Raw genomic sequence first — 55,742 nt, forward strand, 5'->3', positions numbered from 1 at the left:
CTCGACCGCGACATCGACGCACACATGCAGCGCACAGTGAACCGGCCCCTCGTGACCGGCGAGGTCTCGCCGCGGGGCGCGCTCATCTTCGCGTGGACGCTGGCCGTGTTCTCGACGGCGTGGCTGCTGCTCACCACCAACTGGCTGGCCGCCGTGCTGTCGGCGGGCGCGATCTTCTTCTACGTCGTCATCTACACGATGATCCTCAAGCGCCGCACCGAGCAGAACATCGTGTGGGGCGGCATCGCCGGCTGCTTCCCGGTGCTCATCGGGTGGACGGCGGTGACCGGCTCGCTCGCGTGGCCTCCGGTGATCCTGTTCGCCCTGGTCTTCCTCTGGACACCGCCGCACTACTGGCCGCTGTCGATGAAGTACAAGGAGCAGTACGAAGAGGTCCACGTTCCGATGCTCGGTGCCACACGCGACGGCTCGCAGGTCGGTCTTCAGGTGATCCTCTACGCCTGGGCGACGGTCGCCTGCTCGCTGCTGCTGATCCCGGTCGCCGGGATGGGCCTTGTCTACACGGTCTCGGCCCTCGTGTTCGGCGGATGGTTCATCTACGAGTCGCACCGTCTGTACAACCGCGCGGTCCGCGGCACCGAGCCGCGCCCGATGCGGGTGTTCCACGCGTCGATCACGTATCTCACGCTGCTGTTCGTGGCGATCGCGGTCGATCCCCTTCTGCCGTTCTGACACCGCACCGCGTGAGTTAGAGCGAGCGCGGCGGCGGTCGTGGCGAGCCGCGGATCAGTCCTGTTTGGGGTACTGCGCCTTGAGTGCGGTCTCCTCGGCGTCGATCGCCTGCAGCGCGGCCATGATCGCCGGCTCCTGGTAGCGGCCCTCCCGACGGGCGTCGAGGACCGCTGAGCGCTCGGCGTCGAGCATGGCCCGGCGCAGCCGGAGCTTCGACTCGAGCTGCGGGATCGAGGCATCCGGCCCGTAGATGTCCAGCGTCTCGCCGAGGAACCCGGCATCCGTGCGCAGCAGTTCCACGATGCGGGCCTCGTCCGCGGGCGTGGCCTCGTCGTCGAGGCGACGGATGCCGGCTGCCCGCGCCTCGGCCATGAGGAGGCGCCGCTCGGTGAGCTCCTGGCTGAGACTCGGGCGCGGCAGGTGGAGGCGCCGGATGATCCACGGCAGCGCCAGACCGCCCACGAGGCTCGCGACGACGACGACGAACGCGAGGAACTGCAGGTACTCCCGTTCCGGCGTCTCCGGGGGGAGGAGGAACACGGCGGCGAGAGTGACGACCCCTCGCACGCCGGCCGACGCAACCGCGACGCCGTTTCCCCAGGCCCAGCTGCGCTCGCGCAGTCGGCGCGGCCCCTTCCGGTAGAGGAGTGTCGTGGCCATGACCCACGCGAAGCGCGAGACGACCAGAGCGAGGAGGATGCCGGCGCAGATCAGCACCGTCGGCCAGACACCCGGCCCGGTGGCGATCGCCCCCTCGAGGATTCCCCGCAGATTCAGTCCGATGAAGAGGAAGACGGCGTTCTCGAGGAGGAACTGGATCGTCTTCCAGTTGACCCGCTCGGCCACCCTGGCCTCCGCGGAAGCCACTGTCGGCGCCCGGAAGCCGAGGTAGAGGCCGGCGATCACGACCGCGAGCACGCCGGACGCGTGCACCACCTCGGCGAGGAGGAACGCGGCGAACGGCGTGATGAGGATGAGGCTCGTGTCGAGCACGGGGGAGTGCAGCTGCGCTCGTACGAGCGAGACGAGCCATCCCACGCCGAGCCCGATCGCGACGCCGGCCACGACGGCGATCGCGAAGTCGATCGCGATGTCCGCCGGCGTGACCACGCTCACGATCGCAGCGATCGACGCGTTGAGCGCCACGAGCGCCGTGGCGTCGTTGAGCAGGCTCTCCCCCTCGAGGATCGTCACGACCCGCCGGGGGAGTCCGAGGCGACCCGCGATCGCGGTGACGGCGATCGCGTCGGTCGGCGCGACCACGGCGGCGAACGCGAACGCGGCGGCCAGAGTGAGCGCCGGAACGAGGAGGTAGGTGGCGAAGCCGACCGCCACGACGGTGAAGGCGACCAGACCGACGGAGAGCAGCAGGATGCTGTCGCGGCGGGCGCGGACGTCGATGACGGACGTGCGGATCGCCGCGGCGAACAGCAGCGGCGGGAGGATGCCGTAGAGGATGAGGTCGGGATCGACCGTCACCTCGGGCACACCGGGCACGAACGAGACGATGCCGCCGACCGCGACGAGGGCGACCGGAGCCGACCAGCCGATGCGGCCGACGAGCCCGGTGACCGTGACCGTGGTCAGGACGAAAAGGACGATCCAGGTGATCGATTCGACAGGGTCCACGCCCTCAGTATCGGCCCGGAGACGCCGAAGGGGCGCGCCCGCCGGTCAGCCGGTCGGACGCGCCCCATGGGCAGTGGGAGGTCAGCGCGTGGTGCTGAGTTCCGCGGCGTCGGCCTCGACGGCCTGCGCCGATGCGTCGGCGTCGGCCGGAGCATCCGCCTCGGCGATGCTCTCGGTCTCCCAGTCGATGGGCTCGACGATCTCGACGGGCGGGACGGGACGCAGGCTCGCAGCGGCAGCCACGGCGAGCGAGATCAGGACGCCGACGATGCCGACGCCGAGCAGGATCGCGCCGAGCACGGCGACGGACTGGCCGACATAGACCTCGACGCCGGTCGCGGTGCCGTCGGTGAGGGTCGTGGTCATGACGCCGAGCTTGTCGACCAGGAGGGCCGCACCGCTGAGGGCGGTCGCCACGGAGGCGGCCACGAGTGCCCAGAAGGGGATGCTGCGGACCAGGCGGGGACGGGTAGGCATGGTGTTTCACTCCTCGATGCGCGACACGTTCGGCCGCGGCATCCGCCAGCTTTCCGTGCCGGCCCGAACAGGTGCTCGGTGTTTCCGATGAACCCGCTATGAATCCCGGACGGGCCGCTTGAGGTGAAGGACGACGACGGTCATCGTCGCGGCGGCCAGCGCCGCGAGCACCATGTGCACGCCGACGGCGAGCTCGGGGAGCCCGTTGCGCGCCTGGTAGAGGCCGACCGCGATCTGGACCAGTTCGACGGCCAGCAGCACGAGCGTCCAGCGCAGGAGCTTCGGCGCGGCCGCACGCGAGCGCCACGCGGCCACGACGAGCACGATCGTCAGCGCGAACAGCGCGTATCCCGGCCACGCGTGCACATGCTCGAGGAGCTCCGCGTTGAAGCCGTTGCGGCCGGCATCGGCGTCGCCGGAATGCGGTCCGGCACCCGTCGTGAGCACGCCGAATGCGATTGTGAGCGCCATGACCAGGGTCGTGAGGTGAGTGAGGACCGCCTGCCAACGAGGGACGGCGAGCGTTCGGGCGCCACCGGGCTGCGACATCCGCACCAGGAAGGCCGCCGTGACGCACACCAGCGCGAGCGATGCGACGTAGTGGAAGCCGACGATGAACGGGTTGAGTCCGGTGAGCACCGTGATGCCGCCGACGATCGCCTGCGCGGCGACCCCGCCGAGCACGACGACCGCGAGCGCGTAGAGGTCGCGGCGCTCGTGGCGCAGCTTCAGCACCAGCACGACGACGATGGCTGCGACGATGCCGACGACGCCCGTCATGAGCCGGTTGCCGAACTCGATGATCTGATGGATGCCTTCATCGACGCCGGGCACGGGGACGAGCGACTCGGCCGTGCACAGCGGCCACGTCGGGCAGCCGAGGCCGGAGCCGGTGAGGCGCACGGCGCCACCGGTTCCGATGATCGTCACCTCGGTGAGGAACGAGAGCCACGCGAAGATCCTGATGCGGCGATCGATCCGGTCGGGCAGCCAGTTCCAGAATCGGCGCCACACGCCCGGGCGGGCCGTCGTCGTCTGCTCGGCGGACATGCTGCTCGTAGCCTCCTGGGGAAAGTCCGGCCGCGGGGCGGGCAGGACGCGGAGCGTCCGGAGCCGGGCCGGTACCTGTAGAATCGAGGGGTCGGTCGCGCGCAGGGAGCCGTGAGGTTCGGGCGCTGCGACACTGACAGTCTAGGCGCGATGGTCAGCGCCGAATGAGAGGGCCCACGAGCGGCATCCCCCTCCGGTAACTCCACCGGAGGAGCTGGAATGCCGGGGCGGATGACACCGCCAGGGCCCGGAGGAGAACGTGACGATGTCTGATGTGCTGATCGACCGCCCGGAACTCGAAGGCCTCGGTGTCTACGAGTTCGGCTGGCACGACACCGATGCCGCCGGCGCCGTCGCGCAGCGCGGCATCAACGAGAACGTCGTCCGCGGCATCTCGTCCCTCAAGAGCGAGCCGGAATGGATGCTCAAGACCCGGCTCAAGGGCTACCAGCTGTTCGGCCGCAAGCCGATGCCGACCTGGGGTGCGGATCTCAGCGAGATCGACTTCGACAACATCAAGTACTTCGTGCGCTCGACCGAGAAGCAGGCGGGCTCCTGGGAGGAGCTCCCCGAAGACATCCGCAACACCTACGAGCGCCTGGGCATCCCCGAGGCCGAGCGTCAGCGTCTCGTCGCCGGTGTGGCCGCGCAGTACGAGTCCGAGGTGGTCTACCACCAGATCAACGAGCAGCTCGAGGCCCAGGGCGTCATCTTCATGGACACCGACACGGCTCTGCGTGAGCACCCGGAGTTCTTCGAGGAGTATTTCGGCACGGTCATCCCGGCCGGCGACAACAAGTTCGCAGCCCTCAACACGGCGGTCTGGTCGGGCGGATCGTTCGTCTACGTGCCGCCGGGCGTGCACGTCGAGATCCCGCTGCAGGCGTACTTCCGCATCAACACCGAGAACATGGGCCAGTTCGAGCGCACGCTCATCATCGCCGACGAGGGCTCGTACGTGCACTACATCGAGGGCTGCACCGCTCCGATCTACAAGAGCGACTCCCTCCACTCCGCCGTGGTCGAGATCATCGTGAAGAAGAACGCGCGCGTTCGCTACACGACGATCCAGAACTGGTCGAACAACGTCTACAACCTCGTCACCAAGCGCGCCGTCGCCCACGAGGGCGCGACGATGGAGTGGATCGACGGCAACATCGGCTCGAAGGTGACGATGAAGTACCCGTCCATCTTCCTGGTGGGCGAGCACGCCAAGGGAGAGACGCTCTCGGTGGCCTTCGCCGGTCCCGGCCAGCACCAGGACGCCGGCGCGAAGATGATCCACATGGCGCCGTACACGCAGTCCTCGATCGTCTCGAAGTCGATCGCCCGCGGCGGAGGCCGAGCCGGCTACCGCGGCGAGGTCCGAGTGGATGCCAACGCGCACCACTCGGCGAACACGGTGCGCTGCGACGCGCTGCTGGTCGACACGATCTCGCGCTCCGACACGTACCCCGCCATCGACATCCGCGTCGACGATGTGCAGCTCGGCCATGAGGCCACCGTCTCCAAGGTCAGCGAGGAGCAGCTCTTCTACCTGATGAGCCGTGGCATGCCGGAGGACGAGGCGATGGCCATGATCGTCCGCGGCTTCATCGAGCCGATCGCTCGTGAGCTGCCCATGGAGTACGCGCTCGAACTGAACAAGCTCATCGAGATGGGCATGGAAGGATCCGTCGGCTAGTGAGTTCCGTGACCCAGGCCCCTGTCACCGTCCCCGGTGCCCAGGGCCACACCGATGGTGCCGGCGCGTTCGTTCCGGTGCAGACGCGCTCCGAGCGGTTCAGCTCGTACGACCCGGCCGCCTTCGCGGCGCCGACAGGTCGCGAGGTGAACTGGAAGCACACGCCGATCGATCGGCTCCAGCCGCTGTTCGCCGACGAGGCCGGACGCCACGGCGTCATCGAGGTCGAGGTCGCGGCGCCCGAAGGGCTCGTCCAGCAGCGGCTCGCCCACGGCGAGGCCCCGCGCGGCGAGGTGTTCCGCCCCGAGGACCTGCCCGCGGCGATCGCCTGGAAGCAGGAGACCGAGGCGCCGCTGCTGCGGATCCCGGCCGGCGCAGAGTACGCCGAGCCGATCATGGTGAACCTGCACGGCACGGGCGGACTCGCCCACGCTCACGTCGTCATCGAGGCCGAGGCGAACTCCCACGCCACCATCGTGTTCCGTCACACCGGCACGGCTCAGCACGCGCAGAACCTCGAGATCATCGTGCGCGACGGCGCCCACCTCACCGTGATCTCCGTCCAGGAGTGGGACGACGACGCCGTGCATGCCGCATCCCACCAGGCGCGCGTCGAGCGCGACGCCACCCTCCGCCACGTCATCGTCAGCTTCGGCGGCGCGGTCGTGCGCGTGAACCCGAGCGTCGAGCTCGCGGGCACCGGCTCGCGCGGCGAGCTCTACGGGCTCAGCTACTCGGATGCCGGGCAGCACCTCGAGAGCCAGGTGTACCTGCACCACAAGGGGGCCGAGACCGTCGGCGACGTGCTCTACAAGGGCGCCCTGCAGGGATCCGGCGCACGCAGCGTGTGGATCGGCGACGTGCTCATCGGGCCCGATGCGGTCGGCACCGACTCGTACGAGGCGAACCGCAACCTCGTGCTCACCGACGGCGCACGCGCCGAGTCGATCCCGAACCTCGAGATCGAGACCGGCGACATCCGAGGTGCCGGTCACGCCAGCGCGACGGGCCGATTCGACGACGAGCAGCTGTTCTACCTGCAGGCTCGTGGCATCGAGGAGGCCGAAGCGCGCCGCCTCGTGGTGCTCGGCTTCCTCGCCGAGATCATCCAGAAGATCGGCGTCGCCGAGATCGAGACCGAGCTGTACTCGGCCGTCGAGGACGAGCTCGCTCGGGAGGTCGCCCGATGACCACCCAGCGCGCGTGCGCCCTCAGCGAGCTCGTCCAGGACGAGGCCCACCGCGTCGAGCTCGACGGCGTGGCGATCTCCGTGGTGCTCGACTCCAACGGAGAGGTGCACGCGATCGGCGACACCTGCACGCACGGCGACATCTCGCTCGCCGACGGCTTCGTCGACGGCGACACGCTCGAATGCTGGGCGCACGGCTCGGCGTTCTCGCTGCGCACCGGAAAACCCCTCAATCTCCCCGCGTACGAGCCGGTCCCGGTCTTCGCGGTCACCATCGACGGCGATGACGTGCTCATCGACCCTGCCGTCACGCTCGAAGTGAACTGAAGAAGGTACTGAAACGATGTCTGTCCTCGAGATCCGAGACCTCCACGTGACGGTCGAAACGGATGCCGGCACCACGCCGATCCTCAACGGTGTGACGCTCACGATCCGCACCGGCGAGACCCACGCCATCATGGGCCCGAACGGCTCGGGCAAGTCGACGCTCGCGTACACGATCGCGGGGCACCCGAAGTACACGGTGACGAGCGGCTCCATCACGCTCGACGGCGAGGACGTCCTCGAGATGTCGGTGGACCAGCGCGCCCGCGCAGGTCTCTTCCTCGCCATGCAGTACCCCGTGGAGATCCCGGGCGTGACGGTGACGAACTTCCTGCGCACCGCCAAGACCGCGATCGACGGCGAGGCGCCGGCGATCCGCACATGGACCAAAGACGTCAAGTCGTCGATGAAGAACCTGCGCATGGACCCGAAGTTCGCGCAGCGCAACGTGAACGAGGGCTTCTCGGGTGGCGAGAAGAAGCGCCACGAGATCCTTCAGCTCGAGCTGCTCCGCCCGCAGATCGCGATCCTCGACGAGACCGACTCGGGTCTCGATGTCGACGCGCTCAAGGTCGTGTCGGAGGGCGTGAACCGCGCGAAGGAGCAGACCGACCTGGGTGTGCTGCTCATCACGCACTACACGCGCATCCTGCGCTACATCCGCCCGGACTACGTCCACGTGATGGTCAGCGGCCGCATCGCCGAGGAGGGCGGCCCCGAGCTGGCCGACCGTCTCGAGGATGAGGGCTACGACCGTTACCTCCCCGCCGGCGCGGAAGAGCCGGCCGAGGCCCCCGTGGCCGGCGAAGCATAGAATCGTTACATGACCGCAACGCTCACACCCGAGAAGTACGACGAGGTCACCGAGGCTCTCAAGGACGTCATGGACCCCGAGCTGGGGATCAACGTCGTCGACCTGGGGCTCATCTACGACCTCGGGTGGGACGACGAGAACGACGCCCTGGTCATCCACATGACGCTGACGTCGGCGGGGTGCCCGCTCACCGACGTGCTCGAGGAGCAGACCGCGCAGGCGCTCGACGAGGTCGTGGACCGCTTCCGCATCAACTGGGTCTGGATGCCGCCGTGGGGCCCCGAGCGGATCACCGACGACGGCCGCGACATGATGCGGGCGCTCGGCTTCGCGATCTGACACACAAGGTCACGCCGGGGCGCGGCATCCGTCGTCCTCGTTACTCTCATCGGGTGCGCGTGATCACCCCGCTTCAGGCTCTTCCGCTCGACCAGCTGCGTCAGCGGTCGAGCACGAAGTGGCGCAAATTCGGGGACGACGTCCTGCCGCTGTTCGTCGCCGAGACGGACTACCCCCAGGCGCCCGCGATCCGCGAGGCACTGTCGCGCGCCGTCGCCTCCGGGGACACCGGATACACCCCGCCGGAGCCGGGCGTCGCCGACGCGTACGCCGGTTTCGCGGAGCGGCGATTCGGCTGGACCGTCGACCCTGGCCGCATCCGCACGACGTGCGATGTGATGATGGCCGTCGTCGAACTGCTGCGCCGTGTGACCGCACCGGGAGATCGGGTCATCATCAACCCCCCGGTGTATCCGCCGTTCTTCGACGTCGTCCCCGAAGCGGGTGCGGTTGTCGAGAGCGTGCCGCTCGTCGACACCGGTGCCGGCTGGGAGCTCGACCTCGTGGGGATCGAGGCCGCGCTGGCGGCGGGAGCGCGGGCCGTACTGCTGTGCAATCCGCACAATCCGACGGGCACCGTGCACTCTCGGGAGACCCTCGCCACCCTCGCCGACCTGGCCGAGCGATACGGCGCGACGGTCATCAGCGACGAGATCCACGCGCCGCTGACCAACCTGGGGGCGACCTTCACCCCGTTCCTCGACGCCTCACCGGTCGCCGCGCGCGTGGGCTACGCCGTCGTCAGCGCGAGCAAGGCGTTCAATCTCGCCGGGCTCAAGTGCGCGCTCATGGTGACGGCTGACGATGCCACGTCGGCGCTCGTACGAGAGCTGCCCGACGAGATCGAGTGGCGCACCGGCCTGTTCGGCGCGATCTCGGCGGTCGCGGCCTTCTCGCCGGAGAGCGACGCGTGGCTCGATGCCCAGCTCGCCGCGCTCGACGCGAACCGCCTGCTCCTCAGAGAGCTTCTCGGTGAGCACGTGCCCGGAGCGCGATATCGCGTGCCCGACGCGGGGTTCCTCGCGTGGGTCGATCTGACGTCGCTGGGATGGGGCGACGACCCCGCCGAGAAGATCCGGCGCGAGGCCCGAGTCGCCGTGCTCCAGGGGCCGTTCTTCGGGGTGGAGGGCAACGGGCATGTCCGCATCAACTTCGGCTGCTCGCCCGACGTTCTGACCGAGGCTGTCCGCAGGATCGGTAGCCTGGTCGGATGAGCTCCGCACCCGTCGATTCCCCGGCGGGTGTCTGGCAGGCGAAGTACGTCTGGGTCACGGTCGGCGCGGTCGCGCTGATCTTCCTCGCGGCGATGCAGTCCCTTGCCGTCACGACGGTGATGCCGATCGTCAGCGCCGATCTCGACGGTGACGCCCTCTACGCAGTGGCCTTCGCGGGAACCCTCGCGACGAGCGTGATCGGAATGGTCGCGGTGGGCGCCTGGTGCGATCGCGGGGGAGTGCTCGCGCCGCTCACGACCGCCGTGGTGCTGTTCGTCATCGGACTCGTGGTCGCCGGACTCGCGCCGACCATGGAGTGGCTGGTGGTCGGCCGCCTCGTGCAGGGGCTCGGCACCGGCGGTCAGACCGTCGCCCTCTACGTGGTCGTCGCGCGGGTGTATCCCGCGAACCTCCACGGGCGGGTCTTCGCGGCGTTCTCGGCGGCGTGGGTCGTGCCCTCCCTCATCGGCCCCTTCCTTGCAGGCGCCGTCACCGAGTTCCTGCACTGGCGCTGGGTGTTCCTCGGCGTCGCCGTGCTCACCGTGGCGGCGTTCGCGCTGGTGGTGCTCCGGCTGCACGGGCTTCCGCTGCACACCGATGATCCGGCGACGGGGCGCGTCGCACCGCGCCTCGCCTGCGCCGTGGCCGTCGCCGGCGGTGCGCTCGCGCTGAGTCTGGCGGGCAGTCTCGGTGCGTACGCGGGAGTCGTGGTCGCGGCATCCGTCGTCGTCATCGCCCTCGCGTCGAGGCCGCTCCTTCCGCGCGGCACACTGCGCGCCGTTCGGGGGCTCCCGAGTGTCGTGCTGATGAGGGGACTCATCGCAGGGTCGCTGTTCGGCGCGGAGATCTACGTGCCGTACCTGCTCATCGATCACTACGGGTTCTCGCCCACCTGGGCGGGGCTGGGCCTCACGACCGCGGCGATCGCGTGGGCTGCCGCCGCCGATGTGCAGGGGCGGTTCGGCGACCGCATGGGCAACGCCCGCATCACCGTGATCGGGACGAGCCTGCTGGTCGCAGCGACTGCGATCGCGGCGATCACGGCAGCGCTCGCGCTGCACCCGGCGGTGCTCATCGCGGGGTGGTCGCTCGCCGGCGCCGGTATGGGACTGATGTACCCCCGGCTCACCGTGCTGACGCTCGCGTATTCGACTCCGCAGAACCAGGGGTTCAATTCGTCGGCCCTGTCGATCTCGGACTCGGTCGGTGCGGCGACGGCGATCGCGGCGATGGGACTGGTCTTCACGGCACTCGCGGGATCGGATGCCGCCTTCCCCGCCGTGTTCGCGATCGCTGCTGGTCTCGCCGCCCTGGCGCTCGTACCGGGCCTGCGGATGGGGCACGCGCATGAGTCGCCGGCCCGCGCGGCATGACGGAGTGATGACGTCGGGATGACGACGGGATTTGGGCAGCAGGGCAGGTAAGGCTAGCCTTACCATGTGAGTTCCTCGAGCGCCCTGGCCACACGCCCCGCGTACCGCCCGTACGCCGCGACCGTCGCCGACGTCCACCGGCTGTCGCCCCACTTCGTGCGGGTGACGTTCACCGGCGCGGACTTCGGTGTCTTCGGCACCGCCGGCCTCGACCAGCGCATCAAGCTCATCCTTCCGCTCGCGGACGGGACCGTCAGCGACATCGGCCAGCACGACGAGGCGATCATCGACGCGGGGGACTGGTACGCGATCTGGCGTGATCTGCCCGCCGCGACGCGCAGTCCGCTTCGCACCTATACGGTCCGCCGGGTCGACCCCTCCTCGCGTCGCCTCGTCGTGGATTTCGTCGTTCACCACGACGCCGGCCCTGCCGGAGCGTGGGCAGAGGCCGCGTCGGTCGGCCAGGAGATCGTGATCGTCGGCCCCGACCAGCGCAGCGATGGATACCGGCTCGGTCTCGACTGGCATCCCGGAACGGCGAGGCGTGTGCTGCTCGCGGGAGATGAGACCGCGGCCCCGGCGATCAGCGGCATCCTCGAGTCGCTGGACGACTCCTGCGAGGTCGACGCCTTCATCGAGGTGCCGACGGACGCCGATCGACTCACACTGGACCTTCCCTCATCCTTCCGTGTCACGTGGATTCCGCGCGAGTCGCGCGAGCACGGCTCCGCTCTCACCGAGGCCGTGTCGGCGTGGAGCGCGCGCTCCGGCGACGTCCTCGCGCGCGCCGCCGCTGCGCGGGTCCAGGAGCTGGCGGATGTCGACGTGGACGTCGATCTCCTGTGGGACAGCCCCGAAGACTCCGACGGCGAGTTCTACGCGTGGATGGCCGGCGAGTCCGCGATGGTCAAGGGCCTGCGCCGTCACCTCGTCCAGGGGTGCGGAGTCGACCGCAAACGCGTCGCGTTCATGGGGTACTGGCGCCTCGGGCAGTCCGAGCGACAGGAATGAGCACTGCTCGCGATCGGCGCGGGCTGCTCTTCCTGATCCTCGCCATCGCCCTGCTCGCCGGGATGGTGGTCGTCAGCCTCATGGTCGGAGCGCGCGCGGTGCCGCCATGGGTGGTGATCGAGGCATTCCTCCGCCCCGACCCCGACTCGGCCGACCACGTGGTGATCCTGAGCCAGCGGGTGCCGCGCACGGTGATCGGCATCCTCGCCGGCGCCGCACTCGCCTTGGCGGGCACGCTCATGCAGGGTCTCACGCGCAATCCGCTGGCGGATCCCGGTCTTCTCGGCATCAACGCGGGCGCCGCGGTGGCGGTTCTCGGCGCGATCACCATCCTGGGCGTCACGTCGCCGTCCGGATTCGTCTGGTTCGCGTTCGTGGGCGCCGCCGTCGCCGCGGTCCTCGTCGCGCTGATCGGCTCCCGCGGCCCCGACGGCTCGAGCCCCGCGAAGCTCGCGCTCACCGGTGCGGCTGTGACCGCCGGGCTCACGGCCGTGAGCACTCTCATCCTCACGACGTCGATCACCGCGTTCGACGTCTTCCGGTACTGGCAGGTCGGCGGCCTGACGGCGCGTGGCCTCGACACGGTCGCCGTCGTCGCGGTGCCGATCCTCGTCGGCGCGATCATCGCGTTCACGTCCGCGCGCGGGTTGGACCTCCTGGCGCTCGGAGACGACACCGCCACCGGGCTCGGCCACAGCGTGGCGCGCACGCGTGCGCTCGGCATCGTGGCGACGGTCCTGCTGTGCGGCGGCGCCACCTCGATCGCGGGGCCGATCGTGTTCGTCGGACTTCTCGTGCCGCACGCCCTGCGTGCTCTCGTCGGCGGTGACTACCGCTGGCTCCTCGCGATCGGCGCCCCGGCCGGAGCGATCGTGCTGCTGGCGGCCGATGTGATCGGTCGCGTGATCGCGCTCCCGGGCGAGGTGCAGGCGGGACTCGTCGTCGCCTTCGTCGGTGCTCCCGTGCTCATCGCGATCGTCCTCAGACCTGGGCGGGTGACGCTATGACCTCGCCGGTGCTCGAGATCCGCGCACGTGCGCGACGGCGCCGCACCCTCGTGGTCGGCGGCGTGCTGCTGGCCGTCGCGATCCTGGCGATCGTGTCGCTGTCGATGGGCGACTATCCCATCTCGCCGGCGGACGTCTGGATCACGCTCTGGGGCGGGGGTGATCGCCCCCAGTCGTTCGTCGTCTTCCAGGTGCGACTGCCCCGACTGGCGATGGCGGTGCTCGTCGGCGCTGCTCTCGGCGCCGCGGGTGGTCTGCTGCAGTCCCTCCTGCGCAACCCGCTGGCCAGCCCCGATCTGCTGGGCATCAGCGGGGGCGCCGGCGCAGCGGCCGTCTTCGCGCTGCTGACGCTCGGGCTCGGGGGGCCGCTCCTGGCGGCCGCGGCGTTCATCGGCGGTATCGTCGTCGCGGCATTCCTGCTGCTGGCCGGCCGGCACCGTTCCGACGGCGGCTATCGACTGATCCTCGCCGGCGTCGGGGTCTCCTTCCTGTGCATCTCGATCACCGGCTACCTCATGGTGCGCGCAAAGGTCGAGCTCGCCCAGGCAGCGCTCATCTGGCTGACCGGAAGCCTCGCATCGACGCCGTGGTGGAATGTCGCCACCGTCGCCGTCGTGGTCGTCTTCGCCGCGCCAGCGGTCGTGGCGTGCTCACGCTGGCTGCCGCTGACCCAGATGGGCGCCGCCACCGCTGCATCTCTCGGCGTGCGCAGCGCGACGGTGCGCACCGTGACGGTGTTCACCGCGGTGCTCCTCACGGCCGTCACGTGCGCGTTCGTCGGGCCGATCTCCTTCATCGCGCTGTGCGCACCGGCCATCGCCCGCCCCCTCCTCGGCCACGGCGCCATCGGCATCGGGACCAGCGCGGCCGTCGGTGCGGCGCTCCTCACGGCGGCAGACCTCGTGGCACAGTTCGCCATTCCCGGAATGTCGGTGCCCGTGGGCGTCGTGACCGGTGCGATCGGCGCGGTCTTCCTGCTGTGGCTCCTGGCCACGTCGAAAGGACGGAACCTGTGACTCCCGCCTCCGCGCCGCGGCTGAGCGCCCGCGCTCTCTCAGCCGGCTACCCCGGGCGCACCGTCATCGAGGGACTCGACCTCGACATCGCTCCCGGTCGCATCACGATGATCATCGGCGCCAACGCGTGCGGCAAGTCCACGCTGCTGAGCGTCCTCGCTCGCGTCAACGCACCGCTGGCGGGAGCAGTGGAGCTCGACGGCGCCGATGTGTCCACGCTGTCGCGCCGCCGCTTCGCGCAGAGCGTGGGACTGCTGCCGCAGCATCCGACCTCGCCCGACGGGCTGACGGTCGCCGAGCTCGTCTCGCGCGGACGGCACCCGCACCGCGGGGTGTTCCAGCGATGGAGCGCCGCAGACACCGCGCGCGTGGATGACGCGATGGCGCGCACCGGCGTCGCCGCGCTGGCCGACCGCCCGATCGGCGACCTCTCGGGCGGGCAGCGTCAGCGCGTCTGGATCGCGATGGCGCTCGCCCAGGAGCCTCGCGTGCTTCTCCTGGACGAGCCGACCACGTTCCTCGACCTCAGCCATCAGATCGAGGTCCTCGATCTGCTGCGCGACCTCAACCGCAGCGACGGCACGACCATCGTCGTGGTGCTCCACGAGCTCAACCTCGCGGCACGCTATGCCGATGAGCTCGTCGTGATGAGCGGTGGCCGCGTGGTCGCCCACGGCGCCCCCACCGACGTTCTCACCCGTGAAGTGGTCTCGCAGGCGTTCGACCTCGACGCCCTCGTGATCCCTGACCCGCTGACCGCCACGCCCCTCGTCATCCCGATCCCCGGCGGCGCGCACGCTGCCGCGGACGAGGTGTGACTCCACCGAAAGGAAACAGCATGACCCTCCGAACCTCACGTCTGGCCACCCTGGCGGCTCTCACCGTCGCCGGCGGCCTCGTGCTCTCCGGCTGCGCAGGCTCCGCGGAGCCCGGCTCCTCCGCGTCTGCGCCTGCCGGGTCTGCGGACGCCTTCCCCGTCACCTTCGAGCACATGTACGGCGAGACGGTCATCGAAGAAGCGCCCGAGCGTGTCGCGACGTGGGGATGGGGTGCCACCGACGCGGTGCTGGCACTCGGCGTCGTTCCGGTCGCGATCCCGTCGTCCGAGTACGGCGGCGGGGACAACCGCATCACCCCGTGGGTCGAGGACGCCCTCGCAGATCTGGGCGCCGACGACCCCATCCTGCTGGACAACTCGGCCTTCGAGCTGTCGGTCGAGGAGCTCCTCGCCGCCGACCCCGATGTGCTGGTCGCCTCGTACTCCGGCCTCACGCAGGAGGAGTACGACGCCGTGACGGCCGCGGGTATCCCGGTCGTCGCGCCCGAGGAGGCGCTCTGGTCCACGCCGTGGCGCGACGTCATCAGCGACACCGGCCGCGCGCTCGGGCTCGAGACGGAAGCGGAGGGGATCCTCGACGAGCTCGATCAGCAGATCGCGGACGCCGCAGCCGAGAACCCGGACTTCGAGGGAACCACGATCGCCTACGCGGACGATGACGTGGACACGTTCTACCTCTACCTGCCCGCGGACCCGCGCGTCGAGATCCTCGAGGACCTCGGCTTCGTGAGCGCCCCCGCCGTGACCGAACTCGACAACGGCGAGTCCACGTTCTACACGACCGTCAGCAGCGAGAACCTCGATCAGGTCATCGCCGACGTGCTTTTCACCCAGGCCGAGACGCAGGAGGACCTCGATGCGTTCCTGGCGTCCGACCGCGGCCAGCTGATCCCTGCGGTCGCTGCCGGCGCAGTCGCGCCGATCGTCGGCGAAGAGAACGTCGCCGCCGTCTCGCCGACGGCGCTGACGCTGCCGTGGCTGCTGCCGGAGATGGTGAAGCAGCTCGCTGCCGCCACCGCGACCGCTCAGGGCTGATCACCTGACACCCGCGAGGGCCCCGGCCGCCCGGCCGGGGCCCCCGTTCGTCGCGGAGGGCTCGACTCGCGCACCCCCGAGGCGACCTATACTGGGAGGCTGGCCGTTCGGCCACCTCACCCATCCACCGAAGGAACGGACGTTTCGCTGTGCTCGCCGTGCACGACCTCGAGATCCGCGTGGGCGCCCGCGTCCTCATGTCCGACGTGTCGTTCCGCGTTTCCGCGGGCGACAAGATCGGACTCGTGGGCCGCAACGGTGCCGGCAAGACGACGCTGACCAAGGTTCTCGCCGGCGACCTCATCCCCGCCGACGGCAAGGTCGAGCGCACCGGCGAACTGGGCTACCTTCCGCAGGACCCCCGCTCGGGCGACCCGTCGATGCTGGCGCGCACGCGCATCCTCGACGCGCGCGGTCTCGGGACTCTGGCGATCGAGATGCATGACGCGGCTCTGGCGATGGGTGACGACGACGAGAAGGTCGCCAACAAGGCGATGAAGCGCTACGCGCACCTCACGGAGCGTTTCGAGGCGCTCGGCGGGTACACCGCCGAGGCGGAGGCTGCGACGATCTCGCACAATCTGTCGCTGCCCGACCGTCTGCTCGACCAGCCGTTGAGCACGCTCTCGGGCGGTCAGCGCCGGCGCATCGAGCTCGCCCGCATCCTCTTCTCGAACGCCGACTCGATGATCCTCGATGAGCCCACCAACCACCTCGACGCCGACAGCGTGGTGTGGCTGCGCGAATTCCTCAAGAACTATCGCGGCGGCCTCATCGTGATCAGTCACGACGTCGAGCTCGTCGGTGAGACGGTCAACCGCGTGTTCTACCTCGACGCGAACCGCCAGGTCATCGACACCTACAACATGAACTGGAAGAACTACCTGCGTCAGCGGGTGGCCGACGAGGAGCGCCGCAAGAAGGAGCGCGTCAACGTCGAGAAGAAGGCCACCCAGCTGCAGATGCAGGCTGCCCGCTTCGGTGCGAAGGCCTCCAAGGCCGCCGCCGCGCACCAGATGGTCGCGCGCGCCGAGAAGATGTTGTCCGGCCTCGACGACGTGCGCCAGGAGGAGCGCGTGGCGAAGCTGCGGTTCCCCAAGCCGTCACCCTGCGGCAAGACGCCGCTCATGGCCTCTGGTCTGTCGAAGTCGTACGGGTCGCTGGAGATCTTCACGGACGTCGACCTCGCGATCGACCGGGGATCGAAGGTCGTGATCCTCGGTTTCAACGGCGCGGGCAAGACCACGCTGCTGCGGATCCTGGCCGGTGTGGACCAGCCCGACACCGGAAGGCTCGAGCCCGGCCACGGACTGAAGATCGGGTACTACGCGCAGGAGCACGAGAACCTCGACGTGAACCGCTCGGTGCTCGAGAACATGATGTCGGCAGCCCCCGACATCACGGCGACCGATGCGCGCAAGGTGCTCGGCTCGTTCCTCTTCACCGGCGACGACGTGCTCAAGCCGGCGGGGGTGCTCTCCGGAGGCGAGAAGACGCGACTCTCGCTCGCGACGCTCGTGGTCTCGAGCGCGAACATGCTGCTGCTCGATGAGCCGACGAACAACCTCGATCCCGCCTCGCGCGAAGAGATCCTGGGGGCCCTCTCGCACTACGAGGGCGCGGTCGTGCTCGTGTCGCACGACGAGGGCGCGGTGGAGGCGCTCAACCCCGAGCGCGTGCTCATCCTGCCCGACGGCGTCGAAGACATCTGGGGCCGCGACTACGCGGATCTCGTCACGCTCGCGTGACGAGATCTCCCGGTGGTTGAGTAGCAGCGGCTCAGCGACCGGTTGCGTCGAGCAGGGCGTCCTCGTCCTCGGCGTCCCGGTCACGACGAGCGGATGCCGCGCGCGTCCTCGCGGGCCCGGCTTCGTCCTGCGCGTCCTCGGCGTCCTCCGCATCCTCTCGCCGGTGGCGCCGTTCGGTGCGGATGACGTACGTGATGAAGACGAAGCCCATGATCGCGAAGAGAATCCACTGGATCGCGTAGGACAGGTGCGGCCCGGGATCGGCTGAAGGGTCCTCGAGCGGTTGCGGCGCGGTCGCGGGCGCGGGGTCCTCCGACACCATGACGCCATATGCGCCGAGTTCGATGGCCCTGGCCGTCCCGGCCGAGCTCGATTCGGCGATGAACGGCAGATTGATCGTCGGCACCTGGCCTTCGGGGGCGGACCTGCCCGACGCGGGGAGCGGCTCGCCGGGTTTGAGCCGCGCGATGACGGTCACCCGGCCATCGGGAGGCTCGGGCACGACCTCGGGTGCCGGCTGGTCGTCACCCGGGGGAACCCAGCCGCGGTCGATGACCAGCACTCGGCCGTCGTCGAGCCGGAACGGCACGAGCACCTCGTACGCCGCCGTTCCGCCGTGAGGCCGATTGCGCGCGAGGAGCTGCTCGTCCGCCAGGTACTCGCCGACGAGCGCGACGGGACGCCACTGGTCGCCGGCGGAGAACTCGCCTCCGGCCGGGATCAGCTCGTCGAGGGGCACCGGTTCGGCGTCGTAGTTGGCCTCGACCAGCGCGAGCTGGGCCGAGCGCTCCTCGTTCCGCGAGAACTGCCAGTGGGACAGAAATGCGCAGGCGATGGCGAAGGCGACGGCGAGGGCGATGTAGATCGCCCAGCGCCCCGCCTTCGGCAGGTTCTGCATGCTGACTTCGCGACGGCTCATCGCGCGGACTCCGTCGGCGCGGCGTCGAGCGCGGCCACGGTCACCGGGAAGTTCCGGGCGGCGAGGAACTCGCGGAGGTAGTCGCGGTGCTGGTCGCAGGCGACCCACGTCTTGGTGCGGTCGGCCGCGTGGATCTTGGGGTTGCGCCAATCGATGCGCCACAGCGCGTCGGCGCGGCAGCCGGCCCGCGAGCACATCGCCGCATCGGCGGTCATGCGGGTCCGTCCGCGTCGCGGTCATCCGGCGTCTGATCGCCGTCGAGTCGTCTGCTGTCGCCGCGCCCGTCTTCGACGGCTCGCGTCTCCTCGAGACGGATCACGCCGCCCTCGGCGGGGCGTGCCGCCGGCGCGGCGGGCAACGCGCGCTCCGGGTCCTCCCGGCGGTTGCGTCGCGCCTCTTCACCGACGTTCGCGAGAACGACGGCGATGTAGGGAAGGAAGATCGCCGCGGCGCCGAGAACCCACGTGTACCAGCCGTAGGGAGTGATCAGGACCATGAGGACGAAGCACGCGATGCGGATGCCCATGAGCACCAGATAGCGGGTCGAGCGCGCGTCGACGTCGTCACGTGGCGCTCGGGGCAGCGACGTGGCGGACTGGGCCCGGCTCGAACTCTTCACTGTCCCTCCAGCCTACGCCGCGCAGCCCCTCCGGTCGCCCGGTTCGGGCTGCCGGAGGGGCTGCGTTCGCGCGTGCGCCCGGTCAGGAGAACGACGAGGGCGAGAGCGTCGCGAAGTAGGCGATGAACGCGAAGAACGCGATGGTGCCGAGGATCGTGAGGGCGAGACCGACCCAGCCGATGATCGTGCCGGCGAGGGCGAGACCGCGGCCCTCCTCGCCGTTCGTCTTGAGCTGGTTGAGCGACATGTGCCCGGTGATCACGCCGACGATCGAGCCGATGAACGGGAGGATGACGAAGGCCGAGATCGACGCGATGAGCGACACGATCGCGAGCGTGTTCGTCTTGGCCGGGGCGCCGTAGCCATGGGCGGGTGCGCCGTACTGAGGCGCTGCGGCGTACTGGGGTGCGGCCGCGTACTGCGGCGCCGCCCCGTACGCCGGGGGGGCGCCGTATGCCGGGGGAGCGGCGGGCGGACCGCTCTGCGCGGGGGGCGGGTACGCGCCGGGAGGCGGCGGGTAGGCGGCCGGCTGGGGTGCGGCGGGGTCGGGGATGTTGTCGCTCACGGGAGGACCTCTCTTCGAATGTCGCTCCCAGCGTCCCAGCGCACGTCGCGGAGTGTCAAACGCCGCGCCGCTAGGCTGGGGCGATTCCGTCACACACCTTGGGAGCACCACCATGTCCAGCGATCGCGTCGTCCTCGTCACCGGCGGAAACCGCGGCATCGGCCGTGCCATCGCCGAGCGCTTCGTCGCCCAGGGGTACAAGGTCGCCGTGACCGCGCGCTCCGGTGAGGGCCCGGAGGGCACGCTCACCGTGCGCGCGGACGTGACGGATGCCGCCGCCGTCGACGCCGCATTCACCGAGGTCGAGAACACCCTCGGTCCGATCGGGATCGTCGTCGCGAACGCCGGAGTGACCAAGGACACGCTGCTGCTGCGCATGACCGAGGAGGACTTCGACAGCGTGGTCGCGACCAACCTCGGCGGAGCGTTCCGCGTCGTCAAGCGAGCCTCCAAGGGGATGCTGCGCGCGAAGTGGGGACGCGTCGTGCTCATCTCGAGCGTCGTCGGCCTGTACGGGTCGGCCGGGCAGATCAACTACGCCGCGTCGAAGAGCGCGCTCGTCGGCTTCGCCCGCTCGCTGACCCGTGAGCTCGGCGCCCGGGGGATCACGGCGAACGTCGTGGCGCCGGGCTTCATCGAGACCGACATGACGGCTGCTCTTGACGACGGAACACAGGCCGAGTACAAGAAGAACATCCCCGCCGGCAGATTCGCGACCGCCGATGAGGTGGCTGGTGTCGTCGCGTGGATCGCGTCCGACGACGCCGCCTACATCTCCGGCGCCGTGATTCCCGTCGACGGCGGTCTGGGCATGGGCCACTGACCGCGCTGCACCGCGCCTAGCGGTCCACGGCGTCGAGGATCGCCCGAGCCACTCCGTCGGGCTGCGAGAACTGCGGCCAGTGCCCTGACCCGAGACGGATCACCTCGGCGGATTCGATCGCCGAGAACTCGTCGCCGAAGGGACCCCACTGCGAGACGGCGGCGCGGAACTCGGCGTCGTCCATGCCGCCCATGAGGAGCGTGACCGGGACGCCGTGACGCCGTGATCCCTCGAGTGCGATGGGATCGGTCGGCACCTTCGCAGGCACGCTGTGCGTGCGAGCCGCCCACTTCTCGCGCACCGCGGCATCGAGATCGGCGACCTCGGGCTCCTCGAAGAAGTCCCAGCCCGGGAAGGGAACGACGCCGTCGACGAGGTCGAACTCGGAGATGCCGTGTCCGTTCGGCGGCGGGACGGTGTCGACGAAGATCACGCGGGTGACGGCATCCGCCCTCGCCTCGGCCGCCGCCCAGACGACGTTGCCACCGCCGCTGTGGCCGACCAGCACGACGGGAGCGCCGGCCGCGTCGATCTCGGCCACGACGGCATCGACCCAGTGCTGGATGCCGATGTCGGCGGACTCGTGCGCCGGCTCACCCACCCCTGGAAGCGTGAGCGGGCGCGCCGTGTGACCCGCCTGCTCGAGGGCGGGAGTCACGTCTTCCCACGAGGAGGCGTCGAGCCAGAGACCGGGAACGAGGATGATGTCCATGCCCCGACGCTAGCCGCGGCATCCGACATTCGCGCGGTCAGGGGAGCAGGGCCACGACCTCGGCGAGATCCACCGGCCCGACGACGACGTCTGCCTGCGCGCGCACGGCGGGCTTGGCGTTGAACGCCACCCCCAGTCCCGCGACGGCCATCATGTGCAGATCGTTCGCGCCGTCGCCGATCGCGATCGTGCGCGAGAGCGGCACGCCGGCCTCCGCCGCCCATTCCCGGAGCGCGGACGCCTTTCCCGCCGCATCCACGACCCGTCCGTCCACGACACCACTGAGGGCGCCGCCCGCCGTCGCGAGCCGGTTGGCGCGCCAGACATCCACACCGAGGCGGGGGGCCACGGTGTCGAGGATCTCGTGGAAGCCCCCTGACACCACACCCACGCGGCCGCCGCGCTCGTGAACCGCGGAGATGAGGCCGTGCACGCCCGGCGTGGGCTCGACCCGGCTGAGCACGCGCGAGAACGCCGCGACAGGCACCCCGGCCAGCTCCTTCACCCGCGCGCGCAGACTCGTGGCGAAGTCGACTTCGCCCCTCATGGCCGCTTCGGTCGCCGCGGCGACCTCGGGCCCGCGCCCCGCCTCATCGGCGATCAGTTCGATGACCTCGTTGCGGATGAGAGTCGAGTCGGCGTCGAGCACGACGAGGAAGCGCGCGCGGGGGAGAGGCATCCTCCCACGCTAGCGGCGGAGGATGCCGGCATCCCAACCCGCGGTCACCGTGCGACGCGGACGCCCTTGCCCACCACGGTGATGCCGGTGTCGGTCACGGTGAAGCCCCGCGCCAGGTCCTTGTCACGGTCGACTCCGACCGTCGCACCCTCGGCGAGGATCACGTTCTTGTCGAGGATCGCCCGGTGGATGCGGGCTCCCGCGCCGACCTGCACGTGATCGAACAGCACGGAGTCCGTGATCGTCGAGCCGCCGCCGGCGAGGGTCCAGGGACCCACCACGCTGCGCTCGAGGTGCGTCCCCGAGAGCACAGAGCCGAGCGACACGATCGAGTCGATGGCGTTGCCGATGCGGCCGACCGAGTCGCGCACGAACTTCGCCGGCGGCGAGTTCACGGCCTGCGAGTGGATCGGCCAGTCGGTGTTGTAGAGGTTGAAGATCGGGAGCGTCGAGATGAGATCGCGGTGTGCGTCGAAGAAGGACTCGATCGTCCCCACGTCGCGCCAGTAGTAGCGATCGCGATCGGTCGAGCCGGGCACGTCGTTGCGGTTCATGTCGTACACGCCCGCCTCGCCCCGACCGACGAAGTACGGGACGATGTCGCCGCCCATGTCGTGGTTGGACGTCGGCAGCTCGCCGTCGGACTCGACGGCTTCGATGAGCGCGTCCGTGTTGAAGATGTAGTTGCCCATCGAGGCCAGCACCTCACCGGGCGAGTCCGCGAGTCCCGTGGGGTTCTGGGGCTTCTCGAGGAACTCCTTGATGCGCGTGGGGTCGCTCTTGTCGACGTCGATGACGCCGAACTGGTTGGCCAGCCCGATGGGCTGACGGATGCCGGCAACCGTCGCCCGCGCACCGGACTCGATGTGCGCAGCCAGCATCTGGCGGAAGTCCATGCGGTAGACGTGGTCGGCGCCGATGACGACGACGATGTCGGGCTGCTCGTCGTTGATCAGGTTGAGGCTCTGCAGGATCGCGTCGGCCGAGCCCGAGAACCATCGCTTCCCCAGGCGCTGCTGCGCCGGGACGGATGCCACGTACGAGTCGAGGAGCGCCGACATCCGCCACGTCTGGGAGATGTGGCGGTCGAGGCTGTGCGACTTGTACTGGGTCAGCACCACGACCTGACGCAGCCCGGAGTTGATGAGGTTCGAGATCGCGAAGTCGATCAGCCGGTACTGCCCTCCGAAGGGCACGGCGGGTTTCGCTCGATCGGCCGTGAGGGGCATCAATCGCTTGCCCTCGCCGCCGGCGAGGATGATTCCGAAGACCTTCGGCGCTGCAGGCATGCCACCACCCTAGGGGGCAGGTCCGAACCCGGGTAGCGGGTTTTCCCGGTGCGTCGCGTGTACTAGGTTTCGTCCCATGCGCGTGGACATCGTGACGAAGGAGTACCCGCCCGAGATCTACGGTGGCGCGGGGGTGCACGTCACCGAGCTGGTCAAGGCGCTGCGCGAGTCACTGGACGTCCGGGTGCGCGCTTTCGGCGCGGAGCGCGACGAGGAGGGCACCACCTCGTACGGCGTGCCCGCGGAACTGAACACCGCGAACGCGGCCGTCCAGACCCTCGGCACCGACCTGGAGATCGTGACGGATGTCGCGGGCGCCGACGTCGTGCACAGCCACACTTGGTACGCGAACTTCGCCGGACACCTCGCGTCCCTGCTCCACGGCATCCCGCACATCGTCACCGCGCACAGTCTCGAGCCCCTGCGGCCCTGGAAGGCCGAGCAGCTGGGAGGCGGATACGCCGTCTCGAGCTGGATCGAGAAGACCGCCTACGAGGGCGCCGCGGCGATCGTCGCGGTCAGCGAAGGCATGCGCCAGGACATCCTGCGCAGCTACCCGTCGCTGGATCCCGACGATGTCAGGGTCATCTACAACGGCATCGACGTCGAGTCGTGGCATCCGGTCGAAGACCTGACCCTGCTGGCCGGGCTCGGCATCGATGCCTCGCGTCCGTCCGTGGTCTTCGTCGGGCGGATCACGCGCCAGAAGGGTCTGCCGTACTTCCTGCGTGCCGCCGAGCGACTCCCCGCCGACGTGCAGGTCGTGCTCTGCGCCGGTGCCCCCGACACGCCGCAGATCATGGCCGAGGTCGAGGAGCTCGTGCGCGGACTCCAGCGCACGCGCGACGGCGTCGTGTGGATCGATCGGATGCTGTCCCGCCACGAGCTCTGCACGGTCCTCACCGCCGCCACGACGTTCGTGTGCCCGTCGGTGTACGAGCCGCTGGGCATCGTGAACCTCGAGGCGATGGCGTGCGGCGCCGCCGTCGTGGGGACGGCGACCGGTGGCATCCCGGAGGTCGTCGTCGACGGCGTCACGGGGCGTCTCGTTCCGATCGACCAGGTGCAGGACGGCACCGGCACGCCGACCGATCCCGAGAAGTTCGTCGAGGATCTCGCCGCCGTGCTCACCGAGGTCGTGTCGGATCCTGAGCGCGCGCGAGCATACGGACGGGCCGGCCGCGAGCGGGCGACGAACGACTTCAGCTGGCAGAGCATCGCCGACCAGACGGCCGCGCTGTACGCGGAGGTGACCGCGTCCGGCCGATAGGCTGGACGCATGCCGCAGGTCCTCGAATTCTCCGACGTCGTCGTCCGCAGGAACGCCAGGGACATCGTCGATCACCTCGACTGGAACGTGTCCGACGACGAGCGCTGGGTGATCCTCGGCCCCAACGGCGCGGGCAAGACCACGGTGCTCCAGCTCGCCGACACCCTGATGCACCCGACGTCCGGCGTCGTGACGATCCTCGGCGAGCGATTGGGCCGCACCGACGTGTTCGAGCTGCGTCCGCGCATCGGATTCGCGTCGTCGGCGATGGCCCGGCGCGTGCCTCCGGAGGAGACCGTGCTCGACGTCGTGCTCACGGCGGCGTACTCGGTGCTCGGCCGCTGGCGCGAGGACTACGAGGACCTCGACGAGCGGCGCGCGCTGCGCGTGCTGGCCGAGTGGAAGCTCGATCACCTCGCAGACCGCACATTCGGCACCCTCAGCGACGGCGAGCAGAAGCGCGTGCAGATCGCTCGCGCCGTCATGACCGACCCCGAGCTGCTGCTGCTGGACGAGCCCACCGCGAGCCTCGATCTCGGTGCCCGCGAGGAGCTCCTGATCCTCCTCAGCGGCTACGCCCAGGCACCGACGACGCCCGCGATGATCATGGTCACCCATCACGTCGAAGAGATCCCCGTCGGGTTCACGCACGTCCTGCTGCTGGCAGAAGGGCGCGCCGTGGCATCCGGACCCATCCAGGAGACTCTCACCGCCGAGGCGCTCACCGAGACCTTCGGCGTGCCCATCCAGCTCACCGAGCACGACGGCCGCTACGCCGCGCGCGCGGCCCACTGAGCCGTCCCCGGCCGCCGATTCCGCGACAGGCCCCGAGGCTGATAGAATCGCTTTTTGGTGCACTCGCACCTCAGACTTTGTCCGTCCTGGCAAAATCCAGGGCCCACTTTCAAAGGACTTCCCATGAAGACTGACATCCACCCCGAGTACCAGGCCGTCGTGTTCCGCGACCTCGGCTCCGGCGAGACCTTCCTCACCCGTTCGACGGTGACCAGCGACAAGACGATCGAGCTCGACGGTGTCGAGTACCCCGTCATCGACGTCGAGATCTCGTCCGCCTCGCACCCGTTCTACACGGGCAAGCAGCGCATCATGGACTCGGCCGGTCGCGTCGAGAAGTTCAACCAGCGCTTCAAGAACTTCGGCTCCAAGTAAGCAGCTGTCCTCGAAGGCCCCGCTCCGGCGGGGCCTTCGTCGTTCGTGCGCAGCGTCGACCGACCGGCGGTTAGCGGATCGGCCAGCTGCCGTCGAGCCGATCCTCGGGGTCGAGACGTCCGATCTGGATGAAGTAGTCGGTGAGACTCGCCGCCTGGGCTCGCGCCCACGCGATCTGCCTCGTGTGCAGCTCGTGCGCGGTGTCGGGGAGCCAGGGCGCGTAGCGCTCGGCGAGTGCCTGCGCGACGCGCCCCGCTGCGACCGCGTCGGCGGCGGCCTCGTGCGCACCGTCGAGACGCACCGCGTAGTGGGCTGCGACGACAGACAGGGTGCGCTTGCCGCGCCGCCAGCGGTCATACGCCTTGTCGACGACGAGAGGATCGATGACCGGTGAGGGATCGAGGATGGGCTCGATGCCGTGCCGCTGAGCCTCGTACTTGAGCAGCGAGAAGTCGTAGGGCGCGTTGTACGCCACGATCGGGATGCCGGCATCGAGCAGGCCGCGCAGCGCGGCCACCACCTCGCCGATGACCTGCGGTGCCGGACGGCCGTGTGCGCGGGCGTGCGCCGTCGAGATGCCGTGGATCGCGGCCGCGCCCTCGGGGATCGCCACGCCCGGATCGGCGAGCCAGTCACGTGCGTTGAGAACGGCGCCGGAGGCATCGAGCAGCCCGACGTGGGCGGTCACGATCCGGTCGGCCGTGACATCGACGCCGGTCGTCTCGAGGTCGAAGACGCCGACGACCCGCACCCACTCGGGGACGTCGAAGAGCGCGAGGGGTTCGGCCCGCCAGTGCTCCATGCCGACCACGGTATGCGCGACGGCCGACACGGCCGGCCAGGCGCACCGACGGCGCCTCGTAGAATCGGGGGGTGGCCGCCCCGAACCCGTACGCACCTCTCCTCGACGCGATCCCCGTCGAGCGTCACGAGGTCGCCGTCGGCGGGGGCGTCACCGCGTACTGGGTGTACGGACGGCCGGATGCCGCCACCACCGTGATCGCCGTCCACGGCTTTCGCGGTGAGCATCACGGCCTCGAGCCCGTGGTCGCTCACCTTCCGGACGTGCGGATCATCTCACCGGATCTCCCCGGGTTCGGCGAGACCGCGCCGCTGCCCGGCATCCGTCACGACCTCGATGCGTACGCCGGCTGGCTCGCGGAGTTCGCGGCCGCCGTCGCCCCGGGGGCGGTGATCCTCGGCCACTCGTTCGGATCGATCGTCGTCTCGGCCGCTGTCGCCCGTGGCCTCGACACACCGCGCGTGGTGCTGGTGAACCCGATCGGCGCTCCGGCGCTCGAGGGACCGCGCGGGCTGCTCACGCGGCTGGCGGTGTTCTACTACTGGGCGGGAGCCCGGCTTCCCGATCGTCTCGGCGAGGCGCTGCTGCGCAACGGCATGATCGTGCGCGTCATGAGCGTGTCGATGGCCAAGACCAAGGATCCCGACCTGCGCTCGTTCATCCACGATCAGCACGACACATACTTCTCGCGGTTCGCCGATCGCGATGTGCTGCACGACGCGTTCCTCGCGTCGGTGTCGCACGACGTGCGCGAGTTCGCGCCGCGCATCCCGCAGCCCACGCTCCTCGTCGCCGCGGTGCGGGACGACATCACGCCGATCGAGGCGGAGCGCACCCTCGCGACGCTGTTCCCGTCGGCAGACCTCGTCGAGATCCCCGACGTCGGCCATCTGATCCACTACGAGACGCCCGCCGTCGCGGCGGACGCGATCAGGCGCTTTCTCGAGCCTTCCGGGCCCGATACGCGATGACATTCATGCGATTGCCGCAGTTGCCGGTGTCGCAGTAGCGCTTGGACCCGTTCTTCGAGTAGTCGATGTAGACGGAGTCGCAGTCGTCCGCGGAGCACGTCCGCACCCGGTCGTACTCGTCGGAGCGGATGACGTCGATGAACGCCATCGCCGCCTCGACCATCATGCGGGTGGCGAGGGGCGAGTCGTCCGAGGTCGCGTGGATGTGCCAGTCATACTCGTCGTGGATGACGAGACGGGGGAGTGCCTCGCCGTCGGCGAGCATCTCGTTCACCAGCGGCACGGCCCCCTCGCGGTCGACCTGCCACAGTTCGCGCAGTCGCGACCGCACCTCCCGCACCGTGGCGACCTCCTCGTCGTCGGTGCGGACGACGCCGGTGTACGGGTTCGTCACGAGGAACCGCGTCAGGTCGTCGGGGGTCTGCAGCGTGTCGTCGCCGTCGTAGCCGGGCAGCGTGTTCACCAGGTCCACGACCATCATGAGCGTGCGCTTCGTGTCATGGATGAAAACCATGTTGACTCCTGACATCCGATTCGATACCGTCACCAGTGTAAACACGTTTCACCCCTGACAGTCGGATGCCGCCCATGACCGTCTCCACCGCGTCGCTGCCCGTGATCACACCGATCGCGGCATCCTCTCGTCTTCGCACGACCGGGCTCGTGATGGCGGTCGCCTCCGCGCTCGCCTTCTCGTCCAGCGGACCCTTCATCAAGCCGCTGCTCGAGGCCGGATGGTCCCTCGGCGCCGCCTTGCTCGTACGGATGGGGGTGGCAGGTCTCATCCTCTCGCCGGCCGTGTTCCGCGCGATCCGGCGCCAGCCGGGGTTCCTCCGCCGGCATTGGAGACTGATCGCCGGCTTCGGACTCATGCCGGTGCTCGGGTGCCAGCTGTTCTTCTTCTCGGCGATGCAGCGCATGCCGGTCGCGGTGGCACTTCTCATCCAGTACCTCGCGCCGGTGATGCTCGTCGCATTCGTGTGGTTGCGCACGCGCAAGGCGCCGTCGTCTCTCGTGCTCTGGGGCTCCGCAGTGGCGGTGCTCGGACTCGTCCTGGTGGTCGATATCTCGGGCGCCTCGTTCGACCTCATCGGCACGCTCCTGGCTCTCGCGGCAGCGGTCTGCGTGTGCGCGTACTTCGTCATCTCCGAGCGGGCCGGCGACGATCTGCCCCCGCTCGCACTCGCGGCGAGCGGTCTGCTCGTCGGCGCCGCGATCATGGGTCTGCTGTGCCTGGTGGGCGTCATGCCGTTCCAGGCGCCGGCGGTATCGGTCGAGCTGGCCGGTGTCGAGGTGCCGTGGTTCGTTCCGCTGCTGTGGGTCGCTGCGGTCGCCACGACCCTCGGTTACGCCCTCGGCGTCATGGCCGTGCCGCGCATCGGCTCACGCGTCGCCTCGTTCGTGGGGCTCTCCGAGGTGCTGTTCGCGCTCGGCTTCGCGTGGATCTTCCTCGCCGAGGTGCCCGCGCCGATCCAGTTCGCCGGCGGTGCGCTCATTCTCATCGGGGTCGTCCTGGTCAAAGTCGACGACCTGCGATCCGCTCCGCCGACCGCGGTGCCGTCACCCGCGGCGAGCGTTCCGCTCCCGTAGCGGCACAGGCTCACTGCTCCCGTCGTGCCAGCTCCATCAGGGGCATGACGCGGTGCGGGATGACCTCGCCCATCACGAGCGAGGTCTCGGTGCGCTCGACGCCCTCGATCGCCAGGATGCGGGCGTCGGTGTCGAAGAGGTGCTGCGTATCGCGGCACGCGACGCGCACCAGGAGATCGACCTGGCCGGACAGGCCGTGCGCCTGCACGATCTCGGGCACGCGGGCGAGCTCCGCCGAGATGCGGGGAAGGTCCGCCTGCCGCACGATGACGCTGATGAACGCCTCGATCGGGTAGCCCAGCGAGGACGATGAGATCGCCCGCTCGTACGACAGGAAGACGCCCGAGCGCTCGAGTCGGGCCATGCGCGCCTGCACCGTGTTGCGTGACAGGCCGAGGCGTTCGGCGAGGGCGACGACGGTCGCGCGGGGGTCGGCCGAGAGGGCGGCCAGGAGCTCGAGGTCGACATGATCGAGGGCACTCATAGTGCGAAACGTTAGCACGGTCTGGGGGCCCATCAGTTGTCAACATGCTCAAGCGGAGCGCGGATGCTTGAGCGAGGTGCGATGCGGACGTAGCCTCGAAGGTGCCGGCGACGATGTCGGCGCCACGACGCCCCTCCTCACGAGGGAGGGTTGCACCGAGGAGTGATGACGATGACGCACACCCTGACCCCGACCGCCGATCTCGCGACCGACACCGATGACGTCGCACGGCTGGTCACTCCCGACGGCGAGCGGATCGCCGACCCGGAGCTCGATCGGTGGGTGGCGGACATCGACGGCGCGGCCCTGCGCTCGCTCTACCGCGACATGGTCCTGCTCCGTCGCATCGACACCGAGGGCGTCGCGCTCCAGCGCCAAGGTCAGCTCGCGCTGTGGCCGCCCTGCCAGGGCCAGGAGGCGACGCAGATCGGCACCGCCCGCGGCCTCCGCGCCGACGACTTCGCCTTCCCGAGCTACCGCGAGACCGGCGTCGCCTTCGTGCGGGGCGCCCAGCCCGCGGACTACGTTCTCGCGTGGCGCGGCGAGGAGCACTCGACGTACAACCCGTTCGACATCAACACGGCCACTCAGCAGATCATCATCGGCGCCCAGTCCCTGCACGCCGTCGGTTACGCGATGGGCATCCAGCGCGACGGCACCGACCAGGTCGCGGCCGCCTACTTCGGCGACGGCGCCACCAGCCAGGGCGACGTCAACGAGGCGATGATCTTCGCATCGTCCTTCGGCGCGCCCGTGGTGTTCGTGTGCACGAACAATCAGTGGGCCATCTCCGAGCCCGTCTCGGTGCAGGCCAAGTTCCCGATCGCGGGCCGCGCGCCGGGGTTCGGCATCCCGAGCATGCGCGTCGACGGCAACGATGTGCTGGCGTGCCTGGCCGCGATGCGGTGGGCCGTCGACAACGCCCGTCAGGGGAACGGTCCCGCGTTCATCGAGGCCGTCACCTACCGCATGGGCCCGCACACGACATCCGATGACCCGACGCGATACCGCGACAAGGAAGAGGTCGAGCGCTGGAAGGGCCGTGATCCGCTGGCCCGCATCGAGGCGCTGTTGCGCGCGCAGGGCGAGTTCGACGACGAGTTCGCCGCACGCGTCGCGGCCGATGCCGACGCACTGGCCGCCGAGGTGCGCGCCGCCGCGCAGGGCGCGGTCACGCGCGACCCGATCACCGTCTTCGACAACGTCTACGCCGAGCAGCACTCCGGCATCGACGAGCAGCGCGCGTGGTTCGGCGCCTACCTCGAGGGCTTCACCGTCGAAGGCACGGAGGCGGTTCGATGAGGCAGCTCACCATGGCGAAGGCCATCAACGAGGGACTCCGTCGCGCGATGGCCGACGACCCGAAGGTGCTCGTCATGGGCGAGGACATCGGCAAGCTCGGCGGCGTGTTCCGCATCACCGACGGACTCCAGGACGAGTTCGGTGCCCAGCGCGTGGTCGACACCCCGCTCGCCGAGGCCGGCATCATGGGCACGGCCGTGGGTCTGGCCTTCCGCGGATACCGGCCCGTCGTCGAGATCCAGTTCGACGGGTTCATGTATCCCGCGTTCGACCAGATCGTGTGCCAGGTCGCCAAGATGCACTACCGCACGCGCGGAAACGTGCAGATGCCGATCACGATCCGCATCCCGTGGGCGGGCGGCGTCGGGGCGGCCGAGCACCACTCCGAATCGCCCGAGGCGTACTTCGTGCACACCTCCGGACTGCGCGTCATCGCGGTCTCGAACCCGCAGGACGCCTATGTCATGCTGCGCCAGGCCATCGCCTCCAACGACCCGGTCGTCTACTTCGAGCCCAAGCGGCTCTACCACACGAAGGGCGAGGTGGACCTCGATGTGGACCTCGCCGACGCCCCGCCGATGGGACTCGCGCGCGTGGCCCGCGAGGGCAGCGACGTGACGCTGCTCACGTACGGTTCGCAGGTTCTGACCGCGATGGATGCCGCGACCGCTGCCGAGGACGACGGGGTCTCGATCGAGGTCATCGACCTGCGTTCGATCTCGCCGGTCGACTACCGCACGGTGACCGCGTCCGTCCGCAAGACCGGGCGTGTGGTCGTCACCCACGAGGCGGCTCGCGAGGCGGGCGTGGGCGCAGAGCTCGTCGCGAGCGTGACGGAGCGCTGCTTCAACTTCCTCGAGGCGCCGCCGCAGCGCGTCACCGGGCACGACACCCCGTACCCGCCTGCCAAGCTGGAGAAGCACCACATCCCCGATCTCGACCGCATCCTCGATGCCGTCGACCGGGTGATGGATCGCCCGAACAGCCTGACGGGAGTCGAGCTGTGATCCAGGACTTCCGGCTCCCCGACCTCGGCGAGGGCCTCCCCGAGGCGGAGATCGTCGCGTGGCTCGTCGCCGAGGGTGACACCGTGACGCTCAATCAGACGATCGCGGAGGTCGAGACCGCGAAGGCCGTCGTCGAACTGCCGTCACCCTATGCCGGTGCGATCTCGAAGCTCCACGCCGCAGCCGGCGATGTGGTCGAGGTCGGCTCCGTGCTCATCTCCTACGACCTGGGTGGGGATGATGTGGTCGCGCCCGCTCCGGCTGCCGAGTCGGAGCAGGCTGGGGAGGAGTCCTCCAAGGCCGAGCCCAATCTCGTGGGGTACGGGGCTGCGCCCCGTGGCAGCGCCCGCCCGCAGCGTCGCGCGCGTTCCGCGGCGGGCCGGCCCGCGGCATCCGACACCGCTGTCCTCGAGGCGGCGCCGCACGACGCGATCCACCTCACCGAGGTCGAGCGTCCGCTCGAGCGTCCGCGCTCGACCCCGCCGGTGCGCCTGTTCGCCAAGCAGCTCGGCATCGATCTGGCGCTCGTCGAAGCGACCGGCGCGAACGGCGTCATCACGAGGGCGGATGTCGAGTCCTACGCCGAGCGCGTGGGCGCAGCACCCGTGGGCACGGCATCCGTCGCCGAGCCCGAGCTCATGCCCGAGCTGCGTCCGATGCCGATGTCGGGGGAGCGGACCACGCGGACGCCGATCCGCGGGGTGCGCAAGCACACCGCCGAGGCCATGGTCCGCAGCGCGTTCACCGCCCCGCACGTGACGACATTCCTGACCGTGGACGTGACCGCGACGACGGAGCTGATCGCCTCTCTGAAGGCCGACCGCGCGCTCCAGGAGCACAAGATCGGTGTCATGGCGGTCGCGGCGAAGGCCGTCTGCCTGGCGCTCGCCCACCACCCCGGACTGAACTCGCGGTGGGACGACGCGGCCGGCGAGATCGTCGAGCACCACTACGTCAACCTCGGCATCGCCGCGGCGACGGGCCGCGGCCTCGTCGTGCCGAACATCCGCGATGCGCAGGAGCTCTCGCTCGTCGAGCTGGGGGACGCGATCCGCACCCTCGCCGAGACCGCGCGCGCGGGCAAGACGGCCCCGGCCGACATGATGGGCGGCACGTTCTCGATCACGAACGTCGGGGTGTTCGGCGTCGATGCGGGAACGCCGATCCTCAACCCGGGCGAGGCCGGGATCCTCGCGCTCGGCGCGGTGCGGCGCCAGCCCTGGGAGTACAAGGGCGAGATCGCTCTGCGCGACGTGATGACCCTGGCGCTCTCGTTCGACCACCGCCTGGTCGACGGAGAGCAGGGCTCGCGATTCATGGTGGATGTCGCGAACGTGCTGCGCGAGCCCGGCCGCGCGATGCTGCTGCGCTGAACCTGCAGGGGAGTGGAGGGGGCCCGGTGCGGTGCGCGCCGGGCCCCCTCGCTGTGCGCGGGGCGTTCAGTCGATCTTCGGGTAGAACAGGCCCAGGCCGTGCTTGTGGATCGCTTCGTACGCCTGGCGGTACGTGAGCGGCTCGTCCCCGCTGTCGGAACCGTAACGGGCGAGGAGCAGGCCGACCAGCCCCCGGCCCGGAGGGCTGAGCGGCTTGTCCCTGTGCGCGCCGTCCTTGAGGTCGAGCGGCTCGTCCTCCTCGGGATTCGCAGGCACGTACATCGGGTGGACGACGGGCCACGTCGCGGGATCGCGCGGTGTCGGGAGATTGACGATCGAGAAGAGGTCGTTCGCGCCCGCGTCGCGGCGCGTGAGCGGTCGAAGGCCGTGCAGCCGCGTCAGCGTGGCGATGACGGCACCGTGGTGCATCTCGTCGTTGACGATCGTGTTGCGGCGCGTGTAGGCGGAGACGGCGATCGCGGGCACGCGCAGACCGAGCCGGTCGAAGGAGAATCCCATCTCGCCCGGCCCCGCGCCCGCCGTCGGGGGCGTCGCGCGCGGGGGCGGCACGTGATCGTAGGTTCCGCCGTGCTCGTCGAACGTGATGAGGAGCATCGTGTTCATCGCGTTCGATCCGCCGGGCGTGGCCGAGTGCTTGATCGCGTTGTAGACGCTCGCGACGAGCTTCTCGCCCGCTCGGACGTCGGAGACCGCGGAGTCGATGATCATGCGGCCGTCGATCGTGCTCGACTTGTAGACGCCGAACGGCGGATGGAAGTCGTTGTGGTTGTAGACCATGCGCGGCTCGATGAAGGCGTACGCAGGGAGCTTTCCGGTGCGGGCGTCCTCGTAGAACTCCTTCATGTGGCCGAATCGCCCGGTGCGCCAGTACTGCTGCAGGACGGGGGCGTGCATCATCCCGGTCAGCGACACGAACTGCATCTCGTCGAAGTAGATCTTCCAGGACACGCCGGCTTCTTCGAGGCGGTTGAAGACCGTGGGCGTCTTCGGCGCATCCAGCCACTTGTCGTAGCCGCCACCGTCTTTGTTGGTGACGAAGCCGTGCGAGGTCGACGCGTGGAAGAACGCGCGATTGCAGTAGGTCTGCGACGGCACCGCCGCGAACCACGCGTCGAAGACGGCGAACTCCCTGGCGAGCGTGGAGAGCACGGGCAGCTGCTCGGGCGAGAAGCCGCCCATGATGTGCCTGGTCTCGTCGATGGACGGCGCCTTGCCGCCGCGCAGCCGCTCGTAGTTGTTCCAGTAGTCCTGGACGAACCCGGACATCGTGGCCCGGGTGCCCGTCGGCGGGGCGTTGAACGGCGCCTGCATCTGGCCGATCTGGCTCGTGGCGTTGCTCGCAGGGTCGACCGTCCCGAACAGCTGCGTGTTGACGTGCGGGAACTCCTCGCCGGGATCGGGGTTCGGCCGCCCCATGACCTCATCGGTCGGACCGTCGTACGGATGAGCAGCGATGCGTTCGCCGGTGGGCGCGACATTGGCGTAATCGCCGAAGGCGAGACCATCGAAGGTCGCGCCGTCGGGCAGGTCATCGGGCGTGTACAGCCAGCCGAGCATGTTGTCGAAGGAACGGTTCTCGCCCATCAGCACGACCACGTGGTCGAATCCCGGCTCTGACCGCGGCGGCACGGCGCCGAAGTCGACAGACCCCTCCTGCACTCCGACCGTGTGGCCGATCGCGGCGCCCGCAGCGGCTCCGATGCCACCGCCGACCACGAGACCGGCGGCCGCGATGCCGCCGAACTTCAGGAAGTCGCGGCGTGAGCTCGCCTCGCCGCCCGTCTCCGGTGGCACGTCGAAGCCCGGGGGCGTGGCGCCGCCGTCAGCGGCAGCCGCCCCGTCTGCGTCGCTGTTCCGGCCGGACTCCGGCATCGTGCGTTCAGACTAGGGCACCTCGCGCGGGGTCAGGCGCTGAGTGCGGCCAGCGCCATCGACTCGAGGATGCCGCGCACGTGGTCTTCGCGCGGCTCTTCCCGCAGCACCCTGACGCTGTGCGGTGTCGAGTTGATCAGGCCGAAGCACGCGTGGGCTCGAACGCGCAGATCTTCGCGCGTGCGCGCGGGGCGGAGGGCGAGGAGGATGCCGACCCAGACCTCGACGTACTCCCGTTGCAGGCGCCGCACGCTGTGGCGGTCGTCGTCGGACAGGCTCGCGAGGTCGCGGTCCTGCACGCGGATGACGTCGGCATCGCTGAGCGCGAAGTCCACGTGGAACGCGATGATGGCGCGCAGCTGGTCCGAGGGCGTGCCGCCGCGGTCGACGACGCCGCGTCCGCCGGCGAGGAGGCGCTCACTCACGCCGACGAGGATCGCGCCCAGCAGCGCCTGCTTGTTCGCGAAGTGCCGGTAGAGGGCGGGTCCGCTGACGCCGACCGCCGCGCCCAGCTCCTCCAGGCTCACGCCGCTGAAGCCGCGCTCTGCGAAGAGCCTCGCCGCCTCGTGGAGGATCGCCGCCTGGCGATCCGCCTTCGCACGATCGCGCTCGGTGACCCCGCTTGTCATCTCAGTTAATCCTCGCTAACCTGGACTCCAGTTAGTGAACACTAACCAATTCGGTCGCGTGTCGACAACGAACGTGACCCGATCGTGACGTCGACGGAGATGACATGGGTGCCCTGACGAGCTCGGCCGTCCGAGACGACGCCTTCGCGCGCACGCGCGACGCGCAGGCGGAGCAGGCCGCGCGACTCCGCGAGCGGCTGGCCACCGTCGCACTCGGCGGTCCGGAAGCATCCCGCGCGCGCCATCTCGCCCGGGGGAAGCTGCTTCCGCGCGATCGCGTCGTGCGACTCCTCGACGAGGGGAGTCCCTTCGTCGAGATCGCCCCGCTCGCGGCGGAGGGACTGTACGGCGGGGATGCCCCGGCCGCCGGTGTGATCGCGGGGATCGGTCTCGTCCACGGCCGCCAGGTGATGGTCGTCTGCAACGACGCGACGGTCAAGGGCGGCACCTACTATCCGATGACCGTGAAGAAGCACCTCCGCGCTCAGGAGATCGCCTTCGAGAACCGCCTGCCGTGCATCTACCTCGTGGACTCCGGCGGCGCGTTCCTGCCGATGCAGGACGAGGTGTTCCCCGACCGGGACCACTTCGGGCGCATCTTCTTCAACCAGGCTCGCCTTTCGGCCGCCGGCATCCCGCAGATCGCGGCCGTCCTCGGCTCGTGCACGGCCGGCGGCGCCTACGTCCCGGCGATGAGCGACGAGACGGTGATCGTGCGCAATCAGGGCACGATCTTCCTCGGTGGTCCGCCCCTCGTGAAGGCCGCGATCGGCGAGGTCGTGACGGCCGAGGAACTCGGCGGGGGAGAGCTGCACGCTCGGCGCTCCGGTGTGGTCGATCATCTCGCCGAAGACGACGAGCACGCGCTCGAGATCGTGCGCGACATCGTCGCGACCCTTCCGCTCCCGGCCGCGCCGGCGTGGGATGTCACCACCGCCGTGGCGCCCGCCGTCGACCCCGGGGATCTCTACGGCGTCGTCCCCGTCGACGTGAACCAGCCGTACGACGTGCGCGAAGTGATCGCGCGTCTCGTGGATGCGAGCGAGCTCCACGAGTTCAAGCGGGAGTACGGTGACACGCTCGTGACCGGCTTCGCGCGCATCCACGGCCACCCCGTCGGGATCGTCGCCAACAACGGCGTCCTGTTCAGCGAGTCCGCGCAGAAGGGCGCGCACTTCATCGAGCTGTGCGACCAGCGCGGCATCCCGCTGCTGTTCCTGCAGAACATCTCCGGCTTCATGGTGGGGACGGATGCCGAGGCCGGCGGCATCGCGAAGGACGGCGCGAAGATGGTCACGGCCGTCGCGACGACCCGCGTGCCCAAGCTCACCGTGGTGATCGGCGGGTCCTTCGGAGCGGGCAACTACTCGATGTGCGGACGCGCGTACTCGCCGCGCTTCCTGTGGACGTGGCCGGCGAGCCGCATCTCGGTCATGGGAGGCCCGCAGGCGGCATCCGTCCTGTCGACCGTGAAGCGCGATCAGCTCGAAGCGCGCGGCGAGGAATGGGCCGCCGACGAGCAGGCCGCGTTCGAGGCGCCGATCCGCGCCCAGTACGAGGAGCAGGGCAACCCGTACTACGCGACCGCGCGCCTGTGGGACGACGGCATCATCGACCCCGCCGACACGCGCGACCTCCTGGGCCTGGCGCTCGATGTCGTCTCGCGCACGCCGCTCCCCGAACCCCGCTTCGGCGTCTTCCGGATGTGAGACCGATGAACCCCACCGACACCGCTCCCTTCCGCACGGTCCTCGTCGCCAACCGCGGCGAGATCGCGCGACGTGTGATCCGGACGCTCCGGCGCCTCGGCATCCGCTCGGTCGCCGTCTACAGCGACGCCGACGCGGATGCCCCCCACGTGCGCGAAGCCGACACCGCCGTGCGGATCGGGCCGGCCGCGGCATCCGCGTCCTACCTCGACATCGACGCGGTGATCGCCGCCGCGCGCGCGACCGGTGCCGAAGCAGTGCACCCCGGCTACGGGTTCCTGTCCGAGAACGCCGCGTTCGCCCGCGCGTGCGCCGAGGCGGACATCGTCTTCATCGGGCCCGGGGTGCGCGCCCTCGACGTCATGGGGGACAAGATCCGCTCGAAGGAGCATGTGTCGGGACACGGCGTGCCGACCGTTCCCGGCTTCAGTGCCGCCGGGATGACCGATGCCCAGATCGCGGCGGCGGCCGAGGAGGCCGGATTCCCGCTGCTCGTGAAGCCGTCGGCGGGCGGGGGCGGCAAGGGCATGCAGGTCGTGCGCGAGGCGTCCGAGCTCGTGGACGCCATCGCGACCGCACGACGCGTCGCGGCCTCGGCGTTCGGCGACGACACCCTGCTGCTCGAGCGCCTCATCGAGCGCCCTCGCCACATCGAGGTTCAGGTGCTCGCCGATGCCCACGGCACGGTCGTTCACCTCGGTGAGCGCGAGTGCACTCTGCAGCGGAGGCATCAGAAGGTGATCGAGGAGGCTCCGTCACCCGTGGTCGACGCGACCACGCGCGCCCGGATCGGCGCGGCCGCCTGCGCCGCCGCCGCGAGCGTCGACTACCGCGGCGCCGGCACCGTCGAGTTCCTCGTCGCAGGAGACCGCCCTGACGAGTTCTTCTTCATCGAGATGAACACCCGTCTGCAGGTGGAGCATCCGGTCACCGAGCTCGTGACCGGCGTCGACCTGGTCGAGCAGCAGCTGCGCATCGCGGCGGGGGAGCCCCTCGCCTTCGCACAGGAGGACGTGCGTCTCGACGGTCACGCGATCGAGGCGCGCGTCTACGCCGAGAGCCCCGAACGAGGTTTCCTCCCCGCCATCGGGGACGTGCTGGTGTGGCGGCCGGCCGAGACGGTGCGCACGGATGCCGCGATCGAGTCCGGCTCGGTCGTGACCGCCGACTACGACCCGATGATCGCGAAGGTCATCGCGCACGGCGCCGACCGCGCGGAGGCCCTCGCCCGGCTCGACGCCGCGTTGGCCGACACCCTGCTGTTCGGCGTGGAGACCAACATCGCGTTCCTGCGCGAGCTGCTCGCAGACGAAGGCGTGCGGGCCGGACGCATGGACACCGGCCTCATCGACCGGCTCCCGCCCTTCTCGGCTCCGCGGCCGTCCTCGCTCACGCTCGGCGCGGCGGCTGCGGCCGGAGCTCCGTCCGACGCGCGGGACAGAACGGATGCCGCATCCTCGTTGTGGCGTGACGGCTCGGGGTGGCGTTCCGGCGGTCCCGCAGCGACGACGACGGTGGCGGTCGAGACCGCCGGCGGTGTCGTGGTCGTTCCGCGCCCGGCTCCGATCGTCGTCGCGGGCTCGACCGGCGAGGACGCTCTGCCGGTCCACCCCGACGCGGACGAAGACGTGACGCTGGCCGTCGACGCCGAGGGATGGACCTGGGTGCATGCGGACGGCGCGACCCACCGGGTGCGCGCCCTCAGCCGACGCACGGCGATGGAGCAGCGGCTGGCAGCCCGGGACCGCGAGGCCGCGGCGAGCGATCCGGAGCTGCGCGCTCCGATGCCCGGCGCCGTCGTGGCCGTTCACGCCGTCGACGGCGCCGTGGTCGCCGCCGGCGACCGCATCGCCACGATCGAGGCCATGAAGATGGAGCACCCCGTCGTCGCGCCTCATGGCGGCGTGGTGCGCCTCGATGTCGCCGTGGGCGACCAGGTGCGTCGCGACCAGGTGCTCGCCCACGTCACCCTGACCGAGACCTCGCATGACGAGGCATCCGATTCCCCCTCCTGAGACCCGAGGAGCACGCATGGACCACTTCAATCTCACCGAGGACGAGCGCGAGCTCGCCCGCATGGTGCGCGACTTCGCCGAGCAGATCGTCGCGCCGCAGGCGTACGAGGCCGACCGCACGAAGACGCTGCCGATGGACGTCGTCGCGCAGATGGGCGAGCTGGGCCTGTTCGGCCTGCCGTTCCCCGAGGAGTACGGCGGGCAGGGAGGCGACTACTTCGCCCTGTGCCTCGCGATCGAGGGGCTCGGCCGTGTCGACCAGTCGATCGCGATCACGCTCGAGGCCGGAGTGAGCCTCGGCGCGATGCCGGTGTTCCGCTTCGGCACCGAGCAGCAGAAGCAGGAACTCCTTCCCGATCTGCTCGCCGGCCGCGCCCTCGCGGGGTTCGGCCTGACCGAGCCCGAGGCGGGCTCGGATGCCGGCGCCACGCGCACCACCGCGAAGCTCGACGGCGGCGAATGGGTGATCAACGGCTCGAAGCAGTTCATCACCAACTCCGGCACCGACATCACCCGGTTCGTCACCGTGACCGCCGTGACCGGGGAGGCGAACGGCCGCAAGGAGATCTCCACGATCATGGTGCCGACGGGCACACCCGGCTTCACCGTCGAGCCCGGCTACGACAAGGTCGGCTGGCACGCCTCCGACACCCACCCGCTCACCTTCCAGGACGCGCGCGTGCCGGAGGCCAACCTCATCGGGGAGCGCGGCCGCGGTTTCGCGAACTTCCTCCACATCCTCGACGAGGGGCGCATCGCGATCGCCGCGCTCTCGACGGGCGCGGCGGAGGGGTGCGTCGAAGCGGCGATCGACTACGCGAAGAAGCGCACCGTCTTCGGCGATGCGCTCTCCACCCGACAGGGGATCCAGTTCCTCCTCGCCCGCATGCAACTGCGCGTGCACAACGCGCGCCTCGCCTGGCACCACGCCGCACGGCTGCGCGACGCAGGCAAGCCCTTCAAGACCGAGGCGGCCATCGCGAAGCTCACGGCGAGCGATGCGGCGATGGACAACGCGCGGGACGCGACCCAGATCTTCGGCGGCAACGGCTTCATGAACGAGTACCCCGTCGCCCGCCACTACCGCGACTCGAAGATCCTCGAGATCGGCGAGGGCACGAACGAGGTGCAGCTGCTCGTCATCGCGCGATCCCTGGGAGTAGCGTGACGGACGTGGACGGCACCGGCGAGGCCAAGGCGATCGTGCAGCGCGGGCTCTACTACGACGAGCTCGCGACGGGCGCGCGCTACCTGCACCGGCCGGGCCGCACGGCGACCGAGGCCGACAACGTCCTCTTCTCGTCGCTCACGATGAACACGCAGGCCCTGCATCTCGACGCGGCGTTCTCGGAGGGCCAGCCCTTCGGCCAGCGACTCATGAACTCGATGTGGACGCTCGCCACGATGGTCGGCGCATCCGTGTCGCAGATCACGCAGGGCACGCTCGTGGCCCAGCTCGGTCTCGCCGACATCTCGTTCCCCGCGCCCCTGTTCCACGGCGACACGCTGTACACGGAGACCGAGATCCTCGACAAACGACTCTCGGCCTCACGTCCGGGGCAGGGGATCGTGACCATGCGGCACATCGGGCGCAACCAGCGGGGCGAGGTCGTGGCGTCCGCCACGCGGACGGCGCTGATGTGGTGCGCCCCCGAGGAGGAGTCATGAGCACGATCGGCACCGGTCCGGCGATCCTGTTCTGCCCTGCGGACCGCCCCGAGCGGTTCGGCAAAGCCCTCGAGCGCTCCGACGCCGTGATCCTCGACCTCGAGGACGCGGTCGCCCCTGCGGCGAAGGCGGCAGCGCGCGGCGCGGTGATCGAGTCGGAGCTGGACCCGGACCGCGTGATCGTGCGCGTGAACCCGCTGGATTCGGACGACTTCGTGTCCGACCTGGCGTCGCTGTCGCAGACGGACTACCGGCGCATCATGGTCGCCAAGGCCGAGTCGCCCAAGCGCCTCGCGAAGCTCGATCGTCGCTTCGAGGTCGTGGCACTCTGCGAGACCGCCAAGGGCATCTCGCAGGCGGATCGGATCGCTGCGCTGCCGAACGTCGTCGCCCTCATGTGGGGCGCGGAGGACCTCGTCGCCAGCATCGGCGGCACGTCCAGCCGCAAGCCCAACGGCCGCTATCGCGACATCGCCCGGTATGCGCGCGCCCGGGTTCTGCTCGCCGCCGGCGCGCGCGGAAAGGCCGCGATCGACGCGGTGCATGTCGACATCGGCGACGTGAAGCGCCTGGCCATCGAGGCAGCGGATGCCGCGGCATCCGGGTTCTCCGCGACGGCCTGCATCCACCCCAGCCAGGTCGCGATCATCCGCGACGCTTATCGACCCGACGAGAAGGCCGTCGCATGGGCGCGTGGCGTCCTCGCGGCCGCCGAGGAGGAGCGCGGGGTCTTCACGTACGAGGGGCGCATGGTCGACGAGCCGGTGCTGCGGCACGCGCGCGCGACGCTGCGGCGCGCAGGGTCATAATCGACGACACGCTCAGTCCTTCGCCGCGACGCGCTGAGCGGCGATCGCGGCGGCGATGCGGCCGACGAGGTCGTACGGCAGTTCAGCCGAGTGAGGGAAGACGACCGAGTCCTTCTCGGCGCGGAACGGGGCGACCTCCGCCTCCAGAGCCTCATCGAGCGGCGGCACCGGGTAGAGGCCGATGTGCTTCTTCCATCCCGCGAAATGCAGCGCGTACCGGCCGCCGAGCATGACCGCGGCGATGCCGTAGCGGATCTTCTCCTCGGGCGCCGCGCCCGCTGCCGCGGTCACGGCGTCGACGATCTCAGCGCGCACGCGGCGCAGGCGGTCGGCGATCTCGGGGTCGAAGCCGGCGATGTACTCGTCGACGGTGGCGGGACTCGGCATGGCGCCGAGCCTAGGCCACGGCTCCCGCGTACGTGAGCAGGCGCAGACGGTCACGCTCGAACAACAGCTCGTGCGCCGAGCCGTTCGCGAGCCGCACGCCGGCCGGCGGAAGCTCGCCGCCCGAAGCGTGCCGGATGACCTCGCGGATGAGCGCACCGTGGGTGACCACCACCAGTCGGGCCTCACCGGGACCGGTCGCCACGCGATGGTCCCGCACCGCGTGGGCGAGGGCCGACAGGGCACGACGACGCAGCAGGGGCAGCGGCTCGGCACCGGGGACCTCGGCCGTGTGCCAATCGCCCCAGCGCTCGAAGAACTCGGCAGAGTCGATGCCCTCGGCCTCGCCGTAGGACCGCTCACGCAGCTCCGGGTAGACGCGCGGATCGGGCAGCCCCAGCTCGGCCGCGATGATCTCGGCCGTCTCCCGCGCGCGCGAGAGATCGCTCGACACGATAGCGACGGGCCGCTCTCCCAGCCCCGTGCGCAGCGCTGCCGCGGCGGTGCGAGCCTGTTCGCGGCCGGTGTCGTTGAGCGGGATGTCGGTGGAGCCCTGGATACGCCGGGCGCGGTTCCAGTCGGTCTCGCCGTGGCGGATGAGGGTCAGCGCGGTCACCCTGCGAGCCTACGGGGCGCGACCTGTCAGCTCGCCGAGGGGAGTGCGGCGGCGAAGGCGCGCAGGACCTCGCTCGCGCCCGCATCGACCTTGACCGTCGCGCGAGCGTCCGCGCGCGTGGCGCCGCGGTTCACGATCACCACGGGCAGTCTGCGTCGCCGTGCGCGCTCCAGAAGCCGGATGCCGGAGTTCACCACGAGCGAGGAACCGGCGATCACGAGCCCGTCGCTCGCCTGCACGAGCTGCTCCGCCTCGCGGAACTTCTCGGCCGGGATGAACTCGCCGAAGAAGACGACATCGGGCTTGAGCATCCCCCCGCACACGGTGCACTCGGGAATGACGAACCCGTCGCTGCTCTCGGGGAGGACGTCACCGTCGGGGCCTAGCGCAACACTGTCGGGGACGGTGATCCAGGGGTTGGCTGCCTCGACGCGCACGGCGACATCGCGGCGGTCGAACACCTGACCGCAGTGCGTGCAGAAGACACGGCGCATCGTGCCGTGCAGCTCGACCACGCGCCTGCTCCCGGCCCGCACGTGGAGCCCGTCCACGTTCTGCGTGACGACGCCGGTGGCGACTCCACGCTGCTCGAGCTCGGCGATGGCGCGGTGGCCGCCGTTCGGCTCGGCGGCCGCGAACGCACGCCACCCGAGATGGCTGCCGACCCAGTAGCGCCTGCGCGCGGCCTCGCTCGAGAGGAACTGTTCGGCGGTCATCGGGGTGCGCACCGGCGCGCCCTTGCCGCGGTAGTCGGGGATGCCCGAGTCGGTGGAGAGGCCCGCACCGGTGAGGATCGCGATGCGCCGGCCGGCGAGGGCATCGAGCGCGCGCGACACCGCCGCCGTCGCTTCGGCGTCGAGCTCTGTCACGATCGACACGCGATCACCCCCTTCGGGTCAGAGTGTAGGGCGCGCGGTTTACCGGGATGTTACGCCGCGTGCGAGAGTGGGGGCGTGGGCATCGAGCGGATCGCGACGGCAGACGACGCCCGCCTGGCCGACTTCCGCGATCTGACGGATGTCGCCCTCCGCCGGATCCTGGAGCCCGCCGGCGGTCTCTACATCGCGGAGTCGGCGAAGGTCATCGCGCGTGCCGTGGCGGCAGGGCACCGGCCCCGCTCGGTGCTGGTGCAGGAGAAGTGGCTTCCCGACGTCGAGGCGCTCGCCCTCGACACCGACACCCCCGTGTACGTCGTCTCCGCCGACATCGCGGAGCAGCTCACCGGCTACGCCGTGCACCGCGGCGCCCTCGCCGCGATGCACCGGCCGACGCTGCCGTCGGTGACGGAGGTCCTCGACCGCGCGCGGCTGGTCGTGGTGCTCGAGGAGATCATCGACCACACGAACGTCGGCGCGATCTTCCGTGCGGCCGCCGGCCTCGGCGCCGATGCCGTCCTCGTGAGCGAACGGTGCGCGGATCCGCTGTACCGGCGGAGCGTGCGGGTGAGCATGGGAACCGTCTTCCAGGTGCCGTGGACACGTCTCCCGCCGTGGGGCGAGGCGCGCGGCATCCTTCACGGCGAGGGCTTCCACCTCGCGGCGCTGGCACTGTCGGACGAGGCCGTGCCGCTGGACGTGTTCGGCGCGAGCGGACACGAACGCGTGGCCCTGATGCTCGGGGCCGAGGGCGACGGCCTGAGCCGCGCCGCGCTTGCGGCCTCGGACAGCGTCGTGACGATCCCCATGACCGGTGGTGTCGATTCGCTCAACGTCGCCGCCGCGAGCGCCGTGGCGCTGTGGGAGCTGCGGCGGCGCTAGCGGATCAGGCCCTCGCGTCGGGCTCGAAGTCCGGCGCAGGCGCCAGTGTCGTGACCGGAAGGGCGTCGGGGCGCTTCGCCGTGACCGTGTCGCCCGAGGACTGGTGGCGCAGCCGCCGGAGCACCCACGGGACGAAGTGCTCGCGTGCCCAGACCAGGTCGACCGCACGCGCCTCGCGCCACGTGCGCATCGGGAACGGGTCGGGCTGCATCGGCTGAAGGTCGTTGGGCACGTTGAGCGCCCGGAGGACCATGCGGGCGATCTCGTGGTGGCCGAGTGCGTTGTAGTGCAGGCGGTCGTCGTCGAAGAAGCGCATGTCCTGCACCTCTTTGAGCGCCCACTGGTCGGCGACCACGCAGTCGTACTTGTCGGCGATCGCCCGGATGTTCTCGTTGTAGATCGCGACGCGCCCGCGGATGCCGCGGAACACCGGCGTGAAGTTGGTGTCGATTCCCGTGAAGACCACGACGGTGGCCCCATCGCTCGAGAGACGGACGACGGCGTCCTCGAAGACCTGCGCGACGGCGTCGGGGTCGGCCCCCGGGCGGATCACGTCGTTCCCGCCTGCCGAGAAGCTCACGAGGTCGGGCTTGAGCGCGAGCGCCGGCTCGACCTGCTCGTCGACGATCTGGCCGATCAGGCGCCCGCGGATCGCGAGATTCGCGTAGGCGAAGTCGTCGACCTGCTGCGACAGCACTTCGGCGGCGCGGTCCGCCCAGCCGCGGAAGCCGTTCGGCGCCGACGGCTCGGGGTCTCCGACACCCTCGGTGAACGAGTCGCCGATCGCGACCCAGCGCCGCCAGGGATGGGGCTCGGGGTTGGGAATGTAGGGGGTGCGGGGATCGTCTCTGTCAGGCATCGTCTTCCTCGGCTCGTGACCGATGCCCAGGCTACCCCGACCGTGCGACAGGGTCACCGCGTCGCCTCGCGGGTCGTTGCGGCGGTGTCGCCCGGGTCGTCTATCGTGGTGTCTCGTTGTCCGTGGCGGGGGGAGGTGCGATGCACGACGACTCGGTCCTCGAAGCACCGCACGCCGCGCCCTCGCCCCCAGAGCCGCACGAGACGGATCCTTCTTCCGAAGACGCCCACATCGGCAGCTTCCGCGCCGAGCATCTGTCGCCCTCGTTCCCGCAGCGAGCGCCGTGGGGCACCGCCCAGCGCCTGCGCGCGTGGCAGGCCGAGGCGCTCGACCTGTACTTCGGCCTCGACGGTCCCGACGGCGTCGGCGGCGGTCCTCGCGACTTCCTCGCCGCCGCGACCCCGGGCGCCGGCAAGACGACCTTCGCTCTCCGGCTGGCGAGCGAGCTGCTGCGCCGTCGCGTCATCGATCGCATCGTCGTGGTCGCGCCCACCGAGCACCTCAAGACGCAGTGGGCGGATGCCGCGGCCCGCGTCTCGATCCGGCTCGACCCCGCCTTCAGCAACCGGCACACCGCGCCAGCGCGGCATTACCACGGCGTCGCCGTGACGTACGCGCAGGTCGCGGTGAAGGCATCCGTCCACCAGCGCCTCGTCATGGATGCCCGCACCCTCGTGATCCTCGACGAGGTGCACCACGGCGGTGACGCCCTGAGCTGGGGCGATGCGCTGCGCGAGGCCTATGCGCGGGCAACGCGCCGTCTGCTGCTGTCGGGCACGCCCTTCCGCAGCGACACCGCACCGATCCCGTTCGTCGAGTACCACCCCGACCAGCACGGCATCCGTCTCTCGCGCACCGACTACGCCTACGGCTACCGGCGCGCGCTCGAGGACGGCGTCGTGCGTCCGGTCATCTTCATGGTCTACGCCGGACAGATGCGCTGGCGCACCAAGACCGGCGACGAGATGGAAGCCCAGCTCGGACAGGACAACACGAAGGACATCACGTCGCAGGCGTGGCGCACGGCGCTCGATCCCGCGGGGGAGTGGATCCCCGCCGTCCTGCGGTCCGCCGATCGTCGCCTGAGCGAAGTGCGCGAGCAGGTTCCGGATGCCGGTGGCCTGGTGATCGCGACGGATCAGACCGCCGCGCGCGCCTACGCGGACATCCTGCGCGACATCACCGGCGAGGATCCCACCGTCGTGCTCTCCGACGAAGCCGAGGCGTCGTCGCGCATCGAGACGTTCTCCGGGAGCACCAGCCGGTGGATGGTCGCGGTGCGCATGGTGTCGGAAGGCGTCGACGTGCCCCGCCTGGCCGTCGGGGTCTACGCCACCTCCGCCTCGACCCCGCTGTTCTTCGCGCAGGCGATCGGCCGCTTCGTGCGCGCGCGGCGCCGCGGCGAGACGGCGAGCGTGTTCCTCCCCAACGTGCCGCAGCTCCTCGCTCTCGCGGGAGAGCTCGAGCGTCAGCGCGACCATGCGCTCGACCGGGAGAGCGACGGCGACGAGTGGAACGCCGAGGAAGACCTCATGGATGCTGCGGAGCGCGAGGACTCCGCATCGGATGCGCTCACCGAGGAGTTCACGTATCAGGCGCTGGGCTCACTGGCCCATTTCGACCGCGTGCTCTTCGACGGCAAGGAGTTCGGTCAGCTGGCGGTGCCGGGGACGCCCGAGGAGGAGGAGTTCCTGGGGCTTCCCGGGCTGCTGGAGCCCGAGCACGTCCACGAGCTGCTCATGCAGCGGCAGGCGCGACAGGGCCGCCACCGGCGTGCACGGGAGGACCGTGAGGCCGACAGCCCCGATGAGGAGCCCGCGCTCCCGCAGGCGCTGCACCGCTCGCTCAAGGAGCAGCGGCAACTGCTCAACAGTCTCGTGGGGCTGTACGCACGCCAGTCCGGTGAGGCCCACGGCCTCGTGCACGCCGAACTGCGGCGGGTCTGCGGCGGCCCCGCGGTGTCGCACGCCACCGTCGCCCAGTTGCAGGCGCGCATCGACGTTCTCCGCAAGCGCGTTCGCGCCTGATCCGCTCACTTCCCACGTCGGTTCGGATCCCCGAAATGCTGGCAATCCGGAGCCGCGCGGGATGCGGCATCCGCTCGCGAACTAGCGTGGAAGGGTTCCCCACGCACCCGGCCAGGAGGCCCCGTTATGAGCGCGCCCGCCGTCCCGACCGCCCGCGACAGACGTCGCTGGGCCCGGTACCTCGTCAACGAGCGCGCCGAGGCGCGCGTGTACCGCGAGCTGGCGAGTCGTCGCGAAGGGGAGGAGCGCGACATCCTGCTCGCCCTGGCGGAGGCCGAGGGAAGGCACGAGGCTCACTGGCTGGCGCTTCTGGGCGGTGAACCCGTTCGCCTGCCGCGCCCGGACGCCCGGACGGTCCTGCTCGGGTCGATGGCGAAGCGCTTCGGCTCGATCTTCGTGCTCGCGCTCGCGCAGAACGCGGAGGCCCGCTCGCCGTACGACGACGAGCCGTTCGCCGCGCCCGCCATGGCTGCGGACGAGAAGATCCATCACGAGGTCGTGCGCGGACTGGCGGCCCGTGGCCGTCGCCGCCTCTCGGGCACCTTCCGCGCGGCCGTGTTCGGCGCGAACGACGGCCTGGTCTCGAACCTCGCGCTCGTGATGGGCATCGGCGCCACGGGAGTGGCGCCGCAGTTCGTCCTCTTCAGCGGAATCGCGGGCCTGCTGGCCGGCGCCCTGTCGATGGGCGCGGGGGAGTTCGTCTCCGTCCGCTCGCAGCGCGAACTGCTCGCCGCCACCGAGCCGAGCGACTTCGCCGACGGAGCGATTCCGCACCTCGACATCGACGCGAACGAGCTCGCGCTCGTCTACCGCACGCGCGGCATGCCCGAGGACGAGGCCACCGCACGAGCGCGGCGCGCGGTCGAATCGGCGCGCGCGCTCGGCGAGGGGCGGACCGACACCTCGCCCGTGAAGGTCGTCGACCACAGCGAGGTCGTCGGCAGCGACTGGAGCGCGGCGCTGTCGAGTTTCCTCTTCTTCGCGTCCGGCGCGATCATCCCCGTCCTCCCGTGGATCTTCGGCCTCTCCGGCGTCGCTGCGATCGTGCTCGCGCTCGTGCTCGTCGGCATCGCGCTGCTGTGCACCGGGGCCGCCGTCGGTCTGCTCTCCGGCGCGCCGCCGCTGTATCGTGCGCTGCGCCAGCTCGCGATCGGGTTCGGCGCGGCCGGGGTCACGTACGCCCTCGGACTGCTGTTCGGGGTCTCTCTCGGGTGACGCGCGCGGGGTGCGCTCGATTCGTTGAACGTCTGGCGACGTGGTAATGTCGGTCCTCGGTTGCGAAACCGAAACCACCTTGCGCGGGTGGCGGAATAGGTAGACGCGCTAGCTTGAGGTGCTAGTGCCCTTTAACGGGCGTGGGGGTTCAAGTCCCCCCTCGCGCACAGTACGAAGAAGGCCCCCGAAAGGGGGCCTTCTTCGTCGAGAGGATAGGTTGGTCGGCATGCCCTCATCCCCGCTCGACCTGCCCGAGGTCGCCGCCGTCGCACGGGATCTGATCCGCATCGACACCACCAATCACGGCGGCGGACGCGCGGCCGGCGAACGCGAGGCCGCCGAGTACGTCGGCCAGTACCTGTCGCAGCTGGGGCTCGCGCCCGAGTTCTATGAGCCCGTTCCGCGTCGCACCAATGTCATGGCGCGCGTGCCGGGTCGCAATCGCGGCAAGCCCGCCCTCGTGCTCCACGGGCACCTCGACGTCGTGCCCGCGATCTCAGCGGACTGGAGCGTCGACCCCTTCGAGGGCGTCGTGCGCGACGGGATGCTGTGGGGTCGCGGGGCCGTCGACATGAAGGACATGGACGCCATGATCCTCACGGCGGTGGCCGACATCCTGCGCGCGGGAGAGCAGCCCGAGCGCGACCTCGTGCTCGCCTTCTTCGCCGACGAGGAGAACGGCGGGGTCGAGGGCTCCGCGCTCGTCGTCCAGGACCGCCCGGAGTGGTTCCTGGGAGCCACCGAGGCGATCAGCGAGGTCGGCGGATACTCGATCTCCGTCGGCGATCGCCGGGCGTACCTCCTGCAGGTCGGCGAGAAGGCGCTCGTGTGGATCCGCCTCGTCGCACGCGGACGAGCCGCGCACGGATCGAGCTTCCACGGCGACAACGCCGTGACCGCGCTCGCGAGCGCCGTCGCGGCGCTCGGCCGCACGGAGTGGCCCGTCACGCTCACCGACACCACGCGCGAGATGGCGGCCCGGCTCGGCGAGCTCACCGGCGCCGGCTCCGACGATCCCGACGCCGTCGCGGCCGCGACGGGCGCGGCATCCGGATTCCTCCGTTCCACGCTGCGCACGACGACGAACCCCACCGGCCTCACCGCGGGATACAAGCACAACGTCATCCCCGACCGCGCCGAGGCGCTCATCGACGTGCGGGTGCTCCCCGGCACCGAGGAGGCGGCTCTCGCCGACATCCGGCGCATCGTGGGAGACGACGTCGACGTCGAGATCGTCCATCAGGACATCGGTCTGGAGGTGCCCTTCTCCGGCGACCTCGTGGATGCGATGGTGTCGGCGCTCGACCGCCACGATCCCGGCATCCCCGTCATCCCGTACCTCATGGGCGGCGGCACCGACAACAAGGCTCTCGCGGCGCTCGGCATCGCCGGCTACGGGTTCGCTCCGCTGCGGCTCCCGGCCGAGCTGGATTTCACCGGAATGTTCCACGGCGTCGACGAGCGCGTGCCCATCGACTCCCTCGTCTTCGGCCAGCGCGTGCTCGCCGACCTCCTCCGCACCTACTGAACGACCCGCGGTGTGCCTCCCCGGCATGCCGCAGCGAAAGGCGCCCATGTTCCTCGAGGCGATCATCCTCGGCATCGTCCAGGGACTCACCGAGTTCCTCCCGGTGTCCTCCAGCGCGCACCTGCGCATCCTCGGCGAGCTCCTGCCCTCCGCCCAGGACCCCGGCGCCGCGTTCACCGCCATCACGCAGATCGGCACCGAGGCGGCCGTCGTGCTCTTCTTCTGGCGCGACATCGTGAGGATCATCGGGCACTGGTTCCGTTCGCTGTTCGGAAAGATCCCGCGCAACGACCCGGATGCGCGCATGGGATGGCTGATCATCGTCGGCAGCATCCCGATCGTCGTGCTCGGTCTGCTCTTCCAGGACCAGATCGAGACGGTGTTCCGTTCGCTCTGGCTCGTCGCGGCCATGCTGATCCTCTTCGGTGTGCTCCTCGGAATCGCGGATCACGTCGGCGCGAAGAAGCGCGAACTGAAGGACATCACGGTCGGCCACGGCGTCATCTACGGGTTCGCGCAGGCGCTCGCTCTCATCCCGGGCGTGTCGCGTTCAGGCGGGACGATCACCGCCGGGCTCTTCATGGGGTACGAGCGCGCGGCCGCAGCGCGGTACGCGTTCCTCCTGGCGATTCCGGCGGTGTTCGGCAGCGGCTTCTACCAGCTGTTCAAGAGCTGGGACGAGCCGGGCGTGTTCACGCTCGGCGAGACCGCGGTCGCGACGGTCGTCGCCTTCTTCGTGGCGCTCGGTGTGATCGCGTTCTTCATGAGCTGGATCTCCAAGCACAGCTTCCTGCCGTTCGTCGTCTACCGCGTCGCGGTGGGATCCACCGTGCTGGTGCTGCTGAGCACGGGTGTGATCGACGCGTACTGACACCGAGCGCCCGAGGCGTCGCGGTGTCGACGGCTACCGGCGCGGATCGTCGCGACCGGGCTTGGTGGGCCCGTCGCCTCCGCGGCGCAGGTAGCGCTCGAACTCCTGCGCGATCGCATCGCCGGAGGCCTCGGGGGAGTCCCACGTGTCGCGCGTGCGCTCGAGCTGGTGGATGTACTCCGTCATCTCCTCGTCGTCCGCCGCGGCGGCGTCGATCGATGCTTCCCACGCAGCCGCCTCCGTCGCGAGGTCACCGCGCGGAACCGTCGCACCGGTGAGGTCCTCGAGGCGGTCCAGGAGGGCCAGCGTCGCCTTGGGGGACGGGGTGTGGCCGGCGACGTAGTGGGGCACGCTCGCCCACAGACTCGCCGAGGGGATGCCTGCAGCGTCGGCCGCGTGACCGAGAACGCTCAGGATGCCGACCGGGCCCTCGTAGGTGCTCCGCTCGAGCTCGAGGGAGGTGCGCAGCGCATCGTTGTCGCTCCCGGCGAACACGGAGATGGGGCGGGTGTGGGGTACATCGGACATCATCGAGCCCATCGAGAGGAACCCGGTGACGTCCTCGCGGAGCGCGATGTCGATGAACTCCGACGCGAAGGCCTGCCACGCGCGGGCCGGCTCGACCCCCGTGAGAAGCCACAGCTGGGTGCCGCCGCGCGTCGTGCGCGTCGGGCGGAGCAGGGCGGCCTCGGGCCACTTCAGCGTGCGCGAGCCGTCACCCTCCGTGGCGATCTGCGGGCGGGTGTACTGGTAGTCGAAGTAGAGCTCGGGGTCCACGGCGAAAACCGTCTCGTACGTCCCGCCCTCGCGCAGCGCGGTGATGGCCGATGACGCGGCTTCGCCGGCATCGTTCCACCCGTCGAACGCGGCGACGAGCACTCGGCGTCCCAGTCCGTCCACGAGACCTCCTCCACCCGCGGTGCGGGTTCCCTCCAGGATAGGCCCGGTGCGGCGCAGGAGACCCAGGCGTCCCGCGCGCCCTCGTACGCGTCGCCGTCGCCGTGACCCCTCGTGGCCGCCGGATACCATGTACCAGTGAATCCCGCGCCCCTTGCCGCCGTCCTGTGGGACATGGACGGCACCCTCGTCGACACCGAGCCGTACTGGATGGCGGCGGAGACCCCGCTCGTCGAGAGCTTCGGCGGGACGTGGTCGCACGAGCAGGCCCTGGGCCTGGTCGGACTCGGCCTCGAGGACTCCGCGAGGATCTTCCAGGGTGCGGGCGTCCGCATGGGCGTGCAGGACATCATCGACCACCTCACCGACGACGTCATGCGGCAGCTCGCCACGACCGGCGTGCCGTTCCGTCCCGGCGCCCGCGAGCTTCTCGCCGATCTGCGTGCCGCGGGGGTCAAGACCGGCCTGGTCACCATGTCGCTCCGGCGCATGGCCGACACCGTCGTGGACCTCATCGACTTCGATGCGTTCGACGTCGTGGTGGCTGGAGACGACGCCACGCGCCCCAAGCCGTACCCGGACCCCTATCTCCAGGCGTGCGACGCGCTCGGGGTCACCCCTGAGGAGGTCGTGGCGATCGAGGACTCGCCGAACGGCCTGCGCTCAGCGGTCGCGTCCGGCGCCGCCGTGATCGGTGTACCGCTCATGGTGTCGCTCACGGGCGCGGGAGCCCATACCCTGTGGCCGACCCTGGAGGGTCGCACCACCGCGGACGTGGCCTCGTTCCACGCCGCCCACCGCGCCGAGGAGGCAACCTGATGACCGAACGCCCCAGCGGCCCCTTCCGCTTCGGCGACCGCGTGCAGCTGACCGGTCCCAAGGGTCGCCTGCACACGGTCACCCTCCGTGAGCGCGGCGAGCTCCACACGCATCACGGCGTGCTCAAGCACGAGCAGCTCGTCGGCCAGCCCGACGGGTCCGTCGTCGCCAACAGCGGCGGTCACGAGTACCTGGCACTGCGGCCGCTGCTGCGCGACTTCGTGATGTCGATGCCGCGCGGCGCGGCGATCGTCTATCCGAAGGACGCCGCGCAGATCATCGCCGAGGCCGACGTGTTCCCCGGTTCCGTCGTCGTGGAGGCCGGTGTCGGCTCGGGTGCGCTCTCGCTCTGGCTGCTGCGCGCGATGGGCGCCGAGGGTCGCCTCATCTCCTTCGAGCGACGTCCGGAGTTCGCGGAGGTCGCACAGGCGAACGTCGAGACCTACCTCGGCGAGACGCCCTCGAACTGGGACGTCGTGGTCGGCGACCTCGTCGAGTCCCTGCCGGCGGCCGTCGCTCCGGCATCCGTGGATCGTGTCGTGCTCGACATGCTCGCGCCATGGGAGTGCATCGACGTCGTGGCCGACGCGCTCACGCCGGGTGGTGTCGTGCTCTGCTACATCGCGACGGCGACGCAGCTGAGCCGTGTGGCGGAGTACATCCGCAACACCGGGCTGTTCACCGACCCGGAGGCCAGCGAGACGATGGTCCGCGGCTGGCACGTCGAGGGACTCGCGGTGCGCCCCGATCATCGGATGGTCGCGCACACGGGCTTTCTGCTGTGGGCCCGCCGGCTCGCGCCGGGTGCGGTTCCGCCCGAGGTGAAGCGCCGTGCATCGAAGTCCAGCTACGGCGACGATGACGTCGAGCTGTGGACGCCCGGAGCGGTCGGCGACCGGCAGATCACCGACAAGAACCTGCGCAAGCGCGTCCGCGAGGCACAGCGTGCGGCAGACGGCGCGCGCCAGGCGGGCGGCCCGGCGGGCGAGCCGGACGCTTCCGCCTAGACTGTTCCGGTGCGCAAGATCCCCGCTGCCCTCGCGATCCTCGGACTCGCGGCCGTCGGCCTGGCCGGCTGCTCGCTTCCCGCCGCCTCCGACTGCCCCCGTCCCGACGGCGGCGGAGACTCGCTCGACGCGATCCAGGTGACAGGGTCGTCGGATGCCGCGCCCGACGTCGACATCTACACGCCGTTCCACACGTCCGAGACGCAGTTCACCGACATCGAGCAGGGCGACGGCGAGGTGCCCATCACCGCGAGCGACCAGCTGGTGGTCCTCGATCTGAGCCTGTACGCCGGCGAGACGGGCGAGAAGCTCGTCTCCACCGGCTACGACGGCGACCTGTCCCAGCCGTTCCCGCTGTCGCAGTGGACCGAATCCGTGCCGGCTCTCGAAGAGGCGCTCCAGTGCGCATCGGAGGGCTCGCGCGTCGTCGTCGCCGTCGGTCCGGAGGGCATCGACGAGGCCGCCGCTGCCAGCGTGGGACTCGCCGAGGACGACTCGCCGGTCGTCGTGGTGGATGTGCGGAAGGTCTACCTTCCCGCCGCGGAGGGCAGTCTGCAGTTCAACAGCGGCATGGGTCTGCCCGCGGTCGTGCGCGCACCCGACGGCACCCCCGGCGTCGTCATCCCCGACGGCGACGCCCCGGACGAGCTGGTGGTGCAGACGCTCATCAAGGGCGAGGGGCCCGTCGTCGAGGACGACTCGACCGTGCGCCTTCACGTGCTCTCCGTGTCGTGGGACGACAAGGAGCAGCTCGGCTCGACGTGGGAGACCGGCCAGCCGCAGTCGCAGTCGGTCGAGGGCCAGCAGATGCTCCAGGACGTCCTGGTGGGCCAGACCGTCGGCTCGCAGGTGATGGCCGTCGTCCCCGCCGAGCTCGGCGGAACCGAGCAGGCGACCGTCTTCGTGTTCGACATCCTCGGTATCGACGCCGCCGCGCCCGCGCAGTGACGCCGCGGGTGGCTCGGCGAGGCTCTCCGCTCGCCGGCCGACCCTAGGATGAGTGGGTGCCTGCGAACGCGCCTGCGAAGAACCCGCCCGAGGAGCGGCTCGTCAACCTCGTGGTCGCGCTCATGGCGACGGACCAGGGCCTGACGAAGGACACCATCCTCACGTCGGTGTCGGGCTACCGCGAGCAGTCCGTGGCCGGGGCGTCGAAGGACGCGCTCGAGAAGATGTTCGAGCGTGACAAGGAATCTCTGCGCGGGCTCGGCGTTCCCATCGAGACCATCGGCGACTGGGCCGATCCCGACGACCTGCGTGAAGCGCGCTACCGGGTTCCCAGCACCGAGTACGAGCTTCCCGAAGACATCGAGTTCACGCCCGCCGAGCTGGCGCTGCTCAACCTCGCCGGAGGCGTGTGGAGTGAGAGCTCCATGTCGGACGACGCCCGCAGCGGTCTGCGCAAGATCCGCGCGCTCGGCATCCCGGTCGACGAGCCGATCATCGGCTACTCGCCGCGCATCAGCCTGCACGATCCGTCCTTCCCGCTCTTCCAGCAGGCGATCGAGCAGTCCCGGGTGGTGAAGTTCCCCTACCTGAAGCCGGGGGAGGAGTCGCCGCGCACGCGCCAGGTGCAGCCTCTCGCGCTCGTCGAGTACGAAGCCCGATGGCATGTGTTCGGCATCGACCTCGGTGCACGAGCCGATCGCACCTTCCTGCTGCAGCGCGTGGTCGGCCCGGTCGTGCTCACGCGGGAGACCTTCGATCCCGCTCTCCGCGAAGGAGCGGGGGACCGCGCCCTGCACGGTCTGGAGGAGGTGGCCGCTCGCAACACGGCGCTGCTCGAAGTCGATCCCGGCACGGAGGCCGCATTGCGCCTCGCCCGCCGCGCCGGACCGGCCGATCAGGGAATCCACGTGCGCTACGTCGATGTGCACATCTTCGCCGAGGAGCTCGCGTCCTACGGGCCCGAGGTGCGCGTGGTCGCGCCCGCAGAGCTGCGCGATCGTGTGATCGAGCGTCTCGCCGCCGCGCGCGATCTGAACGGAGCATCCGCGTGACCGCCCGCCGCCCCCTCGTCGCC

Annotated in this window: 58 protein-coding genes and 1 tRNA gene (2 of these 59 only partly in view); 39 read left to right on the forward strand and 20 right to left on the reverse strand. The window is 70.2% G+C overall.

Features of this window, described 5'->3' with window-relative positions; genetic code table 11:
- Positions 1-693 carry the 3' portion of a heme o synthase gene (locus OL358_RS13540; protein WP_264711020.1) on the forward strand. 249 nt of this gene lie to the left of the window's left edge, so the window shows 693 of its 942 coding nt (coding positions 250-942); its start codon lies off the left edge, out of view; it ends in the stop codon at positions 691-693.
- 54 nt (positions 694-747) lie between these two features.
- Here the strand turns inward: OL358_RS13540 and OL358_RS13545 are convergent, their stop codons facing one another.
- The 3 genes from OL358_RS13545 to OL358_RS13555 all read right to left on the reverse strand — a co-directional run bounded on the left by OL358_RS13545 (position 748) and on the right by OL358_RS13555 (position 3,849).
- Positions 748-2,322 carry a Na+/H+ antiporter gene (locus tag OL358_RS13545; RefSeq protein WP_264710595.1) on the reverse strand — a complete coding sequence of 525 codons (1,575 nt, stop codon included), beginning with the start codon at positions 2,320-2,322 and terminating at the stop codon, positions 748-750.
- A gap of 81 nt (positions 2,323-2,403) precedes the next feature.
- Entirely contained in the window at positions 2,404-2,799 is a 396-nt protein-coding gene (locus OL358_RS13550) for a dinucleotide-utilizing enzyme (protein ID WP_264710596.1), read from the reverse strand.
- Positions 2,800-2,895: 96 nt separating this feature from the next.
- Positions 2,896-3,849, reverse strand: coding sequence for a COX15/CtaA family protein (locus tag OL358_RS13555; protein WP_264710597.1), 954 nt, complete (start codon positions 3,847-3,849; stop codon positions 2,896-2,898).
- Between the two features lie 265 nt (positions 3,850-4,114).
- Between OL358_RS13555 and sufB the strand changes: the two genes are divergently transcribed.
- The 13 genes from sufB to OL358_RS13620 all read left to right on the forward strand — a co-directional run bounded on the left by sufB (position 4,115) and on the right by OL358_RS13620 (position 17,441).
- Complete coding sequence (gene sufB, locus OL358_RS13560; RefSeq protein WP_264710598.1) at positions 4,115-5,533, forward strand: Fe-S cluster assembly protein SufB; 1,419 nt, start codon at positions 4,115-4,117, stop codon at positions 5,531-5,533.
- Positions 5,533-6,723, forward strand: a complete 1,191-nt coding sequence (gene sufD / locus OL358_RS13565) for a Fe-S cluster assembly protein SufD (RefSeq protein WP_413631596.1) — start codon at positions 5,533-5,535, stop codon at positions 6,721-6,723. Before sufB ends, sufD begins: the two co-directional genes overlap by 1 nt.
- Positions 6,720-7,049 carry a non-heme iron oxygenase ferredoxin subunit gene (locus OL358_RS13570; protein WP_264710599.1) on the forward strand — a complete coding sequence of 110 codons (330 nt, stop codon included), beginning with the start codon at positions 6,720-6,722 and terminating at the stop codon, positions 7,047-7,049. The genes sufD and OL358_RS13570 overlap by 4 nt, the downstream gene beginning before the upstream one ends.
- A 16-nt stretch (positions 7,050-7,065) precedes the next feature.
- Positions 7,066-7,860, forward strand: coding sequence for a Fe-S cluster assembly ATPase SufC (sufC, locus tag OL358_RS13575; protein ID WP_264710600.1), 795 nt, complete (start codon positions 7,066-7,068; stop codon positions 7,858-7,860).
- A 9-nt stretch (positions 7,861-7,869) separates the two neighbouring features.
- A complete protein-coding gene (locus tag OL358_RS13580) occupies positions 7,870-8,199 on the forward strand; it encodes a metal-sulfur cluster assembly factor (RefSeq protein ID WP_127475313.1) in 330 nt (109 codons plus the stop codon).
- Positions 8,200-8,252: 53 nt separating this feature from the next.
- A complete protein-coding gene (locus OL358_RS13585; protein WP_413631598.1) occupies positions 8,253-9,413 on the forward strand; it encodes a MalY/PatB family protein in 1,161 nt (386 codons plus the stop codon).
- Positions 9,410-10,786: an MFS transporter gene (locus tag OL358_RS13590; protein ID WP_264710601.1), complete on the forward strand. Its 1,377-nt coding sequence runs from the start codon at positions 9,410-9,412 to the stop codon at positions 10,784-10,786. Before OL358_RS13585 ends, OL358_RS13590 begins: the two co-directional genes overlap by 4 nt.
- Positions 10,787-10,852: 66 nt before the next feature.
- Positions 10,853-11,797, forward strand: coding sequence for a siderophore-interacting protein (locus OL358_RS13595; protein WP_264710602.1), 945 nt, complete (start codon positions 10,853-10,855; stop codon positions 11,795-11,797).
- On the forward strand, positions 11,794-12,804 hold the full coding sequence (locus tag OL358_RS13600; protein ID WP_264710603.1) for a FecCD family ABC transporter permease: 1,011 nt from the start codon (positions 11,794-11,796) through the stop codon (positions 12,802-12,804). Before OL358_RS13595 ends, OL358_RS13600 begins: the two co-directional genes overlap by 4 nt.
- Positions 12,801-13,820, forward strand: coding sequence for a FecCD family ABC transporter permease (locus OL358_RS13605; RefSeq protein WP_264710604.1), 1,020 nt, complete (start codon positions 12,801-12,803; stop codon positions 13,818-13,820). Before OL358_RS13600 ends, OL358_RS13605 begins: the two co-directional genes overlap by 4 nt.
- Positions 13,817-14,638: an ABC transporter ATP-binding protein gene (locus tag OL358_RS13610; protein WP_264710605.1), complete on the forward strand. Its 822-nt coding sequence runs from the start codon at positions 13,817-13,819 to the stop codon at positions 14,636-14,638. The genes OL358_RS13605 and OL358_RS13610 overlap by 4 nt, the downstream gene beginning before the upstream one ends.
- 20 nt (positions 14,639-14,658) lie before the next feature.
- Complete coding sequence (locus OL358_RS13615; RefSeq protein ID WP_264710606.1) at positions 14,659-15,693, forward strand: ABC transporter substrate-binding protein; 1,035 nt, start codon at positions 14,659-14,661, stop codon at positions 15,691-15,693.
- A gap of 149 nt (positions 15,694-15,842) precedes the next feature.
- Positions 15,843-17,441, forward strand: coding sequence for an ABC-F family ATP-binding cassette domain-containing protein (locus OL358_RS13620; protein WP_264710607.1), 1,599 nt, complete (start codon positions 15,843-15,845; stop codon positions 17,439-17,441).
- Positions 17,442-17,472: 31 nt separating this feature from the next.
- Here the strand turns inward: OL358_RS13620 and OL358_RS13625 are convergent, their stop codons facing one another.
- The 4 genes from OL358_RS13625 to OL358_RS13640 form a co-directional block, all read right to left on the reverse strand.
- Entirely contained in the window at positions 17,473-18,360 is an 888-nt protein-coding gene (locus OL358_RS13625; protein ID WP_264710608.1) for an SURF1 family protein, read from the reverse strand.
- Positions 18,357-18,575: a hypothetical protein gene (locus tag OL358_RS13630; protein WP_264710609.1), complete on the reverse strand. Its 219-nt coding sequence runs from the start codon at positions 18,573-18,575 to the stop codon at positions 18,357-18,359. The genes OL358_RS13625 and OL358_RS13630 overlap by 4 nt, the downstream gene beginning before the upstream one ends.
- Entirely contained in the window at positions 18,572-18,979 is a 408-nt protein-coding gene (locus tag OL358_RS13635) for a DUF3099 domain-containing protein (protein ID WP_264710610.1), read from the reverse strand. Before OL358_RS13635 ends, OL358_RS13630 begins: the two co-directional genes overlap by 4 nt.
- A gap of 82 nt (positions 18,980-19,061) precedes the next feature.
- On the reverse strand, positions 19,062-19,544 hold the full coding sequence (locus OL358_RS13640) for a DUF4190 domain-containing protein (RefSeq protein ID WP_264710611.1): 483 nt from the start codon (positions 19,542-19,544) through the stop codon (positions 19,062-19,064).
- Positions 19,545-19,656: 112 nt separating this feature from the next.
- Between OL358_RS13640 and fabG the strand changes: the two genes are divergently transcribed.
- Positions 19,657-20,367, forward strand: a complete 711-nt coding sequence (fabG, locus tag OL358_RS13645) for a 3-oxoacyl-ACP reductase FabG (RefSeq protein WP_264710612.1) — start codon at positions 19,657-19,659, stop codon at positions 20,365-20,367.
- Between the two features lie 16 nt (positions 20,368-20,383).
- Here the strand turns inward: fabG and OL358_RS13650 are convergent, their stop codons facing one another.
- Genes OL358_RS13650 through OL358_RS13660 form a run of 3 tightly spaced genes read right to left on the reverse strand, consistent with a single transcriptional unit; the run spans position 20,384 to position 23,047 of the window.
- Positions 20,384-21,079: an alpha/beta fold hydrolase gene (locus OL358_RS13650; protein ID WP_264710613.1), complete on the reverse strand. Its 696-nt coding sequence runs from the start codon at positions 21,077-21,079 to the stop codon at positions 20,384-20,386.
- A 37-nt stretch (positions 21,080-21,116) separates the two neighbouring features.
- Positions 21,117-21,758, reverse strand: a complete 642-nt coding sequence (serB, locus tag OL358_RS13655; RefSeq protein ID WP_264710614.1) for a phosphoserine phosphatase SerB — start codon at positions 21,756-21,758, stop codon at positions 21,117-21,119.
- 44 nt (positions 21,759-21,802) lie between these two features.
- The gene (locus OL358_RS13660) at positions 21,803-23,047 is read right to left on the reverse strand and encodes a glucose-1-phosphate adenylyltransferase (RefSeq protein WP_264710615.1); all 1,245 of its coding nucleotides are present in this window, start codon (positions 23,045-23,047) and stop codon (positions 21,803-21,805) included.
- A gap of 76 nt (positions 23,048-23,123) precedes the next feature.
- Between OL358_RS13660 and glgA the strand changes: the two genes are divergently transcribed.
- From glgA to OL358_RS13675, 3 genes are all read left to right on the forward strand, one after another.
- The gene (gene glgA / locus OL358_RS13665; protein ID WP_264710616.1) at positions 23,124-24,317 is read left to right on the forward strand and encodes a glycogen synthase; all 1,194 of its coding nucleotides are present in this window, start codon (positions 23,124-23,126) and stop codon (positions 24,315-24,317) included.
- Between the two features lie 9 nt (positions 24,318-24,326).
- Positions 24,327-25,112 (forward strand): ABC transporter ATP-binding protein, encoded by a 786-nt coding sequence (locus OL358_RS13670; protein WP_264710617.1) that lies wholly within the window; start codon positions 24,327-24,329, stop codon positions 25,110-25,112.
- Positions 25,113-25,235: 123 nt separating this feature from the next.
- Positions 25,236-25,487: a type B 50S ribosomal protein L31 gene (locus OL358_RS13675; protein ID WP_264710618.1), complete on the forward strand. Its 252-nt coding sequence runs from the start codon at positions 25,236-25,238 to the stop codon at positions 25,485-25,487.
- Positions 25,488-25,557: 70 nt separating this feature from the next.
- Here OL358_RS13675 and OL358_RS13680 read toward each other — a convergent pair whose 3' ends face one another.
- Positions 25,558-26,289: an exonuclease domain-containing protein gene (locus tag OL358_RS13680; protein ID WP_264710619.1), complete on the reverse strand. Its 732-nt coding sequence runs from the start codon at positions 26,287-26,289 to the stop codon at positions 25,558-25,560.
- A gap of 71 nt (positions 26,290-26,360) precedes the next feature.
- Here OL358_RS13680 and OL358_RS13685 point away from each other — a divergent pair, with 71 nt between their 5' ends.
- Positions 26,361-27,260 carry an alpha/beta fold hydrolase gene (locus OL358_RS13685; RefSeq protein WP_264710620.1) on the forward strand — a complete coding sequence of 300 codons (900 nt, stop codon included), beginning with the start codon at positions 26,361-26,363 and terminating at the stop codon, positions 27,258-27,260.
- Here the strand turns inward: OL358_RS13685 and OL358_RS13690 are convergent.
- Positions 27,220-27,774 (reverse strand): CGNR zinc finger domain-containing protein, encoded by a 555-nt coding sequence (locus OL358_RS13690; protein ID WP_264710621.1) that lies wholly within the window; start codon positions 27,772-27,774, stop codon positions 27,220-27,222. The two genes, OL358_RS13685 and OL358_RS13690, sit on opposite strands and share 41 nt — an antisense overlap.
- 74 nt (positions 27,775-27,848) lie before the next feature.
- On the opposite strand from OL358_RS13690, the gene OL358_RS13695 reads away from it, so the two are divergent.
- Positions 27,849-28,850, forward strand: a complete 1,002-nt coding sequence (locus OL358_RS13695; protein WP_264710622.1) for an EamA family transporter — start codon at positions 27,849-27,851, stop codon at positions 28,848-28,850.
- A 10-nt stretch (positions 28,851-28,860) separates the two neighbouring features.
- Here the strand turns inward: OL358_RS13695 and OL358_RS13700 are convergent, their stop codons facing one another.
- Positions 28,861-29,334, reverse strand: coding sequence for an Lrp/AsnC family transcriptional regulator (locus tag OL358_RS13700; RefSeq protein WP_264710623.1), 474 nt, complete (start codon positions 29,332-29,334; stop codon positions 28,861-28,863).
- A 165-nt stretch (positions 29,335-29,499) separates the two neighbouring features.
- On the opposite strand from OL358_RS13700, the gene pdhA reads away from it, so the two are divergent.
- The 3 genes from pdhA to OL358_RS13715 are packed head-to-tail and all read left to right on the forward strand — an operon-like array spanning position 29,500 to position 33,016.
- Complete coding sequence (gene pdhA / locus OL358_RS13705) at positions 29,500-30,636, forward strand: pyruvate dehydrogenase (acetyl-transferring) E1 component subunit alpha (protein WP_264710624.1); 1,137 nt, start codon at positions 29,500-29,502, stop codon at positions 30,634-30,636.
- Positions 30,633-31,643 carry an alpha-ketoacid dehydrogenase subunit beta gene (locus OL358_RS13710; protein WP_264710625.1) on the forward strand — a complete coding sequence of 337 codons (1,011 nt, stop codon included), beginning with the start codon at positions 30,633-30,635 and terminating at the stop codon, positions 31,641-31,643. Before pdhA ends, OL358_RS13710 begins: the two co-directional genes overlap by 4 nt.
- Entirely contained in the window at positions 31,640-33,016 is a 1,377-nt protein-coding gene (locus OL358_RS13715; RefSeq protein WP_264710626.1) for a dihydrolipoamide acetyltransferase family protein, read from the forward strand. The genes OL358_RS13710 and OL358_RS13715 overlap by 4 nt, the downstream gene beginning before the upstream one ends.
- Positions 33,017-33,082: 66 nt before the next feature.
- Here OL358_RS13715 and OL358_RS13720 read toward each other — a convergent pair whose 3' ends face one another.
- Positions 33,083-34,909 (reverse strand): alkaline phosphatase family protein, encoded by a 1,827-nt coding sequence (locus tag OL358_RS13720; RefSeq protein ID WP_264710627.1) that lies wholly within the window; start codon positions 34,907-34,909, stop codon positions 33,083-33,085.
- A 32-nt stretch (positions 34,910-34,941) separates the two neighbouring features.
- The gene (locus tag OL358_RS13725) at positions 34,942-35,538 is read right to left on the reverse strand and encodes a TetR/AcrR family transcriptional regulator (RefSeq protein ID WP_264710628.1); all 597 of its coding nucleotides are present in this window, start codon (positions 35,536-35,538) and stop codon (positions 34,942-34,944) included.
- A gap of 104 nt (positions 35,539-35,642) precedes the next feature.
- Between OL358_RS13725 and OL358_RS13730 the strand changes: the two genes are divergently transcribed.
- Genes OL358_RS13730 through OL358_RS13750 form a run of 5 tightly spaced genes read left to right on the forward strand, consistent with a single transcriptional unit; the run spans position 35,643 to position 41,739 of the window.
- Positions 35,643-37,247, forward strand: coding sequence for a carboxyl transferase domain-containing protein (locus OL358_RS13730; protein WP_264710629.1), 1,605 nt, complete (start codon positions 35,643-35,645; stop codon positions 37,245-37,247).
- Positions 37,248-37,252: 5 nt separating this feature from the next.
- Positions 37,253-39,262 (forward strand): biotin carboxylase N-terminal domain-containing protein, encoded by a 2,010-nt coding sequence (locus tag OL358_RS13735; RefSeq protein ID WP_264710630.1) that lies wholly within the window; start codon positions 37,253-37,255, stop codon positions 39,260-39,262.
- 16 nt (positions 39,263-39,278) lie between these two features.
- Entirely contained in the window at positions 39,279-40,430 is a 1,152-nt protein-coding gene (locus OL358_RS13740) for an acyl-CoA dehydrogenase family protein (protein ID WP_264710631.1), read from the forward strand.
- A gap of 5 nt (positions 40,431-40,435) precedes the next feature.
- On the forward strand, positions 40,436-40,930 hold the full coding sequence (locus tag OL358_RS13745; RefSeq protein WP_264710632.1) for a MaoC family dehydratase: 495 nt from the start codon (positions 40,436-40,438) through the stop codon (positions 40,928-40,930).
- Positions 40,927-41,739, forward strand: coding sequence for an HpcH/HpaI aldolase/citrate lyase family protein (locus OL358_RS13750; protein ID WP_264710633.1), 813 nt, complete (start codon positions 40,927-40,929; stop codon positions 41,737-41,739). The genes OL358_RS13745 and OL358_RS13750 overlap by 4 nt, the downstream gene beginning before the upstream one ends.
- A 12-nt stretch (positions 41,740-41,751) precedes the next feature.
- Here the strand turns inward: OL358_RS13750 and OL358_RS13755 are convergent, their stop codons facing one another.
- The 3 genes from OL358_RS13755 to OL358_RS13765 are packed head-to-tail and all read right to left on the reverse strand — an operon-like array spanning position 41,752 to position 43,617.
- Complete coding sequence (locus tag OL358_RS13755) at positions 41,752-42,126, reverse strand: iron chaperone (RefSeq protein WP_264710634.1); 375 nt, start codon at positions 42,124-42,126, stop codon at positions 41,752-41,754.
- 10 nt (positions 42,127-42,136) lie between these two features.
- A complete protein-coding gene (locus OL358_RS13760; RefSeq protein ID WP_264710635.1) occupies positions 42,137-42,739 on the reverse strand; it encodes a histidine phosphatase family protein in 603 nt (200 codons plus the stop codon).
- A 26-nt stretch (positions 42,740-42,765) separates the two neighbouring features.
- Positions 42,766-43,617, reverse strand: a complete 852-nt coding sequence (locus OL358_RS13765; protein WP_264710636.1) for a Sir2 family NAD-dependent protein deacetylase — start codon at positions 43,615-43,617, stop codon at positions 42,766-42,768.
- A gap of 75 nt (positions 43,618-43,692) precedes the next feature.
- Between OL358_RS13765 and OL358_RS13770 the strand changes: the two genes are divergently transcribed.
- A complete protein-coding gene (locus tag OL358_RS13770; RefSeq protein WP_264710637.1) occupies positions 43,693-44,496 on the forward strand; it encodes a TrmH family RNA methyltransferase in 804 nt (267 codons plus the stop codon).
- Positions 44,497-44,500: 4 nt separating this feature from the next.
- On the opposite strand, the gene OL358_RS13775 is transcribed toward OL358_RS13770, so the two are convergent.
- Entirely contained in the window at positions 44,501-45,355 is an 855-nt protein-coding gene (locus OL358_RS13775; RefSeq protein WP_264710638.1) for an SGNH/GDSL hydrolase family protein, read from the reverse strand.
- A 140-nt stretch (positions 45,356-45,495) separates the two neighbouring features.
- Between OL358_RS13775 and OL358_RS13780 the strand changes: the two genes are divergently transcribed.
- The 5 genes from OL358_RS13780 to OL358_RS13800 all read left to right on the forward strand — a co-directional run bounded on the left by OL358_RS13780 (position 45,496) and on the right by OL358_RS13800 (position 50,996).
- On the forward strand, positions 45,496-47,382 hold the full coding sequence (locus OL358_RS13780) for a DEAD/DEAH box helicase (RefSeq protein WP_264710639.1): 1,887 nt from the start codon (positions 45,496-45,498) through the stop codon (positions 47,380-47,382).
- Between the two features lie 126 nt (positions 47,383-47,508).
- Positions 47,509-48,597 (forward strand): VIT1/CCC1 transporter family protein, encoded by a 1,089-nt coding sequence (locus tag OL358_RS13785; protein ID WP_264710640.1) that lies wholly within the window; start codon positions 47,509-47,511, stop codon positions 48,595-48,597.
- 81 nt (positions 48,598-48,678) lie between these two features.
- A tRNA-Leu gene (locus OL358_RS13790) sits at positions 48,679-48,764 on the forward strand.
- Positions 48,765-48,823: 59 nt separating this feature from the next.
- The gene (locus tag OL358_RS13795; protein ID WP_264710641.1) at positions 48,824-50,125 is read left to right on the forward strand and encodes a M20/M25/M40 family metallo-hydrolase; all 1,302 of its coding nucleotides are present in this window, start codon (positions 48,824-48,826) and stop codon (positions 50,123-50,125) included.
- Positions 50,126-50,171: 46 nt separating this feature from the next.
- Entirely contained in the window at positions 50,172-50,996 is an 825-nt protein-coding gene (locus OL358_RS13800; RefSeq protein ID WP_264711024.1) for an undecaprenyl-diphosphate phosphatase, read from the forward strand.
- Between the two features lie 33 nt (positions 50,997-51,029).
- Here the strand turns inward: OL358_RS13800 and OL358_RS13805 are convergent, their stop codons facing one another.
- Positions 51,030-51,896: a PAC2 family protein gene (locus OL358_RS13805; protein ID WP_264710643.1), complete on the reverse strand. Its 867-nt coding sequence runs from the start codon at positions 51,894-51,896 to the stop codon at positions 51,030-51,032.
- Between the two features lie 135 nt (positions 51,897-52,031).
- Between OL358_RS13805 and OL358_RS13810 the strand changes: the two genes are divergently transcribed.
- The 5 genes in view from OL358_RS13810 to OL358_RS13830 are tightly spaced (at most 56 nt apart) and all read left to right on the forward strand, a layout consistent with a single transcriptional unit that may run on beyond the window.
- Positions 52,032-52,712 carry an HAD family hydrolase gene (locus OL358_RS13810; RefSeq protein ID WP_264710644.1) on the forward strand — a complete coding sequence of 227 codons (681 nt, stop codon included), beginning with the start codon at positions 52,032-52,034 and terminating at the stop codon, positions 52,710-52,712.
- Positions 52,712-53,719, forward strand: a complete 1,008-nt coding sequence (locus OL358_RS13815; RefSeq protein ID WP_264710645.1) for a tRNA (adenine-N1)-methyltransferase — start codon at positions 52,712-52,714, stop codon at positions 53,717-53,719. The genes OL358_RS13810 and OL358_RS13815 overlap by 1 nt, the downstream gene beginning before the upstream one ends.
- A gap of 9 nt (positions 53,720-53,728) precedes the next feature.
- Positions 53,729-54,667, forward strand: coding sequence for an FKBP-type peptidyl-prolyl cis-trans isomerase (locus tag OL358_RS13820; protein WP_264710646.1), 939 nt, complete (start codon positions 53,729-53,731; stop codon positions 54,665-54,667).
- Between the two features lie 56 nt (positions 54,668-54,723).
- On the forward strand, positions 54,724-55,719 hold the full coding sequence (locus OL358_RS13825) for a helix-turn-helix transcriptional regulator (RefSeq protein WP_264710647.1): 996 nt from the start codon (positions 54,724-54,726) through the stop codon (positions 55,717-55,719).
- Positions 55,716-55,742, forward strand: partial view of a helix-turn-helix transcriptional regulator gene (locus tag OL358_RS13830; protein ID WP_264710648.1) — the start only. 936 nt of this gene lie beyond the right edge of the window; only the first 27 of its 963 coding nucleotides appear in the window; it begins with the start codon at positions 55,716-55,718; the stop codon falls past the right edge of the window. Before OL358_RS13825 ends, OL358_RS13830 begins: the two co-directional genes overlap by 4 nt.

This window comes from Microbacterium sp. SSM24, from assembly GCF_025989145.1.
In the GTDB taxonomy this organism is placed as follows: domain Bacteria; phylum Actinomycetota; class Actinomycetes; order Actinomycetales; family Microbacteriaceae; genus Microbacterium.

Coding starts and splice junctions, on each gene's coding strand:
- OL358_RS13675 (WP_264710618.1), top strand. CDS start 25,236: ATGAAGACTGACATCCACCCCGAGTACCAGGCCGTCGTGTTCCGCGAC.
- OL358_RS13695 (WP_264710622.1), top strand. CDS start 27,849: ATGACCGTCTCCACCGCGTCGCTGCCCGTGATCACACCGATCGCGGCA.
- OL358_RS13750 (WP_264710633.1), top strand. CDS start 40,927: ATGAGCACGATCGGCACCGGTCCGGCGATCCTGTTCTGCCCTGCGGAC.
- OL358_RS13780 (WP_264710639.1), top strand. CDS start 45,496: ATGCACGACGACTCGGTCCTCGAAGCACCGCACGCCGCGCCCTCGCCC.
- OL358_RS13720 (WP_264710627.1), bottom strand. CDS start 34,909: ATGCCGGAGTCCGGCCGGAACAGCGACGCAGACGGGGCGGCTGCCGCT.
- OL358_RS13800 (WP_264711024.1), top strand. CDS start 50,172: ATGTTCCTCGAGGCGATCATCCTCGGCATCGTCCAGGGACTCACCGAG.
- OL358_RS13660 (WP_264710615.1), bottom strand. CDS start 23,047: ATGCCTGCAGCGCCGAAGGTCTTCGGAATCATCCTCGCCGGCGGCGAG.
- OL358_RS13580 (WP_127475313.1), top strand. CDS start 7,870: ATGACCGCAACGCTCACACCCGAGAAGTACGACGAGGTCACCGAGGCT.
- pdhA (WP_264710624.1), top strand. CDS start 29,500: ATGACGATGACGCACACCCTGACCCCGACCGCCGATCTCGCGACCGAC.
- OL358_RS13785 (WP_264710640.1), top strand. CDS start 47,509: ATGAGCGCGCCCGCCGTCCCGACCGCCCGCGACAGACGTCGCTGGGCC.
- serB (WP_264710614.1), bottom strand. CDS start 21,758: ATGCCTCTCCCCCGCGCGCGCTTCCTCGTCGTGCTCGACGCCGACTCG.
- sufB (WP_264710598.1), top strand. CDS start 4,115: ATGTCTGATGTGCTGATCGACCGCCCGGAACTCGAAGGCCTCGGTGTC.
- OL358_RS13735 (WP_264710630.1), top strand. CDS start 37,253: ATGAACCCCACCGACACCGCTCCCTTCCGCACGGTCCTCGTCGCCAAC.
- OL358_RS13740 (WP_264710631.1), top strand. CDS start 39,279: ATGGACCACTTCAATCTCACCGAGGACGAGCGCGAGCTCGCCCGCATG.
- OL358_RS13590 (WP_264710601.1), top strand. CDS start 9,410: ATGAGCTCCGCACCCGTCGATTCCCCGGCGGGTGTCTGGCAGGCGAAG.
- OL358_RS13815 (WP_264710645.1), top strand. CDS start 52,712: ATGACCGAACGCCCCAGCGGCCCCTTCCGCTTCGGCGACCGCGTGCAG.
- OL358_RS13710 (WP_264710625.1), top strand. CDS start 30,633: ATGAGGCAGCTCACCATGGCGAAGGCCATCAACGAGGGACTCCGTCGC.
- OL358_RS13555 (WP_264710597.1), bottom strand. CDS start 3,849: ATGTCCGCCGAGCAGACGACGACGGCCCGCCCGGGCGTGTGGCGCCGA.
- OL358_RS13730 (WP_264710629.1), top strand. CDS start 35,643: ATGGGTGCCCTGACGAGCTCGGCCGTCCGAGACGACGCCTTCGCGCGC.
- OL358_RS13630 (WP_264710609.1), bottom strand. CDS start 18,575: ATGACCGCCGATGCGGCGATGTGCTCGCGGGCCGGCTGCCGCGCCGAC.
- OL358_RS13615 (WP_264710606.1), top strand. CDS start 14,659: ATGACCCTCCGAACCTCACGTCTGGCCACCCTGGCGGCTCTCACCGTC.
- glgA (WP_264710616.1), top strand. CDS start 23,124: ATGCGCGTGGACATCGTGACGAAGGAGTACCCGCCCGAGATCTACGGT.
- OL358_RS13605 (WP_264710604.1), top strand. CDS start 12,801: ATGACCTCGCCGGTGCTCGAGATCCGCGCACGTGCGCGACGGCGCCGC.
- OL358_RS13775 (WP_264710638.1), bottom strand. CDS start 45,355: ATGCCTGACAGAGACGATCCCCGCACCCCCTACATTCCCAACCCCGAG.
- OL358_RS13570 (WP_264710599.1), top strand. CDS start 6,720: ATGACCACCCAGCGCGCGTGCGCCCTCAGCGAGCTCGTCCAGGACGAG.
- sufC (WP_264710600.1), top strand. CDS start 7,066: ATGTCTGTCCTCGAGATCCGAGACCTCCACGTGACGGTCGAAACGGAT.
- OL358_RS13755 (WP_264710634.1), bottom strand. CDS start 42,126: ATGCCGAGTCCCGCCACCGTCGACGAGTACATCGCCGGCTTCGACCCC.
- OL358_RS13725 (WP_264710628.1), bottom strand. CDS start 35,538: ATGACAAGCGGGGTCACCGAGCGCGATCGTGCGAAGGCGGATCGCCAG.
- OL358_RS13600 (WP_264710603.1), top strand. CDS start 11,794: ATGAGCACTGCTCGCGATCGGCGCGGGCTGCTCTTCCTGATCCTCGCC.
- OL358_RS13700 (WP_264710623.1), bottom strand. CDS start 29,334: ATGAGTGCCCTCGATCATGTCGACCTCGAGCTCCTGGCCGCCCTCTCG.
- OL358_RS13650 (WP_264710613.1), bottom strand. CDS start 21,079: ATGGACATCATCCTCGTTCCCGGTCTCTGGCTCGACGCCTCCTCGTGG.
- OL358_RS13550 (WP_264710596.1), bottom strand. CDS start 2,799: ATGCCTACCCGTCCCCGCCTGGTCCGCAGCATCCCCTTCTGGGCACTC.
- OL358_RS13795 (WP_264710641.1), top strand. CDS start 48,824: ATGCCCTCATCCCCGCTCGACCTGCCCGAGGTCGCCGCCGTCGCACGG.
- OL358_RS13670 (WP_264710617.1), top strand. CDS start 24,327: ATGCCGCAGGTCCTCGAATTCTCCGACGTCGTCGTCCGCAGGAACGCC.
- OL358_RS13625 (WP_264710608.1), bottom strand. CDS start 18,360: ATGAGCCGTCGCGAAGTCAGCATGCAGAACCTGCCGAAGGCGGGGCGC.
- OL358_RS13680 (WP_264710619.1), bottom strand. CDS start 26,289: ATGGAGCACTGGCGGGCCGAACCCCTCGCGCTCTTCGACGTCCCCGAG.
- fabG (WP_264710612.1), top strand. CDS start 19,657: ATGTCCAGCGATCGCGTCGTCCTCGTCACCGGCGGAAACCGCGGCATC.
- OL358_RS13690 (WP_264710621.1), bottom strand. CDS start 27,774: ATGGTTTTCATCCATGACACGAAGCGCACGCTCATGATGGTCGTGGAC.